Source organism: Nocardiopsis alba DSM 43377 (assembly GCF_000341225.1).
In the GTDB taxonomy this organism is placed as follows: Bacteria; Actinomycetota; Actinomycetes; order Streptosporangiales; family Streptosporangiaceae; genus Nocardiopsis; species Nocardiopsis alba.
The window spans coordinates 1-57,671 of record NZ_ANAC01000018.1 but is presented as its reverse complement, the minus strand read 5'-3'; the positions used below and the strand labels follow the sequence as shown (position 1 = coordinate 57,671).

Sequence of the window (57,671 nt, the reverse complement as noted above, 5' to 3'; positions counted from 1 at the left end):
CGGGTTGTTCAGCCCCTTGCTCACGACCGTCGCCGGGGACGGGATCGTGAGCATGAGCAGGCGACGGGTGCCCGCGCGCATGGCGGCGCGCTGTTCCGGGCGGGTGTCGAAGATACGGATGGCGACGCTCTCGCCCTCGTCCACCAGCGCCGGATAGCCCTTGACCTTGGGACCGAGCGCCTTGCGCTCCAGGGTCCGTTCGAGGGGCCCGAAGTCCCAGGAGGTGATGCCCTTGCGCTCCACGCCCTTGGCCTCGGTGGCGATGGCCTCCCGCAGCCGGGGCTTGAGCGCGGCGCGCAGCCCTTCGAGGTCCTTGGACTCGGCGAGGGTGCGCTTGCGATCGTCCACCGCGCGGAAGGTGATGCGCAGGTGGTCGGGGACCCGATCGAGCTGGAAGTCCTCCGCGCGAACGCGCTCCCCGTAGGCCATGCGGGTGAGTTCGGCGGCCAGGGCCTCGGTGAGGGAGCCCTCGTACGGGACCAGGGCACCCCGGGCCCGGGCCGCGTGGTCCGGGACGGGCACGAAGTTGCGCCGCAGCGGCTTGGGCAGCGAACGGATCATCGCGGTGATGAGTTCGTCGCGCAGACCGGGGATCTGCCAGTCGAAACCGGTGTTCTCCACCTGGTTGAGGAACTTGACCGGGATGTGCGCGGTGACCCCGTCCGAGTCGCTGCCCGGCTCGAACTGGTAGGTGAGGGGGAAGACGAACGAACCCTGACGCCACGTGTCCGGGTAGTCGTCCTCGCTGACCACGTCCACACCGTCGTTGATGAGCTCCTCACGGGTGAAGTCGAGGAGCTTCGGGTCGGCGCGGTGGGCCTTCTTCCACCAGGAGTCGAAGTGGGCGGCCGAGATCGCCGACTCGTCGACGCGACGGTCATAGAAGTCGAAGAGGGTGTCGTCGTCCACGACGATGTCACGGCGTCGGGCCCGGTGTTCCAGGTCCTCCACCTCGTCGAGGAGTCTGCGGTTCTCGTGGAAGAAGCGGTGGCGGGTCTCCCAGTCGCCCTCGACGAGGGCACGCCGGATGAAGAGCTCACGGGAGAGCCCGGGGTCGATCCGGCCGTAGGAGACCTTGCGCTGGACCACGATCGGCACCCCGTACAGGGTGACCCGTTCGAAGGCCATGACGGCGCCGCGTTTACGTTCCCAGTGCGGCTCGCTGTAGGAGCGCTTGACGATGTCCGCGCCGAGCTCCTCGGCCCACTCGGGCTCGATCCTGGCGACCATGCGACCCCAGAGCTTGGAGGTCTCCACCAGTTCGGCGGCCATCACGTAGCGCGGTTGCTTCTTGAACAGGGCCGATCCGGGGAAGATCGCGAAGCGCGCCCCTCGTCCGCCCAGGTACTCGTGCTTCTCCGGATCCTTCAGACCGACGTGGGAGAGCAGACCGGCCAACAGCGACATGTGGACGGCGCGCGGGTCGGCGGCCTCCTCGCGCAGGGGCGGCACCTCGATGTCCATCTGCCGCAGGACCTGCTTGAGCTGGGAATGGATGTCCTGCCACTCACGGACGCGCAGATAGTTCAGGAACTCCTCACGGCATTCCTTGCGGAACCGGTTGCCGGACAGCTCGCGCTGCCGTTCGCGCAGATGGTTCCAGAGGTTGAGGAAGGCCAGGAAGTCCGATTCCTTGTCGACGAACCGGGCGTGGGCCTGTTGGGCCTGTTGCTGCTTCTCGGTGGGGCGCTCGCGCGGATCCTGGATGGACAGCGCCGAGGTGATGACCATGACCTCGGCCAGACAGTCGCGCTTCTCGGCCTCCAGGACCATACGGCCCAGGCGGGGGTCGATGGGCAACTGGGCCAGGCGGCGACCCGTCGGGGTGAGGCGGCGCTTCCGCCCCTGCCCGCCCGCGGGTTCGGGGTGCAGGGCCCCCAGCTCGGTGAGGAGGTTGACGCCGTCCTTGATCTGACGGTGGTCGGGGCCGTCCACGAACGGGAAGGCGGCGACGTCGCCCAGCCCGAGGGAGGCCATCTGGAGGATGACCGAGGCCAGGTTGGTGCGCAGGATCTCGGGGTCGGTGTACTCCGGGCGGGAGAGGAAGTCCTCCTCGGAGTACAGCCGGATGCAGATGCCCTCGGACACACGACCACAGCGGCCCTTGCGCTGGTTGGCCGAGGCCTGGGAGATCGCCTCGATCGGCAGCCGCTGCACCTTGGTGCGATGGGAGTAGCGGGAGATGCGCGCGGTGCCCGGGTCGATGACGTACTTGATGCCCGGCACCGTCAACGAGGTCTCGGCGACGTTGGTGGCCAGGACGATGCGGCGTCCTCCGTGCGAGGACCAGACGCGCCGCTGCTCGGCCACCGACAGGCGGGCGTAGAGGGGGAGGATCTCGGTGCCGCGGAGTCTCTTCTTCTCCAGGGCCTCGGCGGTGTCGCGGATCTCGCGTTCCCCGCTGAGGAAGACCAGGATGTCGCCGGGGGCCTCCCCCGACAGCTCGTCGACGGCCTCGAGGATGGCCTGGGTCTGGTCCTTGTCGGTGCCCCCGCCCGGGTTCTTCTCGTCCGGGTCGAGGATCTCGTCGGTAATCGGCCGGTAGCGGACCTCGACGGGGTAGGTGCGCCCGGAGACCTCGACGATGGGGGCGTCGTCGAAGTGGCGGGAGAACCGTTCGGGGTCGATGGTGGCCGAGGTGATGATCACCTTGAGGTCGGGACGCTTGGGCAGGAGCTGCTTGAGGTACCCGAGCAGGAAGTCGATGTTGAGGCTGCGTTCGTGCGCCTCGTCGATGATGAGGGTGTCGTACTGGCGCAGCATCCGGTCGTGCTGGATCTCGGCGAGCAGGATGCCGTCGGTCATCAGTTTGACGAGGGTGTTGTCGCCGGAGGAGTCGGTGAAGCGGACCTTGTAGCCGACCGTCTCGCCCAAGGGGGTGCCGATCTCGTCGGCGATGCGCTCGGCGACCGTGCGGGCGGCCAGCCGACGCGGCTGGGTGTGACCGACCGTGCCCATGACGCCGCGGCCCAGCTCCAGACAGATCTTGGGGAGCTGGGTGGTCTTTCCCGAGCCGGTCTCACCGGCGACGATGACGACCTGATGGTCGCGGATCGCCTCGGCGATGTCCTCGCGGCGGGCGCTGACCGGCAGCGCCTCGGGGTAGTGGAGTTCGGGGACGGACTCACGACGCGACTCGACGCGGACCCGCGCTCGGTCGATGTCCTCGGCGATGTCGTTCCGCACGGAGGCGCGGCGGCGCTCGTCGCGGATCTTGGCCAGTCCGTCGATACGTCGACGGAGCCGGTGACGGTCCGCGGGCATGAGGCCCCGCAACCGGGAGCGGAGAGGATCCGCGTCGGAGGAGGATGTGTGCGCGGACGAGCGCGCGGGCGTGGTGGTGCTCATCAGTACTCAAGGTTAAGAGGGACCGCAACCGGTTTTCCCGGTGGGCGGGCCGACACGGGGCCGGCCGGTGGAGCCGGACGGCGCGGGCGGCTCCGGGCCGGGGGCGGCCCCCGGGCGCACCTCGTTGAGAACGCCCCCGAGGGACGGTTTGTTCCGAGGAGAGGCCTCACCGAGAACGGGGCCTCTCGGTGTCGACACCGAGAGGCCCCGCGGGGAGAGACGTCGTGTCCGGGGCACGTCCAGGGCCCGGACCGGGCTCAGCCCCGGTCTCCGCCGAGGACCTCCTCCACCGCGACGGCGGAGGCCGCCGCGTGCTCCTCCAGCATGGTGAAGTGGTCGCCGGGCACGTCGACCCGGGTGTGCTCTCCGGGCCAGATCCAGTCCATCGCCAACTTCGCCCCGGTGGAGGTCACCACCGGACTGGTGGGTCGTAGCTGGACCGTGCCGGGCACGGTCATGCTCGGCCGCCAGTCGGCGAAGAGGTCGAGGTAGGCGCCCATGGCGGTGAGCCTCGTGGTGTCCATGAGCTCGAACTCACCGGCCCGCTCGGTGACGAACTCGGTGACCAGAGGCAGGAGTTCGGCGTCCCCGGGGTAGGCCGTGTCGAGCAGGATCAGGCCGGTGGCGGGGGTCCCCCTCCTGACCAGTTCCTCGGCGACCGCGTGCGCGGCCCATCCCCCCGAGGAGCGGCCGACCAGGACGAACGGGCGTCCTCCGGCGGCCTCCAGGGTGGCCTCCGTCTGCAATCGGACGAAGGTGTCCAGGTCGGTGGGGAGGGGTTCTCCGGGAAGATAGCCGGGAGCGGACAGGGAGTACAGGTCGCGTCGGCCGTGCCAGGTGGTGGCGAACCGGGAGAACTCCTGGGGTCCCGAGGTCATCACCAGCGACGGGTGGCAGATCAGCACGGGCTCACGTTCCCCCGACGCCAGGGCGGTGGCCCGGACCACCGGGGCGTCCCGGTCGGTGAAGACCTTCCGCGCCCTCGACGCCGTCACGGCCAGACTCATCGCGTCCTGGTGACGCCCCGACTCGCAGGCCTCCAGGAAGAGGCCGACGAGGCTGCCGTTGCCCTCCGTCTCCTCCGGAGCCGACGACGGGGCGTCGGTGACGTCCTCGCTCATCCGCTCGTCGACGTACTCGGCCAGGGAACGGGGCGACCGGTACTGGAACACCAGGGAGGAGCGCAGGTGGGTCCCGCTGAGCTCTTGGAGGTGATTCCGGAGTTCGACCGCCGTGAGCGAATCGAACCCGGACTCCAGGAAGTCCCGGTCGTCTCCGAAACCCTCTCGATGACCGAGGATCTCGGCGGCCCGCTCGCCGATCAGACGGGTGAACAGTTCCCTGCGCTCCGTGCCGGGGCGGGCGGCGCGCACCCGTTCGGCGGTGTCGTGCCCGACCGTCCCCCCGGCTCCGTCGGCGGGCATCGTCACCAGTCCTCGAAGTATCGCGGGGATCGAGCCCCCGGTGGCCGCCCGTCCCCGGAGCCCGGCCAGGTCGAGCGGGAGCGGGATCACGTGGGCGTGTCCGGTGGCCAGGGCCGCGTCCAGCAGAGCGCGTCCCTCGTCCTCCTCGATGGCCTCCATACCCCACACGCGGGACATGCGCGCGGTCGTGACCTCGTCCAGCTCCTCCCACACCTGGCTTCCATCGCCCCAACGCCCCCAGGCCAGCGACTGCGCCGGAAGACCCTGTTCACGGCGGTGCCGCGCCAGGACGTCCAGGTAGGAGTTGGCCGCGGCGTAGGCGGACTGTCCGGCGTTGCCGAGCACACCGGCGGCGGAGGAGAACAGGACGAAGGCGTCCAGGTCGAGGTCGGCGGTCAGCCTGTGGAGGTTCCACGCGCCTTGGACCTTGGGACGGAGCACCCGCTCCATGGTCTCCTCGGTCAGACCGGCGACCGTCGCGTCGTCGATCCGGGCCGCCCCGTGCACCACCGCGGTGAGCGGGTGCTCCTCCGGGACACCGGCCAGGACCTCCGCGAGACGGTCCTCGTCGGCGACGTCGCAGGCCTCGATCCGCACACGCGCTCCGAGGACCTCCAGCTCGGCGACGAGTTCACGTGCGCCGGGGGTCTCGATCCCCTTGCGTCCGAGCAGGAGCAGTTCCCGGACACCGTGACGGATCACGAGGTGGCGCGCGAACAGCACGCCGAGTCGGCCGACCCCTCCGGTGATCATCACCGTGCCGCCCGGGCGGAAGCGGGTGGACTGCTCCAGGACGATCTTTCCGACGTTCCGTCCCTGCTGCATGGCCCGGAAGGCCTCGACCGCGTTCTCGATCGGATGGCGGGTGATCGGGATGGCGGGCAGGGCCCCGCTCTCCCAGAGCGGCACCAGCGCGTCGAAGGCGCGCTGGATCCGGTCGGGGCCCAGCTCCAGCACGTTGAAGGCGCGGTACCGGACTCCGTCGTGTTCGGCCGCGATCCGTTCGGGGTCGCGCAGCTCGTTGCGTCCCAGTTCGGCGAAGCGCCCTCCGGGCCTCAGCAGTCGCAGGGAGGCGTCGATCGCCTCACCGGTGAGGGAGTTGAGCACCACGTCCACGCCGCCGGCCACCGCGCGGAACCGTTCCTCGAAGTCGAGGTCGCGGGAGCCGGAGATCTCGTCCTCGCCGAGCCCGGCCTCCCTGAGCAGGTCCCACTTCTCCGGGCTGGCGGTCGCCAGGACGCGCACGCCCAGGTGACGGGCGATGCCCAGGGCCGCCAGACCGACGCCGCCGGCCGCCGAGTGGACGAGCAGGGTCTCCCCCGTCCTCAGGTCGGCCTCCTCGACCAGCGCGAGGTAGGCGGTCAGGTAGACGACCGGGAGCGCCGCCGCGTCGGCGTGGTCCCATCCCTCGGGGACCTTCGTCAGATAGCGGTGGTCGGCGACCGCGACCGGCCCGAACGCCCCCGGGAACAGTCCCATGACCCGGTCTCCGGGGACCATGCCCTCGACGTCCGGTCCGACCTCCAGGACCACACCGGATCCCTCGTTGCCGATGTTGCCCGGCTCGGGATACATCCCCACGCACATCAGGACGTCGCGGAAGTTGACTCCGGCGGCCCGTACCGCCACGCGGATCTCCCGGGGTTCCAGGGCCCGCCACTGGTCCGGGTCGGGGACGGCGTCGATGCCGTCGACGACCCCTCCGCCCTCGGTACGCAGGCGCCAGGAGGGCTCGCGGATCGGCAGGGTGAAGCCCTCCCCCTCCGGCTCGGTCTCGGCCAGGCGCGGCGCGTACAGTAGGCCGCCCCGGGCGGCCAGACGCGGCTCGCCGGCCCCGACCGCCTCGGCCACGAGGGACGTGGTGGTCCGGTCGGTGTCCAGCAGGAGGAATCGGCCCGGGTGTTCGGTGTCGGCGGAGGCCACCAGACCCCATACCGCTCCGCCCACGGGGTTGGCGCGCGGGGCCTCGTCGTCGTCCGTCGGATGGACGGCGCCCCGGGTGAGGACGAGGAACCTCGTCGCGGCGAGACGTTCGTCGTCCAGCCATCCTCGCAGGGTCGCCAGGGTACGGCGCAGTTCGGAGAGGACCCGGGCGGGTTCGACGCCCTCGTCCACCCCCGCCTCCCAGAGGATCAGTTCGGGGGCGGCCGCTCCACCGTCCAGCTCGGCCCTCAGAGCCTGGAGGTCATGGTGGTGGGGCACCCCGTCCAGGGGCTCTCCACCGAGTAGGACCCATCGGCCCGGTTCGGGAACGGTCGTGCCCTCCCGCGGGCCCATGGGCCCCTCCCACACCTGCCGGAAGAGCGCCCCGTTCCCGGTGTCCCGGTCCGCAGGGGCCTCGCGCACGGTCAGTTCGTCCACCGACAGCAGGGGCGTGCCCTCGGGGTCGGTGACCAGGACCCGGTAGACGTCGGGGCCGGTCTCCGTGAGCTCGACCCGCGCGCGGGAGGGGGTGGCGGTGGCGTGCAGACGGACCCCGCTCCACCCGAAGGGCATCAGCCGGCGGGCACGGGAGCCGTCGAACAGGTGACGCAGCATGAGCGCCTGCAACCCGGCGTCCAGCAAGGCCGGGTGGGGGCCCGCCATGGCGTGGGCGTCCGAGGGCGGCGTGTCCAGGGCGATCTCGGCCCACACCCGTTCGGAGTCGGCCCACGCCTTCCGAAGGCCGCGGAAGGACTCGCCGTAGTGGATCCCCTGGGTCTCGAAGAAGGCGTAGGCGTCCTGCGCGGGCAGGGGCCGGGCCTCCGGTCCGGGGAGCGTCGCCGCGATCGGTTCGGTGCCGGTGGCGGGCGCGAGTCCGCCTTCGGCGTGCACGGTCCACGTCCGGCCGTCGGCGGAGGCGGACAGGACACGCACCCCGCGTCGGCCCCGAACGTCGGGCCCGTCGACGACGACCTGGACCGCGGTCCCGTCCTCGTCCAGTTCCAAGGGGGTGTGCAGGGTCAGGTCGGCGATCTCCGGGCCGTCGCAGAGTCGACCGGCGTGCAGGAGCATCTCCACGGTCGCGCAGCCGGCGAGCAGGACACGGCCCGACAGGCCGTGGTCGGCCAGCCAGGTGGTCCTGGCGGGATCCAGGGAGCCGGTCAGCAGGACCTGCCCCGTGCCCGCCACCGGGACACGCGCCCCGAGGAGGGGGTGGTCCGCGCTCTGGAGCCCCAGGGCCTCGGGGTCGGCCGTTCCCTTGGGGGTCTCGATCCAGTACCGCTCGTGTTGGAAGGGGTAGGTGGGAAGTTCGGCCGGCGTCGGGGCCTTCTCCTCGTCCCCGAGGACTCGACCCCAGTCGATGTCGACACCGACGCAGTGCGCCTCGGCCAGGGCCTTGGCGAAGCGTTCCGCGGAGTCCTCTCCCCGTCGGAGCGTGTGCACGACCGGCCGGTCGGCGTTCCCCGTCGCCTCCAGTGTCTGCCTGATCGGTACGGAGAGGACCGGGTGCGGACCGATCTCGACGAACGCGTCGGTCCGTTCCACCAGACGGCGGATCACCGGTTCCAGGAGCACACCGTGCCTCAGGTTGCGGTACCAGTAATCGGCGTCGAGGGAGGCTCCGTCCAGAGGCCGCTCCTCCGGCTCGTCCCCCGGTTCCAGGGTGGGTCGGGGCGCCACCGTGGAGTAGAAGGGCACGTCGCCCGCCCGCGGAGCGATACCGGCGAGACCGGAACGCATACGGTCCTCGACCCGGTCCACCAGGGAGCAGTGCGATGTGTAGTCCACGTCGAAGGCGCGCGCGTGTTCGCCGTGGTGTTCGCACCATTCGACGAACTCGGCGATCGCGCCCCCTTCCCCGGTGACCACCGTCGATTCCGGACCGTTGGCCCCGGCCACGCCGATCCGGTCGCCCCAGGGCGCCACCAGTTCGGCGGTCCGACCGGCTCCGAGGGAGACCACCGCGGCCCCGCCCTCTCCGGCCAGTTCGCGCAGGACACCGCTACGGCACGTGGCGACCCGGGCCCCGTCCTCCAGGGAGAGGATGCCGGCCGCGCAGGCGGCGGCCACCTCGCCCTGCGAGTGACCGACCACGGCGGCGGGTTCCACGCCCGCCGCCCGCCACAGGCGTGACAGGGACACCAGGACCGCCCACGACGCGGGTTGCAGCACCTCGACCCGGGACCCCTCGCCGAGCAGCGGAGGCGCCCCCGGCTCTCCCCGAAGGACGGCCTTCAAGGACCAGTCGACGTACGGCTCCAGGGCGCGTTCGCACTCCTCGATGGACTCGGCGAAGAGCGGCGAGGCGTCGAGCAGCTCCTTCGCCATACCCTCCCACTGGCCTCCATGACCGGGAAAGACGAACACGGGACGGCCACGCCCCTTCCGGGGGACGCGACCGGTGACCACCCGTTCCGAGGACTCTCCGGCCGCGAGGGCGCGAAGCCCCTCGAACAACCGTTCCTCGTCACCGCCGACCACCGCGGCCCGCTGGGAGAAGTGGGGGCGCGCGGTCGCCAGGGTCCGCGCGGCGCCGGAGACGACCGAACGGTCGGCCCCCTCCAGGCTCGTGCGCAGTCGGTCGGCCTGTTCGGTCAGGGCCCCGTCACCGCGGGCGGACAGCGGCCACACGCGACCGCCCCGGATCAGCGGGGGCCGCGGGGGCGCGGGCTCCGCGTCCTCGTTCGTGGGCGCCTCCTCGACGATCAGGTGCGCGTTGGTGCCGCTGATCCCGAACGAGGAGATCCCGGCCCGGCGCGGACGCTCGCCGCGAGGCCACGACACCGGCTCGTTCAGTACTCGGACCGGCCCCGAGGACCAGTCCACCAAGGGGGAGGGCTCGTCGGCGTGCAGGGTGCGGGGGAGCCTCTCGTGCTCCAGGGCCGACACCATCTTGATGACGGACGCCACGCCCGCCGCGGCCTGGGTGTGGCCCAGGTTCGACTTCACCGACCCGAGCCACAGCGGGTCCGGGGTCCGCCTCCGGGAGTACACCTCCAGCAGGGCCCCGGCCTCGATCGGGTCGCCCAGACGCGTCCCGGTGCCGTGGGCCTCGATCACGTCGATGTCGTCGACGGTCAGGGCCGCGTCGGCGAGGGCCTCGCGCAGGACCCGTACCTGGGCCCGGCCGTTCGGCGCGGTCAGCCCGTTGGAGGCCCCGTCCTGGTTCACGGCTCCGCCTCGGACGACGGCGAGGACCCGGTGACCGTTGCGGACGGCGTCCGAGAGCCGTTCCAGCACGACGACGGCGGCCCCCTCACCGAAGCCGGTTCCGTCGGCCCCCTCACCGAAGGCCTTGCAGCGACCGTCCGGGGAGAGCGCGCCCTGTTTCGCGGACTCGGTGAACAGGCTCGGACCGGTCAGGACCGTCGCGCCTCCGGCCAGCGCGAGGGAGCACTCGCCCCGGCGTAGGGCACGAGCCGCCAGGTGGATGGCCACGAGGGAGGAGGAACAGGCCGTGTCCACGGTCAACGCGGGGCCGTGGAGCCCCAGGGTGTAGGCGATCCGGCCCGAGGCCACGCTGGGGGCCGTTCCGGCCATCAGGTACCCCTCGGCTCCCGGGGGGACGGGGTGGGTCCCGGAGGTCAGGGCTCCGGCGTAGTCGACCATGCTGATGCCGGTGAACACGCCGGTGGGGCTCTCGCTCAAGGAGTCCGGGTCGATACCGGCGCGTTCGAGGGCCTCCCAGGTCACCTCCAGCATCAGCCGTTGCTGCGGGTCCATCGCCTCCGCCTCTCGGGAGGAGATCCCGAAGAACCCGGCGTCGAAGCCCGCGGCGTCCCTGAGGAAACCGCCCCTCCGGGACATGCCCGGGCGCCCGAGCATGTCGTCGAGGTTCCACCCCCGGTCGGTCGGCAGTCCCCCGATCACCTCCTCTCCGGCGTCGAGCAGGTCCCAGAGGGCGTCGGGGGTGTCCGTGCCGCCGGGCAGGCGGCATCCCGTCCCCACGATCGCGATCGGCTCGGAGTCCCGCTCCTTGAGCGTGTCGAGCTCCGAGCGCGTTCGGCGCAGGTCGGTCGTGACCCGTTTGAGGTAGTCGAGGAGCCGGGCGTCGTCGGTCATTGCTTCTGCCTCACCGCTTCGTCTTCCCGCGCGCTGGTGGCCAGGCACGGGGGTTCGCGTTGGATGGTGGTCTCGGGCGCCCGCGAGCGGGACCGGGAGCGCCCTGGGGGCGTCCCGGCCCATGTCCTCGCCGTCGCGGGGTCGGGGTCAGTCGCTCAGCGTCTCGTCGATGAGGGCGAAGAGCTCCTCTCGGGACGCCGACTCGACCTCTCGGTCGGTGGCGGTGGGACGTGATTCCTCGGGGGACCAGCGGCGCAGCAGGTCGCGAAGGCGTTCGACCACGGCCTCCCGCCCTTCCCCCGAACCGTCGTACTCGCCCATGGCCGACTCCAGACCGTCGAGCCGCTCCATCACCACCTGCTCGGAGTCCCCGAACATCCGTTCCTCGACCGTACGGCCCAGGGCCTCACAGGTGGGATGGTCGAAGGCGAGCGCGGCGGGCAGGGGCAGGCCGGTCAGGCCGGCGAGCCTGCCGCGGAGCATGACCGCCGCGGCCGAGTCCATCCCCAGATCCTTCAGGTTCCGGTCCACCTCCACCTCCTCCCCGCTTCCGTGACCGAGGATCACGGCCACCTGGTCACGAACGAGCGCGATGAGGGCCTGCTCCCGGTCCGGACGGCCGAGCTCCGAGAGCCGGTCGCGCAGACGCCCGGGGCCCGAGGCGGACCCGTCGGTGTCCCCGACCCGACCTTCGTGGGGGTCGATCCCCTCGATGAGCGGACTCGGACGAGCCGCGGTGAAGGCCGCACGGAACCTCGGCCAGTCGATGTCGGCGACGGCGAGCGCCGTGAGATCGCGTTCGAGCACCCGGTCCAGGGCGCCCACCGCGCGTCGGGGGTCCATCGGGGGCAGACCGTGTCCGCGCAGGAGTTCGGCCACGACCTCGTCGTCCGCCATCCCGGCCCCCGCCCAGGTGCCCCAGGCGATGGAGGTCGCGGGCAGGCCCAGCCCCCTGCGGTAGTGGGCGAACGCCTCACAGAAGGTGTTGCCCGGGGCGTAGTTGCCCTGCCCCGTCACCCCGAAGACCGCCGCCACCGAGGAGAACAGGACGAAGGTCGACAGGTCGTGGTCCCGGGTCAGGAGGTGCAGGTTCACGGCACCGTCCGCCTTGGCCCGAAGGGCTCGGCCGATCTGTTCGGGGCCGAGGTCGTCGAGGGAGGCGTCGTCGAGCGCGGCGGCCGTATGGAAGACCGCGGTGAGAGGGGCCTCCTCCGGGATCTCCTCCAGGACGGCGGCCAGGGCGGAACGGTCGGCCACGTCGCAGGCGACGAGGCTCACCCGGGCCCCCGCGGCCCTCAACTCGGCCACGAGCTCCTCGCTCCCCGGAGCGTCCTTCCCCCTCCGGCTCAGCAGGAGCAGGTGTTCGGCCCCCCGTTCGGCGAGTCGGCGCGCCGTATGCGCTCCGAGTCCCCCGGTACCACCGGTGACGAGCACGGTTCCCGAGGGGGAGCCGTCACGGACCGCGGGGGTCCGGTCGAGCGGGGCGCGCACGAGGCGACGGACGAGGACGTCCCTCTCCCGAATCGCGAGCTGGTCCTCCTCGGGTGCGACCCCGCCGCGCAGAACCGCCCCGAGGGTCTCTCCCGCGCCCGACTCCTCCACGGAGGGCAGGTCGACGAGACCGCCCCAACGGTCGGTGTGCTCTTGGGCCGCGACCCGGCCCAGGCCCCAGATCAGAGCGGCCCCGGGATCGACCACCCGAGCGCCGCCGGCCGCGACCGCGCCCCGGGTGACGCACCACAGGGGAAGCGAGGTTCCGAGGTCGCCGAGCCCTTGGAGGAGGGCGACCGCGGTCCGATGGTCCCGGGAGAGGGACGGGGTCGAGGGTCCGTCGTCGGACCCCGTCGACGTGGCGACCAGGGCGACCCCGGTCAGCGGGCCGATCTCCGCCTCGACCCGGGCGACGGACTCCGCCGTCCCGGCCCGGTCCGCCCCGTCCGGGACCGGGAGGACCCGGACCCGGTGTCCGTGTCCTTCGAGGTCGAGGACGCACTCCTTGAGGGCCGGGTCCCCCTCCTCCGAGGCGAACAGCAGCCAGGCTCCGGTGGAGGCCGCACGACCCTCGCCTGGGGCGCGGACCCATTCCTCTTGGTAGGTCGACGCGTCGAGGGGGCGTTCCCCGGGTTCCTCCCCGGCCGGAGAGGACGTGGCGGCGCCGGTCTCGACGACGACGCGTCCCTCGTTCGGCGGGTTCATCCAGTAGCGACGGCGCTGGAAGGGGTAGGTGGGCAGGTCACCGAGGAGCCGCCCCTCGGGCAGCAGCGCCCCCCAGCCCACCTCGACGCCGCGGGTGTACAGGGCCGCGAGCCCCTCGACGAAAAGGACCTCCTCGGAGCGGCTCCGTCCGAACAGGGAGGTGACCTCCGCCCCCTCGGCGGCCGGGCAGGACATCACCATGGAACCGAGGGAACCGTCCGGACCCACCTCGACGAACTCGGTGACCCCGGCCTCGCTCAGATACGCGACGCCGTCGCCGAAGCGGACCGCCTCGCGCACGTGGCGCACCCAGTAGTCGCCTTCGAGGATCTCGTCCCCGGCCCGGCCACCGGACAGGTTCGACACCAGCGGGATCCGAGGCCGCTGGTAGGAGACCTGGTCGGCGGCCCGCGCGAAGGGGGCGAGGACGGGGTCCATGAGTGCCGAGTGGAAGGCCCGGCGCACGGGCAGACGGCGGGTGCGGCGTCCTCGGTCGGAGAACGTCCCGGCCACGGTGAGCACGGCGTCCTCCTCTCCGGACAGCACCACGCCCTCGGGAGAGTTGACGGCCGCGAGGGAGACGACCCCCTCGACGTCCTCCAGGGCTCGGCGGACCTCCTCCTCCCCCGCCTGGACCGCGACCATGACCCCGCCCTCGGGCAGGGCCTGCATGATGCGGCCGCGCGCGGCGACCAGGGTGACGGCGTCCTCCAGGGAGAACGCTCCGGCCACGTACGCGGCCGCCAGTTCGCCGATGGAGTGTCCGATCACGTAGTCGGGTGTCAGGCCCGCCGACTCCAACAGACAGGTGAGCGCGACCTCGAAGGCGAACACGCACGCCTGGGTGTAGAGGGTCTCGTCGAGCAGGTCCGCCTCCGGAGTGCCGGGTTCGGCCCACATCACCGAACGCAGCGGCCTCTCCAGGTGGCGGTCGAAGGCGTCGACGACCTCGTCCAGGGCCGTGGCGAAGACCGGATACCTCCGGTGCAGCTCACGCCCCATACCGACGCGTTGGGCCCCTTGGCCGGAGTAGACGAACGCCGTCACCCCGCCCTGGGCCGACCGACCGGACACCACCCGGGTGTCGGGGGTTTCGGAGGCGAAGGCGTCGAGTGCGTCGGACAGGGTGTCCCGGCCGTCGGCCAGGACGATCGCCCGGTGCTCCATGCGCGAACGCCCCACGGCCAGGGTGCGCGCGAGAGAGGCCGTCGCCGCGTGCTCTCCGCCGTCGGCCAGGTACGAACGCAGACGCAGGGCCTGTTCCCGCAGGGCCGCTTCGGTGCGGGCAGAGAGCGCGAAGGGCAGGAGCGCGCTCCCGCCCGTGCGCTCGTCCGCGGGGTCGTCCTCGACGACCGCCTCGACGATCGCGTGGGCGTTGGTGCCGCTGATCCCGAAGGAGGAGACCCCCATGCGGGCGGGACGGTCGTCCCCGGTCAGCGGGTGGGAGGTAGAGGCCACGCGGACCGTGCCCCGGCCCCAGTCCACGTGCGGTGTGGGGGTGTCGGCGTGCAGGGTGGGCGGCATGACGCCGGCCCGCAACGCGCACACGGCCTTGATGAGCCCGTTGATCCCCGCGGCGGCCTGGGTGTGACCGATGTTGGACTTGAGAGAACCGAGGAGCAGGGGACGTTCCCGGTCGACGCCGTAGGATTCGATGAGCGCCTGGGCCTCGATGGGGTCGCCCAGGGTGGTACCGGTGCCGTGCGCCTCCACGGCGTCCACGTCCGTCGGGCCGAGCCCCGCGTCCTCCAGGGCCGACCGGACCACCCGTACCTGGGCCGGCCCGCTGGGCGCGGTCAGCCCGTTGGAGGCCCCGTCCTGATTGATGGCGCTGCCGCGCAGCAGGGCCAGTACGCGATGCCCGTTGCGGCGGGCGTCGGAGAGCCGTTCCAGTACCACCACACCGGCGCCTTCGGAGAAACCGGTGCCGTCGGCCCCTTCCCCGAAGGCCTTGCAGCGACCGTCCGCGGACAGTCCCCGCTTACGGGTGAACTCGGCGAGCAGCCCGGCGGTGCCCATGACGGTGGCTCCTCCGGCCAGGGCCAGCGTGCACTCGCCCTCGCGCAGGGCGCGCATCGCCAGATGGACCGCGACCAGTGAGGAGGAACAGGCCGTGTCGACGCTCAGGGCCGGTCCCTCCAACCCCAACAGGTAGGCGATCCGCCCCGAGGCGACGCTGGGCGTGGTCCCCGTGAGCAGGTGACCGTCCTCGGGCCCCTCCGACATGCGCGGGCCGTACTCGGCCGCGGTGACGCCCATGTAGACGCCGGTCGCGGTCCCGGCCAGGGACGAGGGGTCGATCCCGGAGCGCTCCAGAGCCTCCCACGACACCTCCAGCAGCTGTCGCTGCTGGGGTTCCATGGCGGCCGCCTCCTTGGGGGAGATCCCGAAGAAGGCGGCGTCGAAGTCCGCGGCCCCGTCGAGGAAACCGCCCCGGTCGGTGGCGGACGACGGCGTGGATCCATCGTGCCCCGAAAGGGAGTCCAGGTCCCAGCCCCGGTCACGAGGCAGGGGGGAGAGCGCCTCGCGTCCCTCGGACACGAGCCGCCACAACGCCTCGGGAGAGTCGACGCCCCCGGGGGTCCGGCACCCCATGCCGACGATCGCGATCGGGTCGGACCGGGTGTCCAACTCACGGTTGCGGTCGCGTAGGCGCGCGTTCTCCTTCAACGCCGACCTCAGCGCTGTGACGAGCTTGGCGCTCTGGTCGCTATCGGTGGCCATCGGCGGTCTCCTGTTCACCGTCGGGAAGATGGTCCGCCCCCAGGGCGAGATCCAGCAGATCGTCCACGTCCATGTCATCGATGTCGTCGACATCGTGATCGACGTCCGCGCTCGGATTCCGTGTGGGCCCGGTGGCGGTCCCCTTCGTGGGGGCCGATGTTCCCTCGGCGCGCTGCGTGTCCCCGAGGGCGACCAGACCGGCGAGCAGTCGGGCCAGGGCCCGAGGGTTGGGGTGATCGAACACGGCGGTCGCGGTCAGTCGGGCACCGACCTCCCCCGAGAGGCGGTTGCGCAGTTCGACCGCGCCCATCGAATCCAGCCCCAGATCGCGGAAGGACCGGTCGGCCGGGACCGCGGCGACCCCGGCGTGACCGAGGACCTCCGCGGTGTGCGCCCGCACCCTGCCCAGGAGCACGCGTTCGCGCTCTCCCTCGGACAGGGAGGCCAGCCGTTCGGGCGACGCCTTCGGCTCCGTCGAGGGGGTGGGCGGAGGCGGGGCCACGACGGGACGTGTCGGCTCGGCCGGCGGCCCGGATCGGCCCTTGCGCGTCCGGCGGGCGCCGCCGCGCGGAGGTCCGCCGCGGCCGGAGGTCGTACCGACCCCGGGCAGGAACGGATGTTCGGGGGCGTCGTCCTTGTTCACCAGGGCCGGAACGTACACATCGGATTCCAGGTACAGCGCCGCGTCCAGCTTGGCGAGCGCCCGGTCCGGCGGCATCGGGGCGAGCACGCCCCCGTCCCAGGGGTTCTCCGAGGACGGTCCGAGCCCGCCCCACCGGCCCCAGGCCAGAGAGGTCGCGGGGAGACCGCGCTCACGCCGATGGTGGGCGAGCGAGTCGGAGAAGGCGTCGGCGGCGGCCGAGTGGTGCCTCCCGGGTGCGCCCAGCACCCCTCCGGCAGAGGAGAACAGGACGAAGGAGCCGAGCTCCCGGTCGAGGGTGAGCTCGTGCAGGTTCCAGAGGGCGTTCACCCGGTTCCTCAGCGCCGCCACACCGTCGATCGGTTCGGACTCGTCGAGTACGGCGTCCTCCGTGTGGACGACGGCCCCCAACGGACGCTCCAATCCGTCCAAGAGCCGGGACAGGGCCTCCCGATCGGCCACGTCGCAGGCCTTGACCTCGACCTCGGCCCCCAGAGAGCGGAGTTCGCCGGTGCGGCCGTCCTGACCGGGCGCGGCGGCGCCGCCCGGCCCGACGAGGGTCAGATGGCGCACACCGTATCCGGCGACCAGGTGACGGGCCGTCCGGTGTCCGATCTCCCCCGTCCCCCCGGTGACCAGGACGGTCGCCCCTGCCGGGAACGGTTCGGGGAAGGTCAGCACGGTGCGGCCCACGTGGTCTCCACGCCGCAGGGCCTCCAGGGCCTCACGGGCGTCGTGCACGTCGTAGACGGTGACCGGTAGAGGGCGCAGGGTTCCGGCCTCGAACAGCTCCGTGACGCGGGTGAGCACCGTGGCCACCCGGTCGGGGCAGACCTCGGCCAGGTCGAGCGGATGGTAGCCCCGCCCCGGGTGGGCCGCGGCCACCTCGGCCTCCGAGCGCACGTCGGTGACGCCCAGTTCGACCAGGCGACCGCCCACTCCGGCCCCGTCCGCGGGCGATCGCAACAGTCGCAGCGAGGCGTCGACGAACCGACCCGTCAGGGAGTTGAGGACCACGTCGAGCCCGCGGTCGCCGTTGGCGGCGCGCAACCGGTCCTCGAAGTCCAGGTCGCGTGAGGAGGCCAGGTTCTCCGGCGGGACCCCGTACTCCTCCGGCAGCGCCCACTTGTGCGGGGCGGCCGTGCCGAAGACCCGGGCACCCATGTAGCGGGCCAGTTGGACCGCGGCCAGACCCACCCCGCCGGCGGCCGAGTGCACCAGGACGCTCTCGCCCGGTCGGACCCCGGCCACGTCCACCAGGGCGTGGTAGGCGATCAGGAAGGACAGCGGCACCGAGGCGGCCTGTTCCAGGTCCCATCCTTCGGGAACCCGCACCAGGGCGCGCCGATCGGCGACCGCCAGCGGTCCCAGCGCTCCGCGGAACACCCCCATGACACGGTCTCCGGGGGCCAGGTCGGTGACGTCGGCGGCGGTCTCCACGACCACGCCGGCCCCTTCCAGCCCCATCCGTTCGTCGAGCAGCCCCAGCCCGACCGCGACATCACGCTGGCCGACCCCGGCCGCGCGGACGGAGATCCGCACCTGACCCGCGTCGAGTCGGGCGGTCGCCTCGGGGGCGGCCGTCAGGATCGGTCCTCGCGCGGAGCCGGAGGGGTCGGGCCCCAGGCGCCAGGCGGCGGAGGGCGGGACCGGACGATCCGGTTCGCACGCCGGGGCCAGACGGGGCGCGAGGGCGGCCCCCGAACGCAGCGCCAACTGCGGACGTCCCGTGCTCACCGCGTCGACCAGGACGCGGTGGGAGTCCTCCGAACCGTCGGAGTCCACCAGGACCACGCGGCCGGGATGTTCGCGCTGGATGGAGCGGATCACGCCCCAGACGGGGGCTGCGGCCGGCCCGCCCAGGCGGTCCTCCCCCGAGGTCACCACGGCACGCCAGGTGATCAGGACCAGGCGGGAGTCCACGGTGCGCGAGTCGGTCAGCCACTCCCGCACCGTCGCCAACGCCGCCTCGACCCCCTCGCTCACCGCGTCGGGCACCGGCTCGTGCTCGGCGTAGACCTCGCGGGCGGGCAGCTCGGCGTAGACCGTGTCGGGCACCGGTCCGCCTCCGGCCAGGTCGGCCGGGGAGACCAGTCCCACCGGCATCCGACCGTCGCTCTCGGGCAGGGAGAGCGGTTCCCAGAACAGGCGGTACAGGCCGGGCTCCTCCCCCTGGGGAGGGGGCAGGGTCTCGCTCTCCAGCGACCGCAGCCGTACCTGTTCGGCCTCCAGCAGCGGGGTGCCCGAGCGGTCCGTGACGGTGACCCGATAGCGATCGGGGCCCACCGGTTCCAGGGCCACCCGCGCCTCGGTCGGGACCGAGGCCGAGAGGACCCGGACCCCGCGCCATTCGACGGGGACCAGGGGCGGCCCCTCGGTGCGCGGTCCGAAGAGGAGTACCGCGTGCAGGGAGGTGTCGAGCAGCAGGGAGCGGGTGACGGAGGACGGCAGGCCGTGCCCGGAGGGCAGGACCACCCGGGCCAGCAGGGTGTCGCCCAGGCGCCAGACCTCGCGCAGTCCCCGGTTCAGGGGCCCGTGCGTGTGGCCGCGTCGGGCCAGCCGCCCATAGGCCTCGTCCGGGTCGAGGTCGACCGTCACCGCCTCCGGAGGCGGCCAGGCCGCGGGCTCGGCGGTCTCCCTCCGGGCCCGGTCCGGGGCCAGGGTGCCGAGGGCATGGTGGACCCACTCCCCGTCCGCGGTCCCTCGCGAGTGCACCTCGACCTGGCGCGTTCCGTTCTCCGCCGCCGCGCCCACGGTCACCTGCACGTGGGTGGTGCGGTCTCCGGAGGAGAGCAGCACCGGTTCGGTCAGGTCCAGCCCTTCCACGGCGCCGGTGCCCACCACGTCTCCCGCGTGCAGGGCCAGCTCCAGCACCGCCGTTCCCGAGAGGACCGTGCGACCGAGCATCCCGTGATCGCGGACCCACGGCTGATGGGCCTCGTCGATCCGCCCGGAGAACACGGTGCGGCCGTCGACCAGTTCCACCCCCTGATCGGGCAGGAGGTCGTCGGAGCGGCCGGAGGCCCCCTCCGGGCGCCGCGCCGGTGTGCGCGGCCAGTGGCGCTCACGCTGGAACCGGTAGGTGGGCAGATCGGTACGGCGGGCCCCGGTCCCCTCGAAGAGGCCGGCCCAGTCCACGTCCACCCCCGCGGTGAAGGCGTGGGCGGCCGCCGTCAGCAGACGGGCCTGATCGCCCTCGCCGCGACGCAACGTCTCCAGGACCCGTCCCCGGATCCCCTGTTCGGCCAGAGTCCGTCGGATCCCGTAGGAGAGCACCGGATGCGGTCCCACCTCCAGGAAGGTCCGGTATCCGGCTCCGGCCAGCGCGGCCACCGCCGGGGCGAACAGCACCGGTTCGCGTAGCCCCGAGTACCAGTAGGAGGCGTCCAGATCCGGGGAGTCCTCGCCCAGTTCACGGCCGGTGAGGGTCGAGTAGAAGGGCACCTTGGGGCGCTGCCATCGCACCCGCCCCAGGTAGGAGAACAGGCGTGCGCGAATGCGCTCCACCTGGGCCGAGTGGGACGCGTAGTCGACGTCCACCATCGACCCGTGCAACCCCTGGTCCACGCAGCGGCGCACCGCTTCGCGCACCGAGTCGGGGTCGCCGGAGACCACGACGGCGTTCGGTCCGTTGATGGCGGCCAGGTACAGGTCGGGGAGGCTCTCCGTGAGGGTCTCGGCCTCGATCGCGGACATCCCCAGGGAGGCCATCGCGCCGCTGCCGCCCAGCCCGGTCAGGGCCCGCCCCCGCAGGGCCATGACACGCGCCGCCTCCTCCAGGGTCAGGGCTCCGGCGACACAGGCCGCCGCGAGTTCGCCCTGGGAATGGCCGACCACCGCGGCCGGACGGACGCCCAGCGTCTCCCATACCCGGGCCAGGGACACCATGACCGCCCACAGGGTCGGTTGCACGACGTCCACCCGGGCCCCCTCCCCCATGAGGGCCGGGGCCTGAGGGTCACCACGCAGCACCGCCGTCAACGACCAGTCCACGTGGGGTTCCAGAGCGCGTTCGCACGCGCGGATCCGCTGCGCGAAGGCTCGGGCGAGCACACCGTCGCCGGCCAGCAGATCACGTCCCATCTCGGCCCACTGGCCGCCCTGGCCGGGGAAGACCAGCACCGGCCCCGGCGTGTCGGCGTCCATGGGGGTCTGCCCCTCGGGCAGGACCGACTCCAGTTCCCGGGTGCTCCCCTCCCCCGAGGCGAACACCACGGCCCGATGTTCGAAGACGTCCCGTGTGATGGCCAGGGACAGCCCCACGTCCTGGGCCCGGGTCCCCTTCCGGGAGGAGACGTGCGCGTGCAGGGCGGAGGCCTGTTCGCGCAGGGCCGTCTCCGAACGGGCCGACAGTACCCACGGGACCGGATCGAGGGCTCGCGCGCCCGATCCCCCGTTGTCCACCGTGCCCTGTTCGGGGAGCGGTGCCGGGCCCAACACCATGTGACAGTTGGTCCCGCCCATGGCGAAGGCCGACACCCCCGCCAAGGGCGCGTGGCCCGGCCAGGGCTCGCGCCGGGTCTGGACCGAGAGCCGCAGGGCCTCCAGGTCGATGTCGGGGTTGGGCTCGACGAAGTTGAGGGAGGGCGGCAACGTCTGATGGTCCAGGCTCAGTACCGTCTTGACCAGACCGACGATGCCGGCCGCGCCCTCCAGGTGTCCGACGTTGGTCTTGGCCGACCCCACACGCAGGGGGTCGGGACGTTCCTTGGAGAAGACCGATCCCAGGGCCCTGGCCTCCACGGGGTCCCCGGCCGGGGTACCGGTGCCGTGCAGCTCCACGTAGCCGACCCGGTCGGGACGTTGGCCGGCGTTCTCGTAGGCGGCCCGGATGACGGCCTCCTGGCCGGCCGCGGTGGGTCGTGTGAGGTATTCGCCCGCGCCCGAGTGATTGACCGCGCCTCCGTGGACGACCGCGTGCACGCGGTCCCCGTCGGCCAAGGCCCGGGAGAGCGGTTTGAGCAGGACGACGGCCCCGCCCTCGCCTCGTACGTAGCCGTTGGCCCGGGAGTCGAAGGTGTAGCAGCGCGCGTCGGGGGACAGACCGCCGAAGCGGGCCACCGCCTCGGTGCTCTCCGGGACGAGGATGAGGCTGACCCCGCCGGCCAGCGCCAACTCCGATTCCCCCCGACGCAGGCTTTCCACGGCCATGTGCACGCCGACCAGGGATGAGGCCTGTCCGGCGTCGATGGTCAGGCTGGGGCCGCGCAGTCCCATGGTGTGGGAGAGACGGTTGGCGATCAGACTCCGGTGGGTTCCGGTGAGGGTGTGCCGGGTGATCGCGTCGGCACCGCCCCGGTCCTGGAGCAGATGGTGATCGGAGCCGATCGCACCGACGAACACGCCCACCCTGCTGCCGCGCAGGGTGCCCGGCGCGACCCGGGCGTTCTCCACCGCCTCCCAGCCCAGTTCGAGCATGAGGCGTTGTTGGGGGTCGGTCGCCACCGCCTCGCGAGGGGAGAGCCCGAAGAAGGGTGCGTCGAAACCGGCCACGTCGTCGAGGTATCCGCCCCAGTCGTGTCCGCGTTCGGGCGAGAGCGTCCCCAGTCTTTCGGGAGGAGCGGAGATGGCCTCGCGTCCCTCCGAGAGCAATCGCCAGAAGGCCTCCGGCTCCGGCGCTCCGGGGAGCCTACAGGCCAGGCCGACCACGGCGACGGGTTGCCAGGTATCAGGGGATACGGCCCCGTCCGCTGCGCCACTCACGATCGCTGCCTTTCACTCTCGGCCGTCCCGTCGTCCCCGCCTCGGTGTCCCATCCGGCGGACAGAACATGCTTATGCCCGTGCATCTGCACAGACCAGGGTCTTTGGGCCATGGATTCGGCCACCGCCCCACGTTCGCCCCGAAGGAGGGGACCACGTGCGGGGAGAACGGCAACCACCCCACGAAAGGCCATTAAGGAACAAATGGACATCAACCCCGATGAGCGTAACGCTTGCTCACAACGACTGACAATGGAGAGCACTTTTTCGGTCGGGCGTTTCGGCCTTCGGCCCACCGCCCACCTCTCCGGCACCGTGATACCCGGCACACGCGAAAAGGCCCGGCGCCCGAACGGGCACCGGGCCGGGCCGCGGACCCGAGGTCCACGACGAGGGGTCATCCTCCGTTACGGGCCTTGACCTCCTCCAGATAACGCTGGGAGGCCTCCTTGTCGAAGAGCCACGTCTGGTAGTCGGAGGGCTGGTCCCAGGCCTGGATCCACCGGTCGGCGATCTCCTGGTACTGCGAGGCCGCGTTCATGACGCTGGAGATGTGCTCGGGAAGGTCCTGCTCCCACATCGTGGAGGCGAACTCCGCCCACATCTGATTGTCCTGTCCGAATTTCCAGAATCGGTCGAAGGCTCCGACCAGGAATTCCTCATCGAACGGCCGCTCTCCGTGTTCGATGATGCTGTCCAGGTAGGCCTGGGCACAGCGCGTGGAGTTGTTCCAGGTCTGCCCCACGAAGGGGTCCATCGTCACGACCACGTCCGCCATACCCAGGACACGGCCGCCCGAGGGCAGCTTGCCCACCGGGTTGCGCACCTGCGGGGTCAGATCCTCCACCAGGGTGCTGCGCCCATCGATGAGCACCGCGTCCCGGATCCTCTCGAAGAAGTCCGGGGCGTACTTGCGCGTCAGATCCTTCATCCGACGCAGCTGCTCCTCCGGGCCCGGCCGGTCCGGCCAGGCGTCCATCGGGCCGCCCTTCTGGTCGACCATGAGCAGACTGTGGCAGGGCCCCTCCTGACTCAGGATGGGGATGAAGATGATGTTCCCCGCCTCCTGGGTCACGGCGGACCAGCCGAGGTTCTCGTTCTCCCCCGGGTCGGGCCAGACGTCGTACATGTAGGCCTGCGCGAGGGCGCGCGGCCTGGTACCGCTGAACCGACTGTCGTCATCGTCGAAGAGCTGGCCAAGCTCCCCGTGGCCGACAGCGACGATGATCAGGTCGAACATCCGGGAGAAGTAGTCGAGGTCGGTCACCGTGACCCCGTGGATCACCACCCTGCCGCCCCGGTCCTCGAAGAACTCCAGCCAGTCGGCCATCTTCACCCGACGGTCCACCGAGACGCTGTAGCCGTTGCCCGGATGCGAGCGGCCCTGGAGGGAGGCGACGGCCTGCCCCTGGACGTACATGAACAGCTTCTGCTCGCGGATCTGGGGCGATAGGGCGCTCCAGAAGTCGAGGTCGAACTTCCGCTCATAGTCCAGGGCGGTGGGCAGGGTGAACTGGGAGATGGAGGGCTTCCCGGTCCTGATCTCCGGTGAGGACTGCCCCGTGATCACCGTGACGTCGTAGCCATGGGTCAGGAGACCGTGGGCCAGGTGCAGGCCGGCATGGCCGGCACCGACGATAAGGATCTTGCGCATATGTCGCTAACTTTCCTGGGAATCTACGGGGCAGTGGGAGGACGGACCCCCACCCGTCAGGCGACGGGCTCGCTCGCCCGGTTGTGCTCCAGCGCGTACCTCAGCAGCGTCTTGAGCACGTCGCCCCCGGACATCCGGTGCCGAGCGTCGAAGTCGATGATGGGCACGTCCGGGCTGACCTCCAGGGCCTCACGGACCTGCTCGGAGGTGTAGTCGAGACGTCCCTCGAACTTGTTGAGCGCGACGATGTAGGGGATCCGCTTCTGCGTCTCGAAGTAGTCGACGGCGTCGAAGGAGTCCGCGAGCCTGCGGCAGTCGACCACGACGACGGCGCCCACCGCGCCGCGCACGAGGTCGTCCCACATGAACCAGAACCGTGCCTGGCCCGGCGTACCGAACATGTACATGACCAGCTCGTCGTCGATGGTGATGCGACCGAAGTCCATCGCGACGGTGGTCGTCGTCTTGTCGGGGGTGACCGAGGTGTCGTCGTGTCCGACGCTGGCCTCGGTCATTATCGCTTCAGTCGTGACCGGCGGAATCTCCGACACCGAGCGGACCAAGGTCGTCTTGCCGGCACCGAAGCCACCGGCGATGACGATCTTGCTCGACATCTTCTTGCGATTCGACCTGTTGTCACTGGAAAAGTCGTTCGAGACCACGAAGAGCCCTCTCCAGAACCTGGTTTTCGGACGGACTGCTGCCGGTGATGGTCGGGTGGATGTACACCAGGTCCTGCTCGGCCAGGTCACTGACCAGAACCTGGGTGACACCCAGCGGGATGTTCAGCTCGGCCGAGACCTCGGCGAGAGACCGGGTCTCCCGGCACAGTTTGTAGATATTGATCGACTCCGGCATGAGGGTGCCAGGAGGGTCCTGCCCGGGCTCGGACGTCGAGACCAGGGTCTGCACCATCAGCGGATGCCGCGACCGTGTACGCCCACCCGTGAAGGTGAACGGGCGAACACGATTACTCCTTCGCCTTCGGAAACTCATAGCCGAGGCAACCTCATTCCTGCCGAACCGTTACGGAAAACACCGTCGTCAGTTCTGGATGACCTCACGCAGCTGCGAGCGCAGCTGCGGCGTGAGCACATGGGCGACGTTGTCCACGAGCTTGGCCATCTGGAAACCGACGATCTTCAGCTCCGTACCGGGTGCGGTCAGCACCGCCATGCAGGAACCGTCATTGATGGCCATGATGAAGAGATGGCCGTGGTTGAAACGCACCAGCAGCTGCTCGCACTCGCCCCGCTGGAACAGTCCGGCCCCGCCCACCGCGAGGCTGTGCAGACCGCTGGCGATCGCCGCGAGCTGCTCGGCGTGCTCCTCGGGGAAGTCGCTGGAGTGGGTGAGGACCAGGCCGTCGGAGGAGACCACCACGGCATGCTCGACACCGCGCACGTCGCGGACGAAGCGGTCGATGAGCCACGAGAAGTTCTCGACGCTGTCGTTGTTGGGTTCAGTCATGCTTGCGCTCTACCTGCCTCGGCCGAGTGTGTGTTCGCTGGGGGAATCATGGGCCCGCACACACGTGTGTGGGCCTTGGGTCTGAAGGTCATTCCTTGCCGTCCTCGAGGTCCTTGCCTTCGAGGGCCGCCCGTTCTCCGTCGAGGAAGTCGCCGAGTTCGTCGCGGATCTGTTCGGCTCGGGCCTCGCCGGTGAGCCTGGGAGGGGTGTCCTCCCGGCCCTTCGGCGGGGGCGGCGGGTTGTCGGAGAGGGCCCCGGGGTGCGGCATCATCCGCAGCGGGGAACCGTGTGGTGTGGCACTACGACGGGGCAGTCCCGCGGAGGTGACCGAGGAGTTCCCGCCCGAGGCCGCCGGAGAGGCCTTGGGGCCGCTGTTGCCGCCGGCGCCGTTGCCGGTGGTCCCGTTCGCGCCGCCTCCGTAGGAGGGCTGCTGCGGAACGGTACGGCTCGCGGGGGTGTTGGTCGCCGGGGTCGTGGAGGTCCGGGCCTGGCCGGGCTGTCTCGTCGTGGCCACGCGGAGCAGATCCTTGGGGATGATCGTGTAGGCGCTGACGCCGCGGAAGGAGCGGGACTCCAGGCGGGTCTCCAGACCGTGCTTCTGCGCGATCCGGCTGGCCACGTACAGACCCATGTGCTTGGGCACCTCGTCGTCCAGGACCGGCTCGCCGTCCAGACGGCTGTTGAGCTCGACCAGCTGGGCCTCGGGGATACCCACGCCCTCGTCCTCGACGATGATCATCAGGCGACCGTCGTCCATCTCCTGGGCGCTGATCACCACCTGGGAGTGCTCCGGGGAGTTCGCGGTGGCGTTGTCCAGGAGCTCGGCGAGCAGGTGGCTGATGTCGTCGGCGGCCAGACCGGTGATGGAGGTCTGCGGAAGCTTGCCCAGACTGACCCTGGGATAGTCCTTGATCTCCGAGGTCGCGGCGCGTGCGACGTCGAGCAGGGGCACGATCTCGTCGTGCGCGTCGGACTCTCCACCGTCGTGCCCGGTCAGCACCAGGAGGTTCTCCCCGTTACGTCGCATACGGGTCGCGAAGTTGTCGATCTGGAACAGCTTGTCGAGCAGGTCCGGGTCCTGGGCGTCGGTCTCCAGGGACTCGACCATCTCCAGCAGGGCGTCCACCAGGGAGAGGTCGCGCATGGCCAGTCCGGCCAGCGCCTCGTTGAGCAGCTCTCCCTTGGAGTCGCGCAGCACCTCGGAGACGGCCTCGGCCACCTCGGCCTTGGCCTTGGCGATCTCGTCCTTCTCCGAAGCCACCTCGGTCGAGGAGTCGGTGTCCTCGGCCGCGCTCGGGGAGGGCGTCTCCTCCTCCGTCTTCGCGCGGGACTCGTCGGTGGACTCCTCCACCGACTCCGACCCGGTCAGGGCCTTGTTCTGGGCGACCTCCTCGGAGGCCGTGGTCTCGCTCCGCTCGGCGAAGAGGGTGGCGGCCGACTCCGCGGTGATCACCTGCGGCTGCTGGCCCGCGCTGAGCACGATGACGTGCTGGACGGGCTGGCCGTAGGGGTGGAACTGACCCGGGTAGACCACCGGCTGTCCCGGAAGGACGTAGCCGGGCGGCTGGTAGGGGGCCGGGTAGGCGTTCTGGTAGGCCACCAGGGGGTGCGGGTACGGGGCCGGCTGCGGCGCGGGATAGGGCGGCACGACCGGGTAGTCGACCCTCTGCTGGTAGGGCGACGGGTAGTGTGCGGGCGGGGCGTGGCCCTCGTGCCGCTGCGGCTGGTAGGGGGCCGGCTCGTGCCGGGCCGGGTAGCCCTGGCCCTGGTGCCCGTAGCCCGGGGGCACGTGCCCCTGGAAGGGGTGACCCTGCTGGGCGTAGGGGTCGTAGGCGGGCGGCGGGCCCTGAGGGGCCGGCTGCTGCGGGTGGTGCGCCGGCGGCTCTTGGCCGCGCGGGTCGTACGCGGGCTCGCTCGGGCCCGCGTAGGACGAGGGCGCGGGGGCTCCCTGCGGGATCGGGCGGTCCGCTTCGGGGCGAGGGGCGCCGGAGGCCTCGGGCATCGCGACCTCCGTGGGCTGGTGGTGGGGCTGGGGCTGCGTTCGCTGCGCGGGCTCGGCGAGGAGCCGCGCGGGTTCGACCGGGGGCGCGGACGGGCCGGGGGTCGGCCGCTGTTCGGTCGTGGGGGGCACAGGGGCCTCGGGCCGCTCTGTGCTCTCTGGTGAGGAGGGCGTCTCGGTCATGGTGTCCGTGGTGGCGAGGGTGGGCTTGCTGCGTGGTTCGGGCTCGTCGAGGCCGACACCGCGCCACTGACCGACCGGATTGGCGCCGGTGTCGACATCGTCGACCTCGACCCGCCTGGTCGTGTAGGGATTCGGTACGCTCACCCGGGATGTGGGGCGGTAACCGTTCTCGGCGGACGCGGAGAAGGGTCCGGTGGGGGGGCTCCGTCGCGGATGTCTCCTCGCCGTCCGACTTCCGGTCGGGGCTGTGCGAGTGCGGATGCACGGGCTTATGCACGGGATGTCCTTGCTCGGTCTCCGGTGACGGGGGTTCCTGGGACTTGACCATCCGGGAGATGGCCCGGCGGAACCTTCCTTCACGCCTGGCTCCACGCCCATCCTCCGTCGACATCATCTTGGCCAGGGGGAGGTCATCGCGCTCATGCGGTGACTGCGCCTGTGCCACAATCTCGTCTCCTCGAATCAGGTGGGCGGATTGGCGGCGGCCCCGCACCACCGCCCTGACCAGGGAGGAAGCCATCGGGGGCCACGATCGGTCCCTGGCGGCCAGGCGTCCCGATCGTCGGGGGAACGCCTCGACGGTTTCGGTGGGGCCTCGGCGTCCGTCGCCGCGAGCGGCGACCGGACCCCTGATCCGAAGGACAAGAGTACGCACTCCGCCCAATTCCTGCTCTTCCACCGGGAACCGTCGTTCGGTTCGCCAGACTAACAAAGGTCGCCCGCCTTGACAGAAGAATCAAAGAAGCACTGAAAAAGCACCCCCCGAGACCCTTGTGACGTGCGCGAACAGCGTGGGATCAGCATCCCGAACAGAAGCCTTTTGTCCGATTTGCACTATTTTGTCCGGTTCTCGCCAAGAGTCATCACCTTGTGACCACCAACACCTTCCCTTCTTTCCCAACTCCCCCAAGGAACCTCCGCACCCCGCCTACCTGGGCACTTCCTCGAAGGCCTCCCGGAGACCCCTCTCCCCCACCTCGAAAATCCTTTCCGCCTCATCTCGAAAGATGAGACGAAACCCCGATCCTCTCAAGGAACCGGGTCCGCGAGAGGCCCGGACGGGCCCGCGTCCGGGTCTTCCTCCACCCCCGAGGACGGCCCCGCCCCCTCGATCCGCTACAGGCCGGTCTGGCCCGGTGCGGCGTTGACGAGAGCGGCCATGTTGCCGGGAGGCTGCCTGTTGTCCCGCAGGAGCTGGTGGGCCTCACCGATCTCGTGGAAGCCCACGACGCGGGTCACACAGGGGTCGAGGCGCCCGTTCTCGACCAGATCGATGACCATGCGGCACTGGGCCGGCGAGGCGAAGTGGGAGCCCTGGAGCCGCTTGAGGCGCATCCAGAGGAATCGGAGGTCGACGTCGGCCTGGAAGCCCGAGGTGGCCCCGCAGATCACCACCATGCCGGAGTTGTCGCACAGGTACAGGGAGGTGGGCAGGGTGTCGGCACCGGTGTGCTCGAACACGATGCGGGGGGCGCGCCGCTCCCCGAGCTCGGCCCAGAACCTCTTCCCGAAGGAGCGCACACCGCGCATCCACTCGGAGTAGGCCTGGATGTCGCCCTCGTCGGGGACACGGCCCCAGTGGTCGAACTCGGTGCGCAGGATGGTGCCCACGGCTCCGAGCTCACGGCACACCTTCGCCTTCTCCTCCGTGGAGACCACGGCGACCGGCTTGCCTCCGACCATGCTCGCCAACTGGATCGCCGAGGTGCCCAGACCACCCGCGCCGCCCCAGATCAGGACGGGGTCCCCGGGACGGACCACGTTGGGCTCCCAGCCGAAGAGCTGACGGTAGGAGGTGGCGGCGCTGACCAGGAAGCCTCCGGCGACGTCCCAGGGAAGGTCGGCGGGCTTGCGATGGAGCTGGACGTCGCGGGCGAGGGTGAACTGCCCGAAGGACCCGTGGTTGTTCTCGTACCCCCACACCCGCATGGTCTTGGAGGCGATGGGATCGCCGCCCATGCGGATGTCGTCCGCGGTCTCGTCCCACTGCCCGGGGGCGATGATGACGTGGTCGCCGACCTCGACCCCGCTGACCCCCTCGCCGACGGCCCAGACCACCCCGGCCCCGTCGGAACCGCCGACGTGGTAGTCCTCCGTCTCTCCGGCCTTCTCCCGCGCGGCGATGACGTCGGCGGGGTGCCCCTTGGCCGCCCAGATGTTGTTGTAGTTGATCCCGGCCGACATCGTCCAGATGAGCACGTGCCCGGGCCGCAGCTCGGGTACGGGGACGATCTCGTGGGCGAAGGCGTCGCGCGGCTCGCCGTAGCGCTCACGCCGAATGGTGAAGGCGTGCATTCGCGCGGGCACGTGGCCCAGGGGCGGCACCTCTCCGAGTTCGTACAGGTCCTTGGGCATGGTGCACCGGTTCCTTTCGAAGGTCGGGGGGATGAGGCGGGGGCGAGGGGACGAAATGGAGCAAGGGAAAATGCGCGTGCCAATGCACACTCTCAACGAACACGAGACTACCTACATTCATCTCATACGCGCATAAACGGTCTCCGACAGAACAAAATTCTTATGGACCGTAATCGACGTTATGCGTCCCGAACACGACGAAGGGGCGACCGCCTCGACGGTCGCCCCGACGTCCGGCCCCGACCGGGCCGTCCGTCCACGGTCAGTCCCGGACCGGCTTCAGCTCGCCCTGGATCAGCGCCAGGATGATGTGGTTGTCCTGGTACTGCTCGTTCTGCGAGGTCGGGGTGTCCACCGGGAACTCCTCGACCCGCTTGCCCTCGATCGCGGGCGAAAGGTACTTGTACGTCCAGATCGGGATGCGGGGCAGCAGCTCGTTGAAGACGATGGACAGCGCCTTCAGGGCCTCCATCTGCTCCTCGTCGCTCTCGGCCCGCTGAGCGGTGTCCACCAGCTCGGCGAGGTCGACCTCCCCCTGACTCGGGCTCTCCACCTGAAGGTCGAAGCCCTGCCCCGGGGAGTCCTCCGTGCCCGCGTTCTCCGTCAGGAAGTTCATCTGGAAGGCGCCCCAGTAATCGGGCTGCTCGGGGTTGCCCCAGTGGCGGACGGCGACCTCGAAGTCACCCGCGCCCCAGATGCCCCACGGGTTGTCCTCCGGCACGTTACGGGCCTCGGTCTTGATCCCGAAGTCGTTCCACGCCTCCTCGACCTGGGTGGCGGTCAGTTCGAAGTCGCCCCAACCCGCGACACCGATGACCTCGAAACTCGCCTCCTCACCGTCCGGGAGGTACCACCTGCCGTCCTCCTTGGTCCAGCCGGCCTCCTCCAACAGCTCCGTGGCCTTGTCATGGTCCTGGTCGAAGTTCTCGAAGTCCGCGAGCTCCTCCGAGGTGAAGATCTCCTCGGCCTGGATGTCCGCGAGACCGGCGTAGTACTCGACCCGGCTGTAGGCCTCGCCTCGGGCGACCTGACCGATCTGCTCGCCGTCGAGGATGTAGGCGAGCGCCTTGCGCACGCGTACGTCCTGGACCTCGGGCTTGGCCTTGTGGTTGAACATCAGACCGACACCGTCGTAACCGGCGTGCTCGATCCAGCGGAAACCCTCCACGCTCTGGAAGGCCTGCTGGTCGGCCGCGGAGGGGGCGAGACTGGAGTAGTCGACCTCTCCCTGCTGCACCAGGAGCGCCGACTGGCGGTTGTCGCCCTTGTGGATGACGACCTCGTCGAACTCGACCTCGGTCCCCTGGTAGCCGTTCTCATTGCGCACCAGGGTGATGCGTGCATCCGACATCTGCGCCTCGTCGAACATGTACGGGCCACTACAGACGATCTCGTCCGGGTCGAACTCGATGAACTCGGAGTTCCATTCGGCGTGCTCGTCGTCGCCCTGACGGACACCGTCGTTGACCATCTCCAAGGCTCGTTCGCCGAAGTTCTCGTACGTGACCTTGGAGACGACACGGTGCTTGATGATGCTGCGTTCGATGTTGGGGAAGGGGTTCTCGAAACCCACGCGCACGCTCTGGTCGTCGAGCTTCTCCAGGTCCTGGACCTGGGGGAAGCCGAAGCCCCACGGCGGGGCCTCCAGGACGCGCATCGCGTAGCTGCGGATCATGTCGTCCGCGTTCAGGTCGCTGCCGTCGCTCCACTTCAGCCCGGAACGCAGGGAGACGATGAGGTCGTCGCCGTCCCACTCGTGCCCTTCGAGCAGGAGATAGTCCCACTCGTGGGTGCTCCAGTTGAAGACTCCGCCCGGGCACAGGAAGAGGTCCTTGTACACGGAGTTGAGCAGGAGCGCCCCGTCCTCCCGGTGGACGTTGCGCGTCATGGAGTCGAGGTCGAAGTCGAAGACCCCGGTGAACTGTGTGGCGCCGGAGGTGGAACCGCCGCCCGCGGAACAGGCGGAGAGGGCCCCTGCGCCCGCCGCTCCGGCCGCGCCGAGGCCGACGGCCTTGAGAAGGCGGCGCCTGCTCAGGTCTTGAAGGATCGCGTTGCGCGGGGGGTAGGAGGTCATTCTTGACGCTTCCTTTCCAGAAGGAGGGCGAGCAGACCGAGGGCGAGGACGACCAGGCCGATCCCGATCGTGACGACGCTGATGACGAACTCGGCTGTGCCGGGGGATGTGAACACGGCCATGAGGGTGCAGGCGAGGACGAGGAAGAGCCCGACGAACAGGCCGAAACGGCCGATGAGGAGCAACACCGCCCTCACTCCCTCGTGACGACGTGGCAGGCGAGCGACCGATCGTGGGCGCGCTCCAGCGGCGGCCGTACGGCGTCGCAGTCGCCCTCCACGTAGATCGGACAACGCGGATGGAAGTCGCAACCCGGAGGCAGGTCGGTGAGGTCGGGGATGTCGGCGCTGCGCAGCCGCACCCGTTCCTTGTTCCGCGCCAGGTCCGGGTCGGGTTCGCAGACCGCGGAGATCAACGCCTTGGTGTAGGGGTGTCGAGGATCGTTGACCACCTTGGGGGTGGCGCCCTGTTCCACGACCTTGCCGAGGTACATGACGGCGATCTCGCCGCGCCAGGCGAAGTACTTCGCCACGGCGAGGTCGTGGGTGATGAACAGGAAGCCGACACCGAGTTCGTCGCGGAGCCTGCCCAGGGTGTTGAGGAGGCTGACCCGGATGGACACGTCCAGCATGGACGTGGACTCGTCGGCGATGATCACCTCGGGGTTCATCGCCAGGGCCCGGGCCACGGCGACGCGCTGACGCTGACCGCCGGACATCTGGTGGGGGTACTTGTCCAGGTAGTCCTCGGCCGGGGTGAGGTCGACGCGTTCGAGCAGCTCGATGGTGGCGCGTCGGGCCTCCTTGGCGTCCTTGACCAGCTTGTGGCGGCGCAGGCCCGCGGAGACCGTGGAGTAGACGGTGCGGACCGGGTTGAGGGAGGCGTAGGGATCCTGGTGGATGTACTGGACGGAGCGGCGGAAGGCCGCCCGCTCCTTCCGGTCCATCTCGGACACGTCCTTGCCCCGGTACAGGACCGAGCCCGACGTGGGCTCGGAGAGCGCGGCCGCCATGCGCGCCGTGGTGGTCTTGCCGCAGCCGGACTCGCCCACGAGACACAGGACCTCTCCGGGGCGCACTTCGAGGTCGACCCCGGCCACCGCCGGGACCTCCCCCCGGGGCGTCTTGAAGATCTGCCGAGCCCCCTTGAGCGCGAGTACCGGGGGTTCGGCCCGGATCCGGTCTTCGACCGCCCCTCGCGCGGACGGGTCCGCGCCGGGAGGGCCGTCGATCGGAGCCCGGGAGGTCGTGGAGTCGAAGGTGCGGTCAATCACGGGAGACCCCCTCGGCGTGGAGTTCGGCGTCGGTGGCGCGCAGGCAGGCGGCGGCGTGGCTCAGCCCCTCGCCCCGGGGGGTGAGCACGTCCAGGGAGGGGCGACCGGTGGTGCAGTCGGCGATGGCGAGGGAACAACGCGGCGCGAAGGAGCAGCCGGGCGGAAGCGAGGTCAGGCTGGGCGGCCCGCCGGGGAGCGACTCGGGGACGTGGAGGTCGCCCACGACCGGAGGGACCGAGTTGATGAGCGCCGTGGTGTAGGGGTGGCGGGAGCGGTAGAAGATGTCGCCGGTGGTGCCGGTCTCGATGAGGCGTCCCGCGTACATCGTGCCGACGCGGTCGGCGAGCTCCGCGGCCAGTCCCAGGTCGTGGGTGATGAAGATCATCGAGAAGCGCAGCTCCTCGCGCAGCTCCGCGAGGCGTTCGACGATGGAGCGCTGGGTGAGCAGGTCCAGGGCGGTGGTGGGCTCGTCCAGGATGATCAGCTGCGGTTCGAGCGCCAGGGCCAGGGCGATGAGGCTGCGTTGACGCATACCGCCGGAGAGCTCGTGGGGGAAGCTGCGCAGGACCCGGGAGGGGTCGAGGCGGACCATCTCCAGGAGCTCGGCGGAGCGTTCCACGATCTCCTTGCGAGGCCGTCGTCTCCCCCCTTCGTGGGCGCGGAAGGTGTCGACGAAGTGGTCCTCGATCCGCAGCACCGGGTTGAAGGCGTTCATGGCGCCTTGGAAGACCATGGCCGCCTCGTTCCAGCGGAAGCGGCGCAGGCGTTCCTTCTCCAGGGTGCGCACGTCGACTCGGGTGCCGTCCTTGCGTCGGAAGAGGATCTCTCCCTTGGGGACCACACCGGCGCGCGGGAGCAGACGGAGCAGGCCGAGTCCGAGGGTGGTCTTCCCACAGCCGGACTCTCCGACCAGGGCCATCGACTGTCCCGGATGGAGGTCGAAGGAGACGTCGTGCACCGCGGTGACGTGGCTCCGACGTCCGGTGCGGTAACCGACGTCGACCCCGCGGACCGACAGCAGGGCGCCCTCGGAGGGGTCCGGGGCGGTGGGGAGGTCGTTCACTGGGCTCACCTGTCCCGGAGTCGGGGGTTGAGGGCCTGTTCCAGGGATCGGGTCATGGTGACGAGCCCGATCTGGAAGAGCATGATCATGACCATCGGGGCGATCAGGAAGGGCGCCGCCTGGGGCAGGAGGAAGGCGTTGTTGTCCCAGGCCTGCTGGATCATCAGGCCCCAGTTGTCGGCGGTGCTGGGCAACAGGCCCAGCAGGTACATGCCGACCACGGCGTAGATCGCGTTGGTGATGGCGATGATGAAGTTGATGAAGATGTAGCCCAGCATGTTGGGCAGCACCTCGACGAAGATGATCCGGGCGGTGCCCAGGTCCTGGAGGCGGGCGGCCTCGATGAACTCGCGTTCCTTGAGGGTGAGCACCTGCGCCCGGATCGATCGCATCAGGAAGGGCCAGGTGACCAGACCGATGATGAAGGAGACCACCATCGGAGAGGAGGTGCGGTAGAAGGACGCGATGACCAGCATCAGGACGATGAACGGAATGGTCATCGTGATGTCGGTGAGCTGGAGCAGCAGGTGGTCGATCCGGCCTCGGACGTACCCGGCGACCGCGCCGAGGACGACGGCGATGGCGACCGTGATGAGGGCGGCCATGAAACCGACGAGGATGGGTTCGCGCCCGCCCAGGACGAGCTGGGTGAAGGTGTCCTTGCCCTCGTGGTTGGTACCGAGCCAGTGCTCGGCGCTCATCGGCCCCCAGATCCTGGAGACGTCCGTGGGGTTGTGGTGGTCGATCAGCAGGGGCCCGACGAAGGCGAAGAGCAGAACGCCGATGACCAGGCAGAGTCCGATGAAACCGCTGGTGCTCCGGGTGATGCCCTGCCAGATGGTGCCCCAGACCCCGGTGGCGGGCGCCGTGGTGGTGACGGCCATGGTGTCGTCGTCCCCCTCAGTTCTGGATGCGCGGATCGAGCCTGCTGTAGAGCAGGTCGGAGACGAGGTTGGCGATCACCACGCACGAGGTGATGATGATGAGCAGGCCTTGGAGCAGCGGGTAGTCGCGGTAGTTGACCGCGTCCAGCAGGAGTCCGCCGACCCCCTTGTAGACCAGGACCTGTTCCACGAAGATCGCGCCGCCGACGAGGGTGCCGAAGGAGATGGCGATCTGGGCCACCAGGGGCAGGACGGCGTTGCGTCCGACGTAGGCGGTGGCGATGCGCGCGTCGCGCAGACCGCGGGCGCGGGCGACCGTCACGTAGTCCTCGCCGAGCACCTCGGTGGTGGAGGCCTTCATGATGAGCATCCAGGTGCCGATGATGGCGAGCACGTAGGTGATGATCGGCAGGGCCGCGTGGAAGAACGCGTCTCCGATGAAGACGAACGAGAACTCCGGCTGGACCCCGGGGCTGAGCGTGCCCCGTAGTTCGATCGGGTTGAACCACCCCAGGTACATGCCTCCACCGACGACGAGCACCATGGCGATGAGGTAGTTGGGGATGGCGCCCAGGACCGAGGCGACGACACTGAGGACGTGGTCGACGACCTTGTTGCGCTTGTAGGCCATGACCATGCCCAGGGCCAGGCCCAGGGAGATGGCGATGAGCGTGCCGACGCCGATGCTGAAGAGCGTCCAGGGGAGATAGGCGCCGATGGCGTCGGTGACGCTGAATCCGGGCCGGTTGATGGTGCCGCCGAGGTCGAAGGTGAGGATCCCGGTGATGAACTCCCACCACTGCTCGTAGAGGGGGGCGTCGGGGTCGTAGGCGAGCGAGTGCATCGCGATGGCGCGTGCCTCGTTCATCGACATGCCGCCCTGGGTGAGGCGGCCCGCCATGACGTCGATCGGGTCGCCCGGCATCGCGCGTCCCAGGAAGAACGTCACGTTGGCCACGACGAAGACCACGACGGCGGCCTTGCGGACCTTGACGAACACGTAGTTGCGCCAGATCCGTGCGAGGAGGGGTCTGGACTTCCGGGGGGCGGAGGGCCCCGAATCACCGGTCTCCGGTGGTGGGGCGGCCGCGAGTTCGGTGGCCACGGGGCTCCTTCGGGCATGGGGGGACAGCTGAGGTGAAGGGACCTCTTTCATCTATTAGGAAACTTTCCTAATAGATGATCACGGTAACGCCCCTCATGTGGCTCACACCACCCTCGTGACCAAAAGGCGTCTTTCGTGCGACATGATCGGCATCACAAAAAGAACAAAAGATGACAAACAGCCCATAAGGCAACAGGAGAAACGTCCTCATTCGGCCATTGGACCGAGTGATGACATTTGTGAGTGTTCGAAGACAGGGTCCGATTCGTACGGTTGCCGCACGACCACACCGCCGGGGAGCCCCCGCCCTCCTCCGCGGCACCCCAGAAGACGGAGGAGACCCCCCGTGCCCCCGAAACACCCGGCCGTACGCGGAACCGCCGCGGTCCTGGCCTCCGGGCTGGCCCTGACCCTGATCGCGGCCTCACCGGCGACGGCCGACACCCCTCTCCCCGAGCCCGTCCTCTTCCACGAGCAGGAGATCGACTGGACCCCTTGTGAGGAGGAGATCCTCTCCTCCCTGGAGTGCGCGCGCGTCGAGGTCCCCCTCGACTACTCCGACCTCGACGGAGAACGCATCGAACTGGGCGTCCTACGTATCCCCGCCACCGACCCCGAGGCCGCGCGCGGGGCCCTGTTCCTCAACTTCGGCGGCCCCGGCGGCCCGGCCCGACTCTCCGCCACCGGCTACGCCGGAACGGAGCTCAACGAGGTCTACGACATCATCGGCATGGACCCGCGCGGCGTCGGCGCCTCCACCCCGCTCGACTGCGGTGTCGATTTCCCCATGATGGGCCCGCGACCCACGGACGCCGAGATCTCCGCGTACACTCGCGAGACGATCCGCTACAGCCGGGCCTGCGACGCCGCCCAAGGCGAACTCCGCCGGCACATGACCACCGCCAACACCGCACGTGACATGGACGTGGTCCGCGCCGTCCTGGGCGAGGAGAGGCTCAACTACCTCGGCTACTCCTACGGCACCTACCTGGGCGCGGTGTACGGAAGTCTGTTCCCCGAACGCCTGGACCGCAGCGTCCTGGACAGCGCGATCGACCCGGACGAGATCTGGCGCGCGACCTTCATGAACCAGGCCCCCGGCTACACCGAGGGGGTCGAACGATACGCGGAGTGGATCGCCGAGCAGAACGACGAGTACGGGCTCGGCTCCACCACGACGGAAGTCATGGACACCTTCCACACGACCTCGGCCCGACTCACCGAGGAACCCCGTACCGACGTTCCGGGGATGGGCGGCGAGGCCTACGACGGGGCGTTCTTCGACGCCTCGGCCGGCGAGTACGCCCGTTACCAGGAGTCCTGGGCCGAGACCGCTCCCTTCCTGGCCGCGCTCGCCCTCGAAGAGAAGGAGGTGCCGCCTCCCCCGCTCCAGAGGGAGCTCCCCGACATCGACCCGACTCTGTACGCCTCCAACATGGACCTCTTCTCCGCGCTGGTGTGCGAGGCGGAGTGGCCGCGACGGATCTCCACCTACCGGCAGGACGTCCGTGAGCACCGGGAGCTCTACCCGTTCGGGGTCGGAGCCTTCTTCGCCGCGGTCCAGAGCTGTACCTTCACCGAGTATCGGCCGACCGAGGCTCCGGTCGAGGTGACCCGGGACGGTTACGAGCCGGGGGTGATCATCGGTGGCGAGTTCGACCCGCAGACCCCGCTCGCCGGGTCGGTGAGCCTGGCCGAACGGCTCGACGGCCCGCTGATCACCGTCACCGATGACGGGGCCCACGGCTTCTATCTGCCCGGGGTCGGCGCTCAGGACCCGTACCCGTGCGTGCGGGAGAAGGTGGACTCCTACCTGATCGACGGGGATCTGCCCGACGATACGACCTGCCCGGGTCGACCTCGACCCACGTCGGTCACCGACGTTCCGGACGAGGCGCCGATCGCACCCCTCTGGGAGCCGGGCCGACCGCTCCCGCAGGCCGGGCCCGTACCGACGGCACCGATCGGCTGAGTTCCGACCATCCGGGCTCCGGGGAACGGAGCGGTGGCCCGCGCCGAATCGGCACGGGCCACCGTGTGGTCGACGTCCGCCTCGAGGGTCAGGGCGTCCTGGTCCTCTTCGCCGAGGGTCAGGGGCGTCTCGATGGCGAACGGCTTCTCGTTCTCGAAGGTCTCCGGCTCCTCCGTCTCGACGATGGCGGTCTCCGGGGCAGGGACGGGCTCCGCGTCATCGTGGGAGAAGGGAGGGGGCGACGGAAGTCCGCGTTCCGAGAGGGTGAGCGCCGTGCCCACCGCCGCGCCCGAGGCGAGGTGATCGCGCTGGGGACGACGTGTCGCGGACGGCATGCTCACTCCATCGGTTCGCTCGTAACGGGACCGGTCGAGGCTCGACGACCGGTACATCAGGAGCAGACGCGTCCGAAGCGAGAACGGTTCCGCCCGAACACGAATTCTCTCCGTGTCCGGGATACGAGCTAGCGGCCGGCGCCTTCGAGGGTGCCGGTCGTGGTCTCGTCCGGGAGCATGACGTAGCAGAGGATCTCGCGGTCACCGGCCTCCCAGCCCGCCTCGATCGGGGTCAGGTACGAGGCGTAGATCTCGGAGACCGCGTAGTCGACGCCGACGAAGTCCATGAAGGGCTGGCCGTAGCAGGCCTCCTCGGCGGAGGCGTTGACCGACTCCGTGCCGGGGAAGTCGCCCTCCGGGAGGATCTCGCTGTAGAAGAACTCGGAGTCGTGCGGCTCCGAGCAGTCGACCACGGGGACGCCCTGGACCTCGGAGCCCATGAGGGCCGAGTTCATCTCGGACTCGTTGAAGCAGTCACCGACGGTGAGCTCCATCACGTTGTTCTCGTTGGAGCCGACGCTGCCGGCGCCGGAGTCGGTCCCGGTGGTGCCACCGGAACCGCCGTCGGCGCCACCGGCCGCCTCTTGAATGATGGACTGCGCGATCCCGCAGGAGGACAGGGCGAAGGCGGCCGCGACGGCACCCACGGTGAGGGAGATGTTACGGAGGGCAGGGGAGAGAGCGGGCATTGATGGCTCCGGTCGGGTCAAGGGATGTGAGAGGGGGATGGCAGGAAGACAATTCACCACACAAGCCCTGACTGTCAATCCGATTCAGCCTGGTCACGGAGGGGCCACGGGACGAAACCCCATGTGGCGTAACGATCAGGACATGTGCGAAGAACCGAAAAGAACTTTAGAGGAGGGTAAGGACAGAACCGACCGACGGCCCCCCGACAGTCTCCCGACAGACCCCTGAACACGAAGAATCCCGGCCGGTGGGCTTCGCCCTCCGACCGGGATCATGTGGTGCGCCATCAGGGACTCGAACCCCGGACCCGCTGATTAAGAGTCAGCTGCTCTGACCAACTGAGCTAATGGCGCCCGCTTCCCGCCGAGACCTTCCGGCTCTCCGCGGCAACGAACTCAACTCTACAGGAACTTCCGAGCGGCTCGCGCCGTTCGACCCCCTTCCTCCGATGTTGTGCTCCAGACCACGCGAGATGTTCGACCACGTCACACGCCCGAACCCGTGGGACGACGAAGGGCCCGGACGACGGTACTTCCGTCGTCCGGGCCCTTCGGCTCCGGTGCGTCATCAGGGACTCGAACCCCGGACCCGCTGATTAAGAGTCAGCTGCTCTGACCAACTGAGCTAATGACGCCTGTTCCCCGCCGAGGCCTTCCGGCTCTCTGCGGCAACGGAGTTAACTCTAGCAGGGCCGCGGAGTGGTCGCGAACCGTTCGCGGGGCCGGCCTGGGTCGGCCCCGTCACGGGGTGGCGTCCGTCAGGAGAACGCCAGGACCAGGGCGACGATGATCGCGATGGCCAGAAGCACACCCACACCCGCCAGCACCAACGGCAGGATGGGGCGGCGCGGGGCCTCCTCGGGCTCGGGGTTCTCGTCGACGAAACGGCGGAAGTGCTGTGTGGTACCCGCCGGGTCCATGCTGGGATCGTTGTTCTGCGTCATGGGGTTGACACTAGCGACTCATGGGACCACTGAGCACCCCTCACCGAAGATCCGGTCGATCTCACAACCGTTCGTTGACGGAACACATACCCGGGCCCGCCTTTCGGATGACCTTCGGTCCTTCCCCGCACCCGACGCGCCGCGACTGAAAACCGAACGTAAGGCCCGTGCCGCACACTCAGGTCGGGTGCTCGGCGCCCGACCGGTACTTCCCCGCGGCCGTGCCCGAGCCCAGGGGCCCGGCGCGCAGGACCGCGGCCATCCTGGCCGTGGGAGAGACCCCGCGCGCCGGGTCCACCCGTTCCACCAATCGCACCAGTTCCTCGGCGTCCCGCTCCGGGTGGGCGTCCAACCAGGCCACGGCCATCCTCAGCGACAGCGGCAGCCGTCCGGCCAGCTCCGCGACCCGACGCAGCGTCTCCCCTCGGTGCCGGTCCGTTCCCAGGAGCGAGCGCAGCAACGCCACGGCGTCCTCCGTCTCCAGAGCTCCCACGGGGAGCGCTCGGAGCCCGTCCCTGACCAGCAGGTCCGTGAGCCAGTTGCGGCTGGTCACCACCGCCGCGCTGCCGGGCCCGCCCGGCAGGAGTGGCCGCACCTGGCGGGCGGTCGCGGCGTTGTCCAGGACCACGAGCACCCGCCGCCCGGCCAGCAGGGAACGCAGACGGGCCGCCGCCTCCTCCGGCTCGTCGGCCCCGATGTCCGAGGGACCGGTGCCCACCGCCCCCACCGACAGCGAGCGGACCAGGCGTCGCACCACCTCCCCCGGTTCTCGTGGCTCGCCGTCCGCGTCGCGCAGGTTGACGTAGAGCTGGCCGTCGGGAAAGTGAGAGGTCACCGAATACGCCCAGTAGAGCGCGAGAGCGCTGCCTCCCGCCCCCGCCGGGCCGCGGACCAGGACGCTCCCGGGGGTGGTCGAACAGGGGTCGACGAGACGATCGAGCTCGGCCAGGGCGTCGGCGCGTCCGATGAGGCCGCGAGGGGCGGCCGGGAGTTCCGCGGGCACGAGACCCCGCCTCCCCCTGCCCCCTCCTCGGACGGTACGGGCGTGGACGTCGCGGTGGGAGCGCTGGCGGGGCACCACTGATCGTGGGACGCCGTCCCCACCCCGCAGAGCCCCGGCGGGAAGGGGCCCGTGCTCGGGCCGATCGTCCAGGTCCCCCCTCAGGACGCCGTGGAAGGTGTCCTGGAGTTCCCGCCCCGGATCGACGCCGAGCGCCTGGGCCAGAGCCGCACGGGTGCGCGAGTAGACGCGCAGGGCCTCGCTCCGACGCCCGCAGCGGTAGAGGGCGATCATCTGGACCCGGACGAGGGGTTCACGCTGGGGGTGGTCGGCGGTGATGGAGGCGATACGGGTGGCGACCCTCTCGTGCTCACCACGTGCCAGTGCCGCGCCGAAGCCGGTCTCCGCCACGCGCAGCAGCTCCTCGTGGAGCGGCGGCACGTCGTGTTCCCTCAGCAGGGGCGAGTCGATGTCGGCCAGCACAGGGCCGCGCCACAGTGACAGGGCCTCGCCGAGCAGGTCGGCGTGGGCGTCGGTGTCCCCCCGGTCCGCCGCGAGATCGGCCTCCCGCACCAGGGACCTCAACGTCAGCAGGTCACTGCGATGGTCGTCGAGCTCGATCCGATAGCCGCCGTCGGAGCTGTGGATCAGGGGGTGTCCCAGGGTCTGGGCGAGCAGGGCCCGTACCCGGGCGACGTGCACCTGGAGCGCTCCCCTGGCGGCGGGCCCCGGTTCGTGCCAGACACGGGCGATGAGAGAGGCCGTGGAGACGGTCCTGCCCGCGTTGAGCAGCAGGGTCGCGAGCAGCGCTCGACGACGTTCTCCGCGCAGGCTCAGAGGGGCACCGTCGACATGCAGACCGAACCGCCCGAGCAACCGGACGTAGAGGCCCTCGCGGGCGGGTTCGGGGGATCCGTTGTCGGCCACCTCGCCCCGTGTCCCCGCCGGGCCGAACAGCGACACCGCGTTCTCCTCCCCTGACCCCGATGCGGTGGGAACGCGACCCTGTGCGGCAGGGCGCGTCACCTGGACCCCAAGCGTCCCGCCTGAACTGGGATTCCGCAATCAGAACGGGGATACTTGCCGCACGGACCGTCCCTTGAAATCCTTGAATCTCCCGGTTTTTCCCGTCAGCGCGTTGACTCTGACCCTTGACCGAAAGAAACTTTCATCCATGGCGCAAATCCCGAAACCGATGGGCGAACGACCGAGCCGGGGGGAGGCCCCCGCGCCACCGGCCCCGACCACGGTGCTGAGGATCCGGTCGCTGCTCCCCTCGCTCGCCCCCGCGGAACAGCGGGTGGCCCAGCGGGTCATCGACGACCCCGAACGCGCGGCCGCCTCCTCCATCACCCAACTCGCCAAGGACTGCGCCACCTCCGAGGCCACCGTCATCCGCTTCTGCCGCACCATCGACTTCAGCGGATACCGCGAACTGCGGCTGGCCCTGGCCACCGAGGCCGGGCAGGCCCGGGGCGCCCGGACCAACATCCCCGAGCTCGCCGGCGACATCAACCCCGACGACACCCTGGTCACCGTCGTCCAGAAGATCGCCTACACCGACGCCCGCGCCGTGGAGGAGACCGGGGCCGCCCTGGACGTGGAGGTCCTGCGCACGGTCATCGACGCGCTGGCCAACGCCCGACGCATCGACGTGTACGGCGTGGGCGCCAGCGCGTTCGTGGGGGCCGACCTCCAGCAGAAGCTGCACCGGATCGGTCTGACGTCGTTCGCCTGGTCGGACGCGCACGTGATGTTGACCAGTGCCGCGCTCCTGGAGGAGAGCGACGTGGCGATCGGCATCTCGCACAGCGGCACCACCATCGATACCGTCCAGGCGCTCACCGAGGCCGGACGCAGGGGCGCCCGGACCGTCGCGATCACCAACTTCCCCCGCTCCCCCATCGGCTTCGCCGACCACGTCCTGACCACGGCGGCGCGCGAGACCATGTTCCGCTCGGGCGCCACCGCCTCCCGGCTGGCCCAGTTGACGGTGGTGGACTGCCTGTTCGTGGGTCTGGCCCAGATCCGCTACACGGACAGTCGCACGGCCCTGGAGACCACGTACGAGGCGGTGCGCGGCCTGAGAATGCACGAGGACCGCAGACGTCGCCGGAACGAGACCCCCGATAAGAAGACCGAGAACCCCACCGGCAACGACGACTGACCCTCGACCCGCGTCGGCCTCTCCCGGAACCCCTCCGGGCCCGGGGCCGACGCCACCGGATGGAAGGACGAGCCCGGGTGCGGACCGAACAGGAGACCCCAGTGCGCGGCGGTAGTGACGGACAGCGACCGGACCGGACCGGACCGGGAGGAGACGAGGCCGTGATCGTGCGGTCTCCCACGGAGGCCCGGAACTCGGGCACCTACGACATCGACCTGCTCTCGGCTCTGGAGATCCTGCGACAGATCAACGCCGAGGACACCACGGTCGCGGCGGCCGTGGGCGCGGTCCTGCCCGAACTGGCCGAGGCCGTGGAGCTGGGGGTGAAGGCGCTGGAGTCGGGCGCCGCCATCCACTACTTCGGGGCCGGCACCTCGGGGCGGATCGCGGCCCAGGACGCCGCGGAGCTGCCGCCCACCTACGGGGTCCCTCCCGAGTGGGTCGTGGCCCACCACGCGGGCGGCGGCGACGCCTTGACCAAGGCCCTGGAGGGGGTCGAGGACAGCCGGGAGGCGGGGCGGGCCGACGCGGCCGAGGTGCCGGAGGGCTCCCTGGTGGTCGGTCTGGCCGCCAGCGGCCGCACCCCGTACGTGGGGGGCGCTCTGGAGGCGGCGCGGGAGAGGTCGTGCGCGACCGTGCTGATCAGCGCCAACCCGGACGCGCCACTGGCCTCCTCCGCCGACGTGCACGTGGGTGTCTCCACGGGCGCCGAGGTGATCGCGGGATCGACCCGGATGAAGGCCGGCACGGCGCAGAAACTGTTGCTGAACTCCTTTTCCACCGCCGTGATGGTGCGGATGGGTCGGACCTACTCCAACCTGATGGTCGGGGTGGACGCCACCAACGGCAAGCTGCGAGGACGCGTGGTGACGATCCTGGTCGAGGCCACCGGCCTGTCCGAGGAGGCCTGCGCCGAGGCGTTGAACGCGGCCGAGGGCGACACCCGGGTGGCCCTGGTGTCGTTGCTGGCCGGGGTCGACGCCGAACGGGCGGCGTCCGCCCTGGACGTGGCACGTGGACGGGTCCGGGTGGCCTTGGGCGAACTCGGTATCTGACCGTCGGGCCCGCGTGCCGAGGGCGCGCGGGCCCGGTCGGGTCAGTCGTCCAGGATCGCGTCGATCAGACCGAGCGGAGGCGCGCCCAGCGCCAGGAGCTCACGGTGGAACCGCTGGAGGGAGAATCCGCTCCCCCACCGTTCCCGGGCCCGTTCGCGCAGCGCCAGGATCTCCAGCTTGCCCCAGGTGTAGCGACCGTAGGTGGGGTCGAAGGTGGCCCTCTGGGCCTCGGCCAGCGCGGCCGGTCCCTGGAGGGGCGTGTCCTCGACGAAACGCGTGGTGGCCTCCTCCACCGTCATCGAGCCGGAGTGCACGCCGATGGCGACCGCCAGACGGGTGACCCGGATGAGCGCCTCCAACCACACACCGATCTCGAAGTGGTCGGCGGTCCAGTCGGGGTCGCCCAAACGCTCGGCGGCGTACTCGCCGAACCCCTCTTCGACGCACACCTCCTCCACATAGTGCGCCCATCCTTCGACGAACGACATGGAGGGCAGGGCCCGTCGGACCGGGCTCTGGAGTCGACGCAGGGCCCGTCCGTGCGAGTAGTGGCCGGGGGCCACCTCGTGCACGCTCACGGCGGGCAGCGTGGTGTGGCTGAACATCTCCAGCCACTCGTCGGCCTCCTGCTCGGACCACTCCGGGTCCGGCGGGTTCACGTAGTAGAAGGAGGGGGTGTCCCTCTCCCACGGCCCGGACCAGGCCATCATCGCGGTCGCCCAGCGCTGGGCCGGCGGGGGCACGTCCACCCGGCACTCGCCGTCGCTGTAGGGCGCCAACCCGCGTTCGGCGGTGAACTCCAGGCAGAGTTCGGTCCAGCGTCGCGCGGATTCCAGGACACCCTCGGTGTCGGGGTGATCCCGGGTCAGCTCGCGGGCGACCTCCAGCGGCTCCCGACCGGGTGCCAGGCGGCCGGTGGCCTCGGCCAGGAGGGCGCGCAGACGGTCGCGTTCGGCGTCGGCGCGCGCGGCGAGGTCGGTCAGGTCGACCTCCATCGCCTCGGGCGTCCCCATCAGGCGGGCGAGGGCCTCGCCGCCCAGGGAGACGTCCTCCGGGCCGTGCTCCGCGGCGTGCTCCAGGTGTGCCACCAGGCGCGCGTGGGCGGCGAGGGCGTCACGGCGCACGTCCTCGGGCATCTCGTCGGGCAGGGAGCCGGAGAGCCCCCGGGCCGCTCCGAGCAGGGACTTCGCGGTCGGAGCGCCGACGCGGTCCAGGGAGGCGATCGCGTGATCGACCAGACGGGGCCATAGGCGCAGGTGGGCGATCCGCGCCGCGTCCCTCTCGGCGGCCGGGGCGTACTCGCGTTCGTAGTCGGACAGGTCCATCCCACCGATGTGGACGAGCGGGTTGTCCCGATGCGACTGGAGTTCCCCCAGTTCGTAGCGGAGACCGTTCTCGAAGGCGGTCAGGTGGGCCTCGTCGTGCGGGTCCTCGAGGGGGTCGCCGCCCAGACGTTCCAGATGGGCGCGGACACCTTCGGGGGACAGGTCCGCGGCCGTGCCGTCGTACTCGTGCAGCCCCGCGTGCCCGCGCATGGCGTCGGGAAGCAGTTCCGCGATGGCCCTCAACCTCGGGGGGAGTTCCGGATGGATTCGTTCGGACATGCGGTGACCCTAACCCGGGCCTTTCCCGGAGGGAAAACCCTTATCGGGGCCCGGCCGCCCGCCCCGGCCCGATCGGGAACCCCGGCGCCGCCCCACGCGTCTCCCCTGGTGTGAAGACCTCCGAACCCTCCTCTCCCGATCCCGACGACGAGGCCTCCCGGAGCGGAAGAGGGCCCACGCCGCGCCACCGGATCCTGCTCTGGTCGGTCTCGGTCCTGGTCCTTCTGGGGTGCGCGCCGTTCCTGTGGCAGACGGCCGCCACCGCGGAGTACCGGTACACGGTCGACGACGTGCCCGAACGCCCGGTCGGCGTGGTGCTGGGCGCCGGGGTGCGCCCCGACGGTCTTCCCAGTCATCTGCTGGCCCAGCGGCTGGAACTGGCGGTCGAGTTGTACGAGGCGGGGCGGATCCGGGCGGTCCTGGTCACCGGGGACAACGGTGAGGAGCACTACAACGAGACCGACACCATGCGCGACCACCTGATCGCCGCGGGGGTCCCGCCGGAGCGGATCGTGGGAGATCACGCCGGGTTCAACACGTGGGACTCGTGTGTACGGGCCCGTGAGGTGTTCGGGGTGGAGGAGGCCGTCGTGCTGACCCAGGAGTTCCACCTGTCACGGAGTGTGCGACTGTGCCGGGCCGCGGGGATCGACGCCGTCGGGGTGGGCGACGACAGCATGCGCGAGCGCACGACGGCCACGGTGTACGGGTGGGCGCGCGAGGTCCCGGCGGCGGTCTCGGCGCTGGGCAAGATCCTCTTCCGCCCCGATCCGCGGTTCCTGGGCGACTACGAGCCCGGTGTGGACGAGGCCCTCGCCGAAGCCGACGAGGCCGAGGGGGCGGACCGCGGCTGATCGGGTGCCCGTCCCGGCCGAGGCCGCTACGGACACCCGACCGGGCACCACCTTCTAGCGTCCGCCGAAGAGCCTTCCGAACAGTCCGCCGGGGGCGGGCGCGGCCTGCGCGGGGCTCTGAGGGGCCTCGGGCTCGGGCTCGTCGTCGGGCTCCACGCCGACCAGGGCGCGGTACTCCTCGGCGTTCTCGGGGAACGCCCAGGCCGCCAGGGTCGCGGTGAACTCCTCGTCCTCCCAGGCGTCGTCGGGGAGTTCTCCGATGGCCCACAGGACCTTGAGGGTCTCCTCGTCGTAGTCGGCGCGGGTGTGCTCTTCGAGCGTGCGCTCCTTGGATCGGGGGCCGAGGACCAGTTCGAGGCCGACCCCGGCGACCAGGGCGCGGGACTCCTCGTCGCTCTTGAGCAGGTCGGGCAGGATGTCGAGACGCAGGCGGCGGGAGCGGTCTCCGGCCCTCCCCAGCGCCAGGAGGCCCAGGACCTGGGGCGAACGGTTACCGCAGTGCGGCCAGGACTCGTTGAAGAGGCCCTCGTAGCCCATGGAGGTGCCGCCGCCCCGCCCGATCCGGCGCAGCCCCTCGCGCGGGGTGTTCTCTCCGTGGATGAGGACCAGGGCGACGGAGGCGGCGAAGGAGTTGTAGAGGTTCCCGCCGGCCATCTGATGGGTCAGGCCCACGGTGAGGTCGACGTCGGTGGGGTCGCCGAGCAGACCGAGGGCGAACAGTTCGGCGGGCAGGGGCTCTCCGCCGCTGCCGAGCGCGGCCTGCCTGATGGCCTCGCTCACCGAGGTCGCGGAGGCGCCCGGGGTGGGGCGCAGGTCCTTGGCGAGCAGGACCTGGGAGGCCGAGGTGATCTCGGAGACGATGCGCTCGGACTCGGTGGGCAGGAAGGCGAGCAGGTAGCTCACCCACTCCCCCGCCCGGTCCATCCCGCTGCGGTTCCTGTCGTCGTGCAGGAGGGCGACCAGGTCGGGGACGCGGGCGAGCACGGCCTCGTAGGTGTCCAGTTCGGCCTGGAGGAGGGCGACGCCGTCGTCGGCCTCCAGCACCGCGAGACGGTTGCGCATGCGGTGGTGGTGCTGTTCGTCGGGTGCCTCCTCGCTCCAGGTCCGGTACTGGGCGCGCACCTTCTCCAGGTCGTTGGAGGAGGCCCAGGCCACCTCGTCACGCCACTGAGCGAGGTCGGTGGTCCGGGGAAGACGGTCCTCCGGGTGCGCGGCGACCAGTTCCAGCAGGAGGCTGAGGGGACGCCACCGGTCCATGTCGGAGGTCTCCGGGGAGACCGCGAGGTCGACGAGGCGGTCGACGACCTTGGGCGCGGCACGGTGGCCGGGGGCGGGGAAGCGGATGATGTCGTGGAGGTCGGACAGCGCGCCATCGCTGGTCGCGGCCGTTTCGAGCAGCTCGGGGATGCGTTCTCCGCCCTCGGGCGCGAGGGAGGCCCAGTCGACCTCGGCGGCGTGGTCGTGTTCTTCGTTTCCCGTGGTCGCGTTCATACGCCGATTATCCCGGCTCGGAAGGGGTGCGCGTATCGAAGGGGCGGGGTTCACACGGCGGACCGATCAGATGTCGGTGGGGTCGGGGCGTCCGCTCCGCAGGGGGTCCGGTCGGGTCAGGGCGTCGCGCAGGGCCTTGGCCGCCGCGGGGATCTCGCGCAGGTAGCCGATGAGGGTGGAGCGTCGGCGGGCGCCCATGCTCGAGTCCCCGACCCCCAGGGCGTCGATTCCGGCGGCGCGGGCCAGGGCGATGGTCCTCGGCAGGTGGAACGACTGGGTGACCATGACGGCGGCGTCCACTCCGTACCAGCGTCCCACTCTGGTGCAGGTGTCCCAGGTCCGGTATCCCCAGGGGTCCGCCTCGACGCGGTCCGCGGGGACTCCGCGTTCGACGAGGTACCGGGTCATGGTGTCGGTCTCCCGGTTGGAGACCTCGCGGTTGTCGCCCGAGACCAGGATCCGGTCGACGCGCCCCCGTTCCATGAGGGCCACGGCCAGGTCGAGCCGCCGGGCGAGCAGGGGCGAGGGCCCTTCGGGCCAGGCCGCGGCGCCCAGGACGACGGCGACGGGACGGTGCGCCACACGTTCGACGTCGGAACGGCGGCCCGCGGCGGCCAGGCGGGTCCAGGCGAGGGGGGCCAGCGCCAGGGCGCACACTCCCACGCCGGTGATCATCATCGTGGTGAGCAACCCTGCCGTCCTCCCGTGCCGTGGATCCCACCATCATGGCGTACGGAGACCGGCGCGGGGACCCCGCGAGGAGGCGTCAGCCGAAGAGGCCGCCCCAGCCCTTGGCACTCTTGTGGCGCACTCGAAGGCTTCCGCCCTGGCAGGCCCCGGTGATGACGAAGTGGGTGACGCCGGCCCGACGGATGGAGTCCACGTCCGAACGCAGACTGCCGAACCATGAGGAGTCGACGTCGACCTCGGCGGTGGCGGTCTCGGGAAGGATCAGGTCGGCCCCGCCCCAGGAGGCGTCCAGGTGGACCTCCACCACGGGGGTGGAGATGAGGGCCTCTCGGAAGTCGAGGCGGATGGAACCGAAGCGGCCGTCCACCTCGATACGGTGCGGCACGGTCCATTCGCCCTTACGGACCATCGGCTGGCCCTTGGCCTGGAGCACCAGGGGCGGTCCGCCGCCGACCACGGCCCCGTGGGCGGGCACCGCCGGGGAGGTCCCCACGATCGGTCCCGTGGCCCCGGTGGGGAGGTCGGCCACGATGGGTTCGAGGTCGGCGTAGGTCTTGGCCGCGTAGACGGCGTTGAGCCGTTCGTCCAGTTCGTCGAGGTCCAGACGCCCTTCGCCGGCCGCCTCCCTCAGGATCTCGGCGACCTGGTCGCGTTCCGCGTCCGAGATCCGCATCCTGCTCATGTCGTTGGGGGCCACGTGCGCGCACCGTTCCTTCCACCCGTTTTGTCAGACCCACGGTAGAGCATGAGGAACGAACGGAGCGGCGAGCCTCTCACCGGGGCACCGCCCCGCCCCGCTTCGGAGGGGGCGGGACGGGGCGTCGCTTCCCTGGAGTGGTCGAGGACGCTGCCGAGGCAGGACGGGCCCCGGCAGCGTCCTCGACCACAGGAGATCCCCTCCCCGGGTGGATCAACGATCTCGCACCGTGCGCCGTCTGCACAGAGCGTGTCCTCATCCGGCCAGAGAGCGACCTTCCGGGAGGCCGGAACCTCGACGTCACCCGCACCGGGTTTCGGTCGAGGCCTCCGAGCCGACCACCACCCCTCATCCCACTGTGAAGACCACTCGAGGGCGGCCCTTCACGCCTTGGAGAACCAGATTTCGGACGGCACATTAACCATGTTTCGGACCAAGAAGCCCCCCACAAAGACGCAGGTCGACGAGCCGCCTCCGAAGACCCTTCGAAGCCTCATCGCAAATCTTCGAACACCTCTCCGTAAAACATCCTTTGATCTGCGAAAACACCGCACCCCAAGGGTTCCCGGAATCTGCCCGTGATCGCCCGGTTAAGGGCGTTTGCCCAAATTCCCCGGCGAGCATGTTCACAGTGAAAGCGAACGGTCGCCCGAGCGATCTCCCCTCGCACGACACCCGTCCGATCCGACCGTCCGACAGAGCCATCATCAGGTCGAAGACCGGAGGAAACCACGACGTGTCCGCCCTTGCGATCGCCCCGACGTTTCTCAGCGATTTCGCCCGTCTCACGCCGGACGTCCAGCTCGGCACGCTGGACGTGATGCGCGCCTACCAGGCCGGCGAGCACCCCGACCTGGAATCGGTCGCGGGCGCCGCCGACCCTCGTGTCAGGGTCGTCGACATCGCCCCCGACTGGTCCGGCGTCATCGTTCCCGACCCCCGCTCCGAACAGGAGGCGGACCTCCACGAACGGGAGGACGCCGAAGAGGAGGGGCCGGACTATCGACTCCTCACCGTGCGCCCGCGCGACGAAGCCCTCCGCTACGCCCGCGACCTGCGTCCGGAGGCCCTGACGAACCCGCCCTCCGCGGCCGGCGTCGGCCCGGCCGATCTGGCCCCCTCCGGCCCTCCCGAGCTCTCCGGCGCCCTCACCGCCCCCTTCGACCAGTGGCGGATCACCCTCCACCCCGACCAGCACCGTCTGGCCGAGGGGGAGTTCAAGGGCTCCGTCCAGGTCACGGGCGGGCCCGGGACCGGCAAGACCGTACTGGCCCTCTATCGAGCCGCGTACCTGGCCGAGATGGACGCCGAGGCCCACCCCGAACGGAACCGGGAGTCGGTCCTGCTCACCACCTACAACCGGGCTCTGGCCCAGACCCTCTCCGACCGGCTCGACCGGCTCCTGACCTCTCCCGGAGCCCGCGCCCGGGTGCGGGTCGTCACCATCGACGGACTGGCCCGTTCCGTCGTCCAGTCGCACAGCGGCATGGCGCCCCGGATGATCGACGGCGACGAGCTCGCGCAGCGTTGGCGCGCGGTCGCCCTGGCCGACGGTCTGCCCTTCTCCGGCCGGTTCCTCGTGGACGAGTGGGAACAGGTCGTGCTGGCCAAGGGATTGGAGTCGCCGGTCGACTACATCCGTTGTGAACGCAGCGGTCGTATCCAGCACCTGGCCCCCGAACACCGGCGTCAGGTCTGGGAGACGATCCGACGCTATGTGGGGGCGATGCGGGTGGAGGGCCTGTGGGCCTACCCGCAGCTGGCCGCCGAGGCCGCGCGGTTGCTCGAACGTTCCGGCCCGTTGTACCGCCACGTGGTGGTCGACGAGTCCCAGGACCTGCACCCGGCCCAGTGGCGGATGCTGCGCGCGGCCGTCCCCGAGGGGCCGGACGATCTGTTCATCGTGGGCGACCCGAACCAGCGGGTCTCCGACAACCGGGTCTCGTTGGCCTCGCTCGGTATCAATGTGCGCGGACGCGGTCACCGGCTCCGGGTCGGTTACCGGGTGACGCAGGAGATCCTGGATTGGAGCCTTCCGATCCTGGGGCGGCGGGCGGCTCTGGGAATGGACGACAACGCCGACACCCTCGCCGGGCTCCGCTCCTCACTGCACGGCCCCGAGCCCGTGGTGCGGGGCTGCGACAACCGGGCCGAGGAGCTCCGTGCCCTGGGCGAGTGGGTCGAGGTGTGGCTGGCGGCCGGGGTACTGCCCGGAGAGATCGCGGTGGCCGGACGCAATCACTGGGTGGCGCGCGAGGTCGCCAAGGAGTTGGAGGCCAGGGGCGTTCCCACCTCGCCTCTGGAGGGCGCCGGACGGTCGGAGGCGGTCCGGGTCGGCACGATGCACCGGATGAAGGGGCAGGAGTTCCGATGCGTGGCCCTGGTCGGGGTCAGTGATCACCTCTTGCCTCCCAAGGCGGCCATCGAGGCGGCCGAGGGCGACCCCGTCGCGTTGGAGCACGTCGTCCAGCAGGAGCGGACACTGCTGTTCGTGGCCTGCACCCGTGCCCGAGACGCTCTGTACGTGTCCCACGTGGGCCGCCCCAGCAGGTTGATCACCGGCGACGAGATCTGATCGTTCCGAGAACGTCCCCGGGGCGTTCCGACGGACGGGGGGCACCGCGTGACGCGGTGCCCCCTCTCCCGTCCTGTCAGGTTCCTCCGCCGTACCGACCGTCCAGACCCGGGATGGTCATGAGATCGGTCGAGGCCATCGGGTCACCGACGTCGACGTCGGTGACGTACATGATCGGCAACAGCAGGGGCGGCGGGAAGTCCGGGGTGAAGGTCAGCGGGATCCCCAGAATGCGGACGTGCATGCTCGTGACGTGCAGTTCGACGTCGCCGTCGAGGTTCATCGTGGGCAACCCCAGCGACCTGCGGCTTCCGGCGTCGTCGAACCACAGCTCGCCGCCTTCGAGGACGGTGCTGCTCATCGTGATCCGGATGTAGCGGCGCGGCCCGTCGGCGGTGGGGCATTCGACCACTCCCTCGTAGCGGGCACCGAACATGGCGAGGCTGTCGGCGGTCAGCCCGGAGTCACGGACCGACCCTCGGAAACAGTCGTAGTCGGAGTCGACCATGACCTCGGGGTAGTCCCCCGCCTCCTCCGCGGCCCGACAGGCCATGACCGCTTCGAGGAAGTCGTCCTCGTCCTCGACGACGGCGGAATCCCCGACCCGCAGGTCACAGTCCTCCGGAGCCGCGTCCTCTTCCTCCTCGTCGGTCTCCTCGTCCTCCTCGCGCCCGTCGTCCTCCTTCTCCTCCTCTTCCTCCTCGTCACCGTCGCCCTCTCCGGGGTCGGGTCGTTCGGGAGGCACGGAGGCCCCGTCGGAGGGTTCGGGAGAGGGATCCCGTTCGGGCTCCTCCTCCGAACTCTCGTCTCCGTCCCCGGGGAACAGCCAGTCCCAGGGCCAGCCCGCTGAGGACGTGGGGGCGGCGGTGAGGGCGACCGCGACGGCCAGGGGAAGCGCCAGCGCGGCCAGGGGGCGGGCCCCCCGCCCCGGACCGTCGACCGAAGGCTCGGAGGCAGGGGTATCGGGGGCCCCCTCCGCGGGTTCGGGGACGTCGGTGCCGGTGTCCTCGACGTCCCGTGTGTCCTCGTCCTCCTCTTCGGGCCGTTCCGAGGTCTCCCCCTTCCTCGCGCGGCGTGCTCGGCGCTGGTCGAGGGCCTTGGGCCCCCAGGCGAACACGAGCGCCCCGCCGACGATGCCGACCAGCATGCCGATGACGAAGCCGCCGAAGTTGGAGGTGACGAAGGAGGCCAGGGAGAGCATGACCCCGACCAGGCCGAAGAAGACGTTCTGGGCCGGTTGCAGCCAGCTCAGCACACCGAGCGCGATCAGCAGGAAGCCGATGAGGGTGCCGGAGACTCCGGCGACACCGGCGTAGACGATCAGGTCGATCGGCAGGATCAGACTCTGGGCGGCGGGGGCGACCAGCAGCTCGATTCCGGCCACGACGAGGAGGAGTCCGCCCCAGAACGGCCGTGTGCGCCGCCAGTCGCGGAACCGCTCCCGCCCCGCCCGGAAGAGGGTCATCGCTTGGGCCATGGGATCAGAAGCACTCGTGGTTGCCGGGGCGGATCGCCAGTCCGAGCCCGCTCAGCCGCAGGGAGCCGGAACTGACCGCCCAAGAGGTCATCTCCATCTCGGAGACGGTGATGGTGTCGGCCTGGAGTCCGAAGCCCCCGGCCGGCCCCTGACCTCCGTCGGCCTTGTCCAGTGTGCTGGCGTCACGGCCGATCTCGATGGCGCCGAACTCGGCGTTGCCCTGGAGCTGTTCGATGTCGATGACCATCGAGGTGCCCTCGACCGGGGTGTCGGCACCGGCGGTGATGACCAGGGTCGCCTCCCCGATGGGCAGGTCCCACAGAGAGGACATGCACAGGTTCTCGAGTTCGGCGGAGTCGACGGTGGAGAGTCCCACCGGCCGGGCGGAGCCGTCGACCGAGGAGGCGACGTCCCCGTACTGGCTGAACCCGGTGCCGGAGAGTCGGTCGGCGGACATCTTGAAGCTGTCGCCGGAGACCGCGAAGGAGGCGGCCAGCAACCCCTGCGTGGTCATGCCGCCGAGCACCGCCGCCGCCACCAGACCGGGGACCGCGACCAGGGCGAACCTGCGCCAACGGGTACCGCCTCGGCCTTCGTTCGTTCCGGACGCGTCTTGAGGCGCCTCCGGCACCTCTTCCGGGGCCTTGGGCATCTGTACCTCCAGAGGTTCCGTCACCCCTGGGGGCGACGAGGGGGAAGGAGACTTGCGCCGACGCGCGCCACGTGTGTTATATGGAACACACCTACTCGGCGGTAGTGACGAACATTACAATATTGGTTGTCACATTTCCAGATGACTAGTTCATCGTTGCGGACTCGTATCCGGCGCATTACGGGCAACCGCTTCCGACCTGGAGAGAGGCCGAGTTCCATGCCCCCTCAGAGCACAGAGGCCCCCGCCGATCGATACGCATCGGACGACGACTTCGACTACGACGTCGTCGTGATCGGGTCGGGGTTCGGCGGATCGGTGAGCGCGCTCCGCCTCACCGAGAAGGGATACCGCGTCGGTGTCCTGGAGGCCGGACGCCGTTTCACCCCCGAGACCCTGCCCTCGTCCTCCTGGGACCTGAGGAACTTCCTCTGGGCCCCGAAGGCCGGCATGTACGGGATCCAGCGCATCCACCTGCTGCGCGACGTGATGATCCTGGCCGGGGCCGGGGTGGGAGGTGGTTCGCTCAACTACGCGAACACCCTGTACCACCCGATGGACCCCTTCTTCGAAGACCCCCAGTGGCGGCACATCACCGACTGGAAGACGGAGCTGGCCCCCTTCTACGACCAGGCCCGTCGCATGCTCGGCGTGCGCACCAACCCCACGATGACCCCCTCCGACGTCCATCTGAAGGCGGTCGCCGAGGACATGGGCGTCGGTGACACCTTCCGGCTGACCCCGGTGGGCGTGTGCTTCGGCGACGGACGGGACGGGGAGGGGAACAAGGCCGCCCCCGGCGAGTCCGTGGGGGACCCCTACTTCGGCGGCGCGGGCCCCGAGCGCAGGGCCTGCACCGAATGCGGTGAGTGCATGACCGGCTGCCGGCACGGCGCCAAGAACACCCTCACCGAGAACTACCTGTACTTCGCCGAACGCGGGGGCGCCGAGATCCACCCCCTGACCACGGTGGAACGGCTCCGGGTCCGCCCCGACGCCGAGGGCGGCGGTTTCGCCGTCGACACCCTCCGCACCGACGCCCCGCGACGGAGGGAGAACGCCCGCACGTTCACCGCCCGTCAGGTGGTGGTGGCCGCGGGCACCTACAACACGCAGGACCTCCTGCACCGGATGCGCGACGACGGTCTGCTGCCGCGCCTGTCCTCCAGGTTGGGCACCCTCACCCGCACCAACTCCGAGGCGCTGGTGGGGGCCATGAGCAAGCAGGTGCCGCCGCCCGAGGACCTCACCCACGGCGTCGCCATCACCTCCTCCATCCACCCCGACGAGAACACCCACATCGAACCGGTGCGCTACGGCAAGGGCTCCAACGCGATGGGGCTGCTCACCACCATCCAGGTCCCGGGCGGCGGGAGGATCCCGCGCTGGCTCCGCTACCTGGGGCTGATCGCGCGCAACCCGTACGTGTTCGCCCGCAGCCTCTCCAACCGGCGCTGGTCGGAGCGGATCATCATCGGTCTGGTGATGCAGTCGTTGGACAACTCGTTGACCACCTCGGTCAAGCGTGGACCGTTCGGCGGCCGGAAACGACTCACCTCGCGCCAGGGCCACGGGGAGCCCAACCCGACCTGGATCCCCGCCGGCCAGGAGGCCGCCACGCGGCTGGCCGAGCGGATCGACGGCTACCCCGGCGGCACCATCGGGGACCCGTTCAACATCCCGATGACCGCGCACTTCCTGGGCGGCTGCCCGATCGGGGACGGCCCGGACACCGGGGTGATCGACCCCTACCACCGGCTGTACGGATACCCGGGGCTGCACGTGGTGGACGGTTCGGCGGTCACCGCCAACCTGGGGGTGAACCCGTCGTTGACGATCACCGCGCAGGCCGAACGGGCGATGTCGTTGTGGCCGAACAAGGGCGAGAAGGACGCCCGACCGCCCCAGGGCGAGGCGTACCGCAGGGTCGACCCGGTCTTCCCCCACGCTCCCGCCGTACCGGCCGGCTCCTTCGCCGAACTACGGCACACCGGGTCGCTTCCGATCTCGGTGGTCACGAAGCGCTCCTCCGAGACGGGCGGGTCCCCCGTGCGGGTCGAGGACCGTCCTTCGGGGTGAGGCCTCCGGGGCCCGGACGTCGCTCGCGGCGTTCGGGCCCTCCCGGTCAGGCGGGGCCCGCGGGCCCCTCGTCCCCGTCCGTCTCCCTCGTTCCGAGGTGCTCCATGGCCTCGGCGAAGTGGTCGCCCATGGCGTTGGCGAGGTGGTGGGCCATCTCCTGGGCCAGGACCGCGTCGACCGCCTGCTGCGCCAGGGGGCGCACGCGTCGGACCAGTTCGGCGATCTGGGCGACGTCCTCGCTCTGGACGACGGTCCCCGGCGCGTACTCGTGGATGATGTGGTCCGAGACCAGCCGCACCATGTGCTCGGAGACGTCGCCGATGTGCTCCCTCAGGTTCTCCGCGATGTCGAGCACCGAGGAGACGCTCATGCCCAGGCGGACCAGTTCGACGCCGGCGTGGAACAGGCGCGGGCTGGGGATCCGGAAACGCAGACCGTCGCGTTCGAGCAGGCGCAGGTCGAGGGCGCGCTTTATCGTCCGCGGGGTCACCTCCTTGCCGAAGATCTCCCGCAGTTCGCCGATCCCGACGTAGTCGGCGATCTCGTCGCTCCAGGCGTCGCCGATGGCGGACTCGAAGCCGAGGATCTCGGACAGGTCGCCGCCGCGTTCCCATACCTGGAACATCTCTCCGATGTTGGCGAAGGTGTAGCCGCGACGGAGGAGTTGGCCGATCAACCGCAGGCGCGCCAGGTGCGCCTCGGAGTAGATTCCGACGCGGCCTTGGCGTCGGGGTGGGGCGAGCAGCCCTCTGTCCTGGTAGACCCGGACGTTGCGCACCGTCGTCTCGGCGAGCCGGGCCAGTTCGTCAATACGGTATTCGGCCATGGGACCAGCCTAGAGATCCGTGAGAGCCGTACTCATCGGTGTTCCGATCCTTTCCCGCCATTGAACGTTGTCAATGAAGATTGTAACGTTTTAACCAAACGGAGTGAACAGGGTCACATCAGACGAACCCCTCGTTCGGCGCGCCTCCGACACGGAACACCCTCGGGAGGGATCCATGTCCGCAGCCCGAACCCCTGAGGTCGCGCCCACCGACCGCGAGGACATCGCCAAGCGTCTCCTGCGCGGATCGGCCAAGGCCTCCTACGACCCCCTGGTCCAGATCGACTGGGACGCGCCACTGAAGGACCTCTGGGGCATGCGCCCCGAGCGCGTATCCCTCTACGGCACCCACCTGTGGGACCGGCTCACCGAGGAAGAGCGCAAGGAGCTGTCCCGCCTGGAGGTCGCCTCCACCATGGCGACGGGCATCTGGTTCGAGACCATCCTCATGCAGATGCTGGTCAGGCACGCCTACCACAACGACC

General features: G+C 70.3%; 33 protein-coding genes and 2 tRNA genes (1 of these 35 running past the window's edge). 7 read left to right on the top strand and 28 right to left on the bottom strand.

The window, feature by feature from the left end; genetic code table 11:
• The 16 genes from hrpA to D451_RS0118920 form a co-directional block, all read right to left on the bottom strand.
• Nucleotides 1–3,348 carry the 5' portion of an ATP-dependent RNA helicase HrpA gene (gene hrpA / locus D451_RS0118995; RefSeq protein ID WP_017535593.1) on the bottom strand. 639 nt of this gene lie to the left of the window's left edge, so only the first 3,348 of its 3,987 coding nucleotides appear in the window; its start codon is at nt 3,346–3,348; the stop codon falls past the left edge of the window.
• A 257-nt stretch (nt 3,349–3,605) separates the two neighbouring features.
• Entirely contained in the window at nt 3,606–10,757 is a 7,152-nt protein-coding gene (locus D451_RS0118990) for a type I polyketide synthase (protein WP_020379963.1), read from the bottom strand.
• Nucleotides 10,758–10,904: 147 nt separating this feature from the next.
• On the bottom strand, nt 10,905–15,677 hold the full coding sequence (locus D451_RS0118985) for a type I polyketide synthase (RefSeq protein WP_017535592.1): 4,773 nt from the start codon (nt 15,675–15,677) through the stop codon (nt 10,905–10,907).
• Nucleotides 15,664–22,020 (bottom strand): type I polyketide synthase, encoded by a 6,357-nt coding sequence (locus tag D451_RS0118980; protein ID WP_206539087.1) that lies wholly within the window; start codon nt 22,018–22,020, stop codon nt 15,664–15,666. The genes D451_RS0118985 and D451_RS0118980 overlap by 14 nt, the downstream gene beginning before the upstream one ends.
• Before the next feature lie 396 nt (nt 22,021–22,416).
• Nucleotides 22,417–23,673 (bottom strand): styrene monooxygenase/indole monooxygenase family protein, encoded by a 1,257-nt coding sequence (locus tag D451_RS0118975; RefSeq protein ID WP_017535590.1) that lies wholly within the window; start codon nt 23,671–23,673, stop codon nt 22,417–22,419.
• A gap of 56 nt (nt 23,674–23,729) precedes the next feature.
• Nucleotides 23,730–24,287 carry a GTP-binding protein gene (locus D451_RS0118970; RefSeq protein ID WP_014909992.1) on the bottom strand — a complete coding sequence of 186 codons (558 nt, stop codon included), beginning with the start codon at nt 24,285–24,287 and terminating at the stop codon, nt 23,730–23,732.
• A gap of 22 nt (nt 24,288–24,309) precedes the next feature.
• Nucleotides 24,310–24,669: a DUF742 domain-containing protein gene (locus D451_RS0118965; RefSeq protein ID WP_077689177.1), complete on the bottom strand. Its 360-nt coding sequence runs from the start codon at nt 24,667–24,669 to the stop codon at nt 24,310–24,312.
• A 48-nt stretch (nt 24,670–24,717) separates the two neighbouring features.
• Entirely contained in the window at nt 24,718–25,143 is a 426-nt protein-coding gene (locus D451_RS0118960; RefSeq protein ID WP_017535589.1) for a roadblock/LC7 domain-containing protein, read from the bottom strand.
• Nucleotides 25,144–25,231: 88 nt separating this feature from the next.
• Nucleotides 25,232–27,469, bottom strand: a complete 2,238-nt coding sequence (locus D451_RS26640) for a sensor histidine kinase (protein WP_241463350.1) — start codon at nt 27,467–27,469, stop codon at nt 25,232–25,234.
• 972 nt (nt 27,470–28,441) lie between these two features.
• On the bottom strand, nt 28,442–29,680 hold the full coding sequence (gene ccrA / locus D451_RS0118950) for a crotonyl-CoA carboxylase/reductase (RefSeq protein WP_017535588.1): 1,239 nt from the start codon (nt 29,678–29,680) through the stop codon (nt 28,442–28,444).
• Between the two features lie 262 nt (nt 29,681–29,942).
• A complete protein-coding gene (locus D451_RS0118945; RefSeq protein WP_014910890.1) occupies nt 29,943–31,754 on the bottom strand; it encodes an ABC transporter substrate-binding protein in 1,812 nt (603 codons plus the stop codon).
• Nucleotides 31,751–31,942 (bottom strand): hypothetical protein, encoded by a 192-nt coding sequence (locus D451_RS0118940; RefSeq protein WP_017535587.1) that lies wholly within the window; start codon nt 31,940–31,942, stop codon nt 31,751–31,753. The genes D451_RS0118945 and D451_RS0118940 overlap by 4 nt, the downstream gene beginning before the upstream one ends.
• 5 nt (nt 31,943–31,947) lie before the next feature.
• Nucleotides 31,948–33,027, bottom strand: a complete 1,080-nt coding sequence (locus D451_RS0118935) for an ABC transporter ATP-binding protein (protein ID WP_014910133.1) — start codon at nt 33,025–33,027, stop codon at nt 31,948–31,950.
• Complete coding sequence (locus D451_RS0118930) at nt 33,020–34,090, bottom strand: ABC transporter ATP-binding protein (RefSeq protein ID WP_017535586.1); 1,071 nt, start codon at nt 34,088–34,090, stop codon at nt 33,020–33,022. The genes D451_RS0118935 and D451_RS0118930 overlap by 8 nt, the downstream gene beginning before the upstream one ends.
• Nucleotides 34,091–34,095: 5 nt before the next feature.
• Nucleotides 34,096–34,974 (bottom strand): ABC transporter permease, encoded by an 879-nt coding sequence (locus D451_RS0118925; RefSeq protein ID WP_014908405.1) that lies wholly within the window; start codon nt 34,972–34,974, stop codon nt 34,096–34,098.
• A 16-nt stretch (nt 34,975–34,990) separates the two neighbouring features.
• Complete coding sequence (locus tag D451_RS0118920; protein ID WP_017535585.1) at nt 34,991–36,079, bottom strand: ABC transporter permease; 1,089 nt, start codon at nt 36,077–36,079, stop codon at nt 34,991–34,993.
• Between the two features lie 346 nt (nt 36,080–36,425).
• Here D451_RS0118920 and D451_RS0118915 point away from each other — a divergent pair, with 346 nt between their 5' ends.
• A complete protein-coding gene (locus D451_RS0118915) occupies nt 36,426–38,051 on the top strand; it encodes an alpha/beta fold hydrolase (RefSeq protein ID WP_017535584.1) in 1,626 nt (541 codons plus the stop codon).
• Between the two features lie 463 nt (nt 38,052–38,514).
• Here D451_RS0118915 and D451_RS0118905 read toward each other — a convergent pair whose 3' ends face one another.
• From D451_RS0118905 to D451_RS0118885, 5 genes are all read right to left on the bottom strand, one after another.
• Nucleotides 38,515–39,075 carry a septum formation family protein gene (locus D451_RS0118905; RefSeq protein WP_017535583.1) on the bottom strand — a complete coding sequence of 187 codons (561 nt, stop codon included), beginning with the start codon at nt 39,073–39,075 and terminating at the stop codon, nt 38,515–38,517.
• Nucleotides 39,076–39,352: 277 nt separating this feature from the next.
• Nucleotides 39,353–39,429, bottom strand: a tRNA-Lys gene (locus tag D451_RS0118900).
• A gap of 207 nt (nt 39,430–39,636) precedes the next feature.
• Nucleotides 39,637–39,710: transfer RNA gene (locus tag D451_RS0118895), tRNA-Lys, on the bottom strand.
• A gap of 123 nt (nt 39,711–39,833) precedes the next feature.
• Nucleotides 39,834–40,019 (bottom strand): hypothetical protein, encoded by a 186-nt coding sequence (locus D451_RS0118890; protein WP_026125184.1) that lies wholly within the window; start codon nt 40,017–40,019, stop codon nt 39,834–39,836.
• Between the two features lie 178 nt (nt 40,020–40,197).
• Nucleotides 40,198–41,982, bottom strand: a complete 1,785-nt coding sequence (locus D451_RS0118885) for an AfsR/SARP family transcriptional regulator (protein ID WP_017535582.1) — start codon at nt 41,980–41,982, stop codon at nt 40,198–40,200.
• A gap of 211 nt (nt 41,983–42,193) precedes the next feature.
• Here D451_RS0118885 and D451_RS0118880 point away from each other — a divergent pair, with 211 nt between their 5' ends.
• Together D451_RS0118880 and D451_RS0118875 are read left to right on the top strand one after the other, a co-directional pair.
• Entirely contained in the window at nt 42,194–43,186 is a 993-nt protein-coding gene (locus tag D451_RS0118880) for a MurR/RpiR family transcriptional regulator (protein ID WP_026125183.1), read from the top strand.
• 77 nt (nt 43,187–43,263) lie between these two features.
• On the top strand, nt 43,264–44,241 hold the full coding sequence (locus D451_RS0118875; RefSeq protein ID WP_014909215.1) for an N-acetylmuramic acid 6-phosphate etherase: 978 nt from the start codon (nt 43,264–43,266) through the stop codon (nt 44,239–44,241).
• 41 nt (nt 44,242–44,282) lie between these two features.
• Here D451_RS0118875 and D451_RS0118870 read toward each other — a convergent pair whose 3' ends face one another.
• Entirely contained in the window at nt 44,283–45,845 is a 1,563-nt protein-coding gene (locus tag D451_RS0118870) for a DUF885 family protein (protein WP_017535580.1), read from the bottom strand.
• Nucleotides 45,846–45,955: 110 nt separating this feature from the next.
• Between D451_RS0118870 and D451_RS0118865 the strand changes: the two genes are divergently transcribed.
• Nucleotides 45,956–46,699 carry a SanA/YdcF family protein gene (locus D451_RS0118865; RefSeq protein ID WP_017535579.1) on the top strand — a complete coding sequence of 248 codons (744 nt, stop codon included), beginning with the start codon at nt 45,956–45,958 and terminating at the stop codon, nt 46,697–46,699.
• A 54-nt stretch (nt 46,700–46,753) separates the two neighbouring features.
• On the opposite strand, the gene D451_RS0118860 is transcribed toward D451_RS0118865, so the two are convergent.
• The 3 genes from D451_RS0118860 to D451_RS0118850 form a co-directional block, all read right to left on the bottom strand.
• Nucleotides 46,754–48,190, bottom strand: a complete 1,437-nt coding sequence (locus tag D451_RS0118860; protein ID WP_017535578.1) for a hypothetical protein — start codon at nt 48,188–48,190, stop codon at nt 46,754–46,756.
• Between the two features lie 66 nt (nt 48,191–48,256).
• A complete protein-coding gene (locus D451_RS0118855) occupies nt 48,257–48,868 on the bottom strand; it encodes a SanA/YdcF family protein (RefSeq protein WP_394296801.1) in 612 nt (203 codons plus the stop codon).
• Between the two features lie 88 nt (nt 48,869–48,956).
• The gene (locus D451_RS0118850) at nt 48,957–49,577 is read right to left on the bottom strand and encodes a DUF1707 SHOCT-like domain-containing protein (protein WP_014913309.1); all 621 of its coding nucleotides are present in this window, start codon (nt 49,575–49,577) and stop codon (nt 48,957–48,959) included.
• A gap of 736 nt (nt 49,578–50,313) precedes the next feature.
• On the opposite strand from D451_RS0118850, the gene D451_RS0118845 reads away from it, so the two are divergent.
• The gene (locus D451_RS0118845) at nt 50,314–52,152 is read left to right on the top strand and encodes a UvrD-helicase domain-containing protein (RefSeq protein WP_026125182.1); all 1,839 of its coding nucleotides are present in this window, start codon (nt 50,314–50,316) and stop codon (nt 52,150–52,152) included.
• 76 nt (nt 52,153–52,228) lie between these two features.
• On the opposite strand, the gene D451_RS0118840 is transcribed toward D451_RS0118845, so the two are convergent.
• Together D451_RS0118840 and D451_RS0118835 are read right to left on the bottom strand one after the other, a co-directional pair.
• Nucleotides 52,229–53,629 (bottom strand): DUF6114 domain-containing protein, encoded by a 1,401-nt coding sequence (locus D451_RS0118840; RefSeq protein ID WP_017535575.1) that lies wholly within the window; start codon nt 53,627–53,629, stop codon nt 52,229–52,231.
• A gap of 4 nt (nt 53,630–53,633) precedes the next feature.
• Nucleotides 53,634–54,281, bottom strand: a complete 648-nt coding sequence (locus tag D451_RS0118835) for a DUF6230 family protein (RefSeq protein WP_014908940.1) — start codon at nt 54,279–54,281, stop codon at nt 53,634–53,636.
• A 219-nt stretch (nt 54,282–54,500) separates the two neighbouring features.
• On the opposite strand from D451_RS0118835, the gene D451_RS0118830 reads away from it, so the two are divergent.
• Entirely contained in the window at nt 54,501–56,360 is a 1,860-nt protein-coding gene (locus D451_RS0118830; RefSeq protein ID WP_014911099.1) for a GMC oxidoreductase, read from the top strand.
• Nucleotides 56,361–56,406: 46 nt separating this feature from the next.
• On the opposite strand, the gene D451_RS0118825 is transcribed toward D451_RS0118830, so the two are convergent.
• Nucleotides 56,407–57,186, bottom strand: coding sequence for a MerR family transcriptional regulator (locus D451_RS0118825; protein WP_017535574.1), 780 nt, complete (start codon nt 57,184–57,186; stop codon nt 56,407–56,409).
• Between the two features lie 175 nt (nt 57,187–57,361).
• Between D451_RS0118825 and D451_RS0118820 the strand changes: the two genes are divergently transcribed.
• Nucleotides 57,362–57,671: diiron oxygenase (locus D451_RS0118820; RefSeq protein WP_017535573.1), on the top strand; the 310-nt coding region annotated here is incomplete at its 3' end.

Coding starts and splice junctions, on each gene's coding strand:
- D451_RS0118990 (WP_020379963.1), bottom strand. CDS start 10,757: ATGACCGACGACGCCCGGCTCCTCGACTACCTCAAACGGGTCACGACC.
- D451_RS0118985 (WP_017535592.1), bottom strand. CDS start 15,677: ATGGCCACCGATAGCGACCAGAGCGCCAAGCTCGTCACAGCGCTGAGG.
- D451_RS0118975 (WP_017535590.1), bottom strand. CDS start 23,673: ATGCGCAAGATCCTTATCGTCGGTGCCGGCCATGCCGGCCTGCACCTG.
- D451_RS0118970 (WP_014909992.1), bottom strand. CDS start 24,287: ATGTCGAGCAAGATCGTCATCGCCGGTGGCTTCGGTGCCGGCAAGACG.
- D451_RS0118965 (WP_077689177.1), bottom strand. CDS start 24,669: ATGAGTTTCCGAAGGCGAAGGAGTAATCGTGTTCGCCCGTTCACCTTC.
- D451_RS0118960 (WP_017535589.1), bottom strand. CDS start 25,143: ATGACTGAACCCAACAACGACAGCGTCGAGAACTTCTCGTGGCTCATC.
- ccrA (WP_017535588.1), bottom strand. CDS start 29,680: ATGCCCAAGGACCTGTACGAACTCGGAGAGGTGCCGCCCCTGGGCCAC.
- D451_RS0118945 (WP_014910890.1), bottom strand. CDS start 31,754: ATGACCTCCTACCCCCCGCGCAACGCGATCCTTCAAGACCTGAGCAGG.
- D451_RS0118925 (WP_014908405.1), bottom strand. CDS start 34,974: ATGGCCGTCACCACCACGGCGCCCGCCACCGGGGTCTGGGGCACCATC.
- D451_RS0118905 (WP_017535583.1), bottom strand. CDS start 39,075: ATGCCCGCTCTCTCCCCTGCCCTCCGTAACATCTCCCTCACCGTGGGT.
- D451_RS0118890 (WP_026125184.1), bottom strand. CDS start 40,019: ATGACGCAGAACAACGATCCCAGCATGGACCCGGCGGGTACCACACAG.
- D451_RS0118880 (WP_026125183.1), top strand. CDS start 42,194: ATGGCGCAAATCCCGAAACCGATGGGCGAACGACCGAGCCGGGGGGAG.
- D451_RS0118870 (WP_017535580.1), bottom strand. CDS start 45,845: ATGTCCGAACGAATCCATCCGGAACTCCCCCCGAGGTTGAGGGCCATC.
- D451_RS0118860 (WP_017535578.1), bottom strand. CDS start 48,190: ATGAACGCGACCACGGGAAACGAAGAACACGACCACGCCGCCGAGGTC.
- D451_RS0118855 (WP_394296801.1), bottom strand. CDS start 48,868: ATGATGATCACCGGCGTGGGAGTGTGCGCCCTGGCGCTGGCCCCCCTC.
- D451_RS0118840 (WP_017535575.1), bottom strand. CDS start 53,629: ATGGCCCAAGCGATGACCCTCTTCCGGGCGGGGCGGGAGCGGTTCCGC.
- D451_RS0118835 (WP_014908940.1), bottom strand. CDS start 54,281: ATGCCCAAGGCCCCGGAAGAGGTGCCGGAGGCGCCTCAAGACGCGTCC.
- D451_RS0118830 (WP_014911099.1), top strand. CDS start 54,501: ATGCCCCCTCAGAGCACAGAGGCCCCCGCCGATCGATACGCATCGGAC.
- D451_RS0118825 (WP_017535574.1), bottom strand. CDS start 57,186: ATGGCCGAATACCGTATTGACGAACTGGCCCGGCTCGCCGAGACGACG.